This is a genomic window from Paraburkholderia sp. 22098 (genome assembly GCF_052045935.1).
Taxonomy (GTDB): domain Bacteria; phylum Pseudomonadota; class Gammaproteobacteria; order Burkholderiales; family Burkholderiaceae; genus Paraburkholderia; species Paraburkholderia caledonica.
This window is the reverse complement of record NZ_JBQEPV010000007.1, coordinates 114,453-172,123: the sequence shown is the minus strand read 5'-3', so window position 1 is coordinate 172,123 and position 57,671 is coordinate 114,453. Positions and strand designations below refer to the sequence as shown.

Here is a 57,671-nt window from a genome sequence, read left to right as displayed (position 1 = left end):
GCAGCCAACTTAACGTCACTGATTTCGGCGACGAGCAGCGGCACGAGATCGACCTCGCTCGAATTGATGAACAGCTTGCCGGCGGCGATCCGGCTCAGATCCAGCAGGTCGTCGACAAGCCGCGTTTGCAGTTCGACGTTGCGATCTATCGCCTCGATGCCGCGCGCGATGAGTTCGGGATCGGTGTTTTCGTGTTGCAGAAGATAGAGCCACGACTGCATCGCATTCAGTGGCGTTCGCAGCTCGTGAGACACGGTAGCAAGAAAGGCATCTTTGAGCTGATTGGCGTGTTGCGCCTCTAACCGCAACAGCCGCTCGTTTGTCAGCAGCCGGTCGCGCTCCATTTCAAGCGCCTTGTGAGAAGAGACGTCGATGGTGATACCGTCGAACCGCAGCGGCCGACCCGCTTCGTCTACATGTGTTCGTCCCTTGGCACGAATCCACCGGATATCGCCCGATGGCGAAGCAGTTCGGTATTCGATGTCGTAGGGGACACCTTCGTTGACCGCCTTCTCGACAGCGTCCCGGGTTTTTTGCCTGTCGTCCGGGTGAATCCTTGCGTAGAACAGGTCAAAGCCGACCTCGGCGTTTGCAGGCAACCAGAAGTGTTCCTTGCACTTGACGTTCCAGATGATCCGGTCCAGCGGAATCGGACAATGGAACGTGCCGATTTCGGCTGCCTGGATCGACAGGTCGAGACGCTCGCGTTCTTCCGTGAGACTTTGCGCGTTGATTAGCGTTTCTTCGACATCGGTAATCATCCCCACCCATTCGTAGATCGCGCCGCTCTCGTCATGCGAGCCCGCCGCGCGAATCTGACAGCGTCTGTAGGTCGAAGATGCGGCGTGCCACAGCCGGACGTCCGCGCGATACGGCCCGTCTGTTTCGAGAGACGTGTTCAGCGCTGTCTGCGCTACGAGCCGATCGTCCGGATGGATCATTTCGGCCCACCCATAACCTTGGTGCTTCTCCCAAGGCTGCCCCGTATAGCTTTCCCACGAAGGTTGCGGCACCACGAACCTGCCCATGGCATCGCACACGTAGGCCGCCGAGCTGGCCACCTTCACCAGCGCGTGATATCGGGCCTCCAACAGCAATCGACGCAATTCCGAATCGTCACGAGCGTCATCGTTCCCGGACGCGGCAGTGTCCTCTAACTTTCTGCCTGCCGATGAAACCTCGCCCGCAGCGTCTTTGGACTTCACCAGCACCACCATCGCTGGAGCCATGTCGATGGCATCGTCCACGGCAAGAGGATTGAATTCGATCCGCCACGTGATGCCCGACTCAGAACCAGCAGCATCCTGCGCGACGTCCGCATCGATCGCAGCGTCGGCAATGACGACGCTCTGCGTTCGACCTTCTTCAAATGCTCGGCCCGCGGCCGCCAGAAGTTTTGCTCGCGACGCCTCCCTCGACAGAACCGGCAGCTTCTCGATGACGAGAGAAACAAGGCTCGTGGACACCGACGGTGACGGGCGATAGTCGAACAGGTCGCTGAAACGGACGTTAGCTTCAATTACGGTCAAGTCACGAGCGAGCACTGCACACGCAGCGGGATTCGCCTCTAATAGCGCGACAGCCAATGCTCTAGTGTTAGCAAACATACACAGTTCCACCGCAATCGAAATCTTCTAAAGTTGCCTGCTCAACGGTCTCCACGGCCTGCGCAGCGCGTTCGCGGGTGCCGTTGGCGCTGGCATGATTAAACGTATCCGCCACCGGTCGAGCTGACCAGGCGCGGCGCTTCGTCATGTGTCATTGCGCACACACAATTGCGGTTAGCACCATCGGAATCACCGAATGAGTGACGGCATGGCTGCCCGCCGCAGCCAGTTCACGCTGCACCGACTCGGACGAGCCGAACACGACCACGCCATAGAGCGGCGCGGACGCTGGCTTGCCGGTGCCGGCCTCGAAAAGCGGATCGCCGGGCTGATATCCAAAAATCGCCTTCACCCGGAAACCGAACGCGGTCAGATGTGCACCGCGGGTTGGGCGGAACGCGTTGACTGAATCCGGCTGAACGCGGTTGGCTGGCGTCTCAATCGATTGCTGATCGACCAGTTCCTCGACGAAGTCATGGGGCGTGCCCTCGCATGCCATTTCCTGATCCAGTGCATGACTGAATGCCGGTGTCGACAAAAAGAGGGCGGGCGTCAGCAGCCATAGAAAGAGTCGCATTGGGTACTTTTTCAAAGTCATCGTTACCCCGGTGGTAGTCCTTGTCTTGCATCAACGATAACTGCATGCAACCGGCCTGGCTGCAAATGCGCCAGCATTATTTGTACCGACTCGCTATCGTCCGTCGCGATCGAGCAAACATTCGCGTGCAGCAGCGGTCCGCCCGGCGCGCAGCGGTGCTCCTTGACGATGCAACGAATCGTCTGATGACACTGGTTTCGGCGCTAAACCGACTTACAGCGATCTCCAGGTGACGCACTGTTGGGCAGCAAGCAACACCGCGCCGTCTACAGCCCCTTCGCTCACTCATTATTGATCGACCTCGAATGCAGTTGTCCATCTGCCACTCTTTATCTCAAGGCGGGCAACGACAAAAATGCGGTCAGTCATGCCGGACCGCCCGGTGCCACGACATGCGCCTCGTCAACGAGGCATCTACAGGAGAAGCACTGTGCCGTTTGCAAATTACAAGTTCCCGGAAGGCATTCTGGATCACGCGCGCAAGGAAGAGATCATCCATCGCACTACGGCGATGTTCGTCGAATACTTCGGTGAAGGTGTCCGCCCGTATTCCATGGTCCTTGTCGAGGAAGTTGCCGATGGAGGATGGGGCCGCGCCGACGAAACCCTGACGCTCGAAAAAATGGGACTCGCTCCGAAGTCGAAATAACTGTCGTTCGGGGAACGCGCAGGGTTCACCGGACTACTCGTTCCGGTCCGTGCGCGGTCCGGCACGCTGCTCTCACCGGTCTTTTCAATTCATGCGGAGCCTGGCTATGGATCTCGACACGCAGGAACTCGACACCCGCAACGCAGATGCGACGGCTCCGAAGCTGATCATCCCGCAACTCGGCCGGCTCTATCGGCTCTTTGATCCTGTGTCATACGCCGTATTGCGACTTGGTTTCGGCATTGTCCTTCTCACGCACGGACTCCCGAAGGTGCTCGGCCACTCACATGGATCAATGGACAATCCATTGGCGAGTTCCATGCGGCTGATCGATTCCAGACTTCACCTTCCGGCAGCGGAAATGCTTGCCTATTTCGTGACCTTCCTGGAGTCGGGCGGCGCGTTGTGTATCGCCCTGGGATTCATGACGCGCATTTTTGCCGCAATGATCACGTTCGAGATGATCGGGATCTGCTTCGTCCTCGCGCCAGCATGGGTCTGGCTGGACAAGGGCATGGAATATCCCGTCCTGATGGGCCTGCTTGCGCTGCATATTGCGTTCAAGGGCGCCGGCCGCTATTCGATCGACAAGGCCATCGGCAGAGAAATTTAACGCACGCAGCTTGGTGCGGCGTTGACCATCGATCGCCGCGAGCCGCTTGTTCACGCCTATATCGCGGTCGCTTTATGCGATGTGTCGGTCCGCACTGCCTCCTCGCCAATCAACCTGAGCCCGGGTAAACGCCCATTTGTTCCAGCGATGCCGCGATTTACTGTATCGATACACTAAATCGATACAGTCGCGCGTTCTGTCTTGCCGCGCCCGACAAACTCGTCCGCGGTCAACGCGGCATCCAGGAGACAACACCATGCATTCCATTTCCCGGCGACGGTTCCTTCAGACTGCTTCGGCAGCTTCGCTTGCAGCCGCGGGCGCGGGGTTTCCCGCGATCGTGCGTGCGCAGCCCGCCGCCACGTTGCGGCTGTCGTCGTCCATGCCTCCCAACGAAAACGCCGCGCATTACGTGTGGTATCAAAACCTCGCTGCGAACCTGAAAGCGAGCGTCGGCGATCAGATCCGGATCGACTACTTCCCGAACAACCAGCTCGGCAAGGAAAGCGACGTGGTGCAGCAGGTGAAGGTCGGCGCCGTCGACATGATGGTCACCGGCTCGTCGATCTGGGCGACCGTGTTGCCGGAACTGGGCATGCTCGATCTGGGCTATGTGTTCGACAGCTTCGACCACGTCGGGCGCGCGATGGACGGCACCGTCGGCAAAACGTTCGACACGATGCTGCAACAGCGTGCGGGCTGCTCGGTCGTCACGTGGGGCTATTCGTTCGGCGCGCGCAACGTGTTCACGAAGAAGCCCACGCAATCGCTTGCCGACATCAAGGGCGTGAAGCTGCGCGTGCTGCCCACGCCCGCCTTCATGGAAACCTTCAAGCTGATGGGCGCAGTACCGACGCCCATTCCAATTGGCGAGTTGTACATGGCCGCGCAAACAGGCGTCGTCGATGGCTTCGAGCATGACTGCGCGACCGTGCTCGCGAGCAAGTATGACGAAGTGGTGAAGTCGTGCTGGCAGACGCAGCATGTGTTCAGCCCGCTCGTCGTCGCGATGGGCCGCCGCGCGCTGGCGAAGATTCCGGAAAATTTGCGCCCCGCGTTTCAGAAAGCGGCGCAAGACGCGACGGTGAAGCAGCGCGTCGTAGCCATCGAAACGGCTGCCCGCGCCGAGCAGGAGTTGAAAAAGCGCGGCATGACGTTCTATCCGATGTCGAAGGCCGACCGCGACACCGCGCGCGGCGAGATGCAGTCGCAGCTGTACGCGAGCTTCTCGAAGCAGTATCCCTCGACCGCGCCGCTCTTCAGCGCAATCGCCGCAGCGCGCGGCTAACGAGGCAGGCACACCATGACCACTTTCTCCGCGACGCCCGGGCCGGAAACGCAACTCGCCGCGCCGGGCTTCGGCCATGAGACCATGCTCGCGCGCGGCCTCGCCCGTCTCATGCGCTGGATCGAATACCTGTGCGCGGCGGTGCTCGCGGCCGATGTGCTCGTGGTGTTCCTCTCCGTGATCTACCGCTATTTCCTGCACGATCCTTTCGACTGGGCCGAGGAAGTCGCCGGCGCGCTGATGATCGTGCTGGTGTTCTTCGGCGCCGCCACGGTGCTTGCGCGCAGTCAGCACGTCGGCGTCGACCTGTTTCGCGGCATGCTGCCAAGGCGCTGGCAGCCCGCGCTCGTTCATGTGGGGCACTGGGTAATCGTTGGCGTCGCGGGCAATCTTTGCGTGTCGTCGTGCCTGCTGCTGGTCGATTCGTACGGTCAGATGACGCCGAGCGGCCTCCCCGCATGGATCAACGTGTATCCACTCGTCATTGGCAGCGTATTCATGACGATCTTCGCGCTCGCCAACGCGGTGAACGGCGCGCGCAAGACCGTGCTGGGGACATTGGTCGGCTGCCTGTTGCTCGCAGCGGCGGTGTTCGCGTGGAACGCCTCCGTGCCCACTCACGCGATCAAGCCCGGCTCGCTGCTGATAGCCGGCTTCGTCGGCGCACTGGTGCTCGGTGTGCCGATCGGATTCGTGCTCGCGTTCTCGGCGCTGCTGTATTTCCTCGCGGACCCGTCGCTGCCGATGCTCGTCTACTCGCAACAAGTAATGGCCGGCACCGACCATTTCGTGCTGCTCGCCATTCCGTTCTTCGTATTAGCCGGCCTGCTGATGGAAACCAATGGCATGTCGTCGCGACTGATCGAACTGCTGCTGCGAATATTCGGGCGCGTGCGCGGCGGCCTCGGGCTCATCACGATCATGGCAACGGCCTTCTTCTCCGGCGTGTCCGGTTCAAAGCTTGCGGATATCGCGGCCGTCGGCGGCGTCGTGATGCCAGCTGTGCGCCAGAGCAAGGAAGATCCGAACGAAGCCGCAGCGTTGCTCGCCTGCAGCGCCGTGATGGCCGAAACCATTCCGCCGTGCGTGAACATGATCATCATGGGCTTCGTCGCGAACATATCGATTGCAGGGCTGTTCCTCGCTGGCGTGGTACCCGCAGCCGTCCTTGCGGTGGCGTTGGCGATCGTCGCGGTGATTTTCGGGCGCCGCATCAATCTCGCCGATGCGCTCACCAATCCTCGCGCGTGGATGCCGCTGCTCGGCGGCGCGCTGGTCGCGCTCGTCATGATCACCATGATCGGCAAGGGTGTGACTTCGGGTATCGCGACGTCGACCGAAGTGTCCGCATTCGCCGTGGTCTATGCGCTTATCGTCGGCTGGCTGGCGTTTCGCGAGCTGACGCCGAAATCGGTTGCGCGGGTATTCGTGCGCTCGGCATCGATGGCGAGCAGCATTCTCTTCATCGTCGCGGCAGCATCCAGCGTGTCGTTCGCGCTGACCATCGAGCAGATCCCCGCGCTCGTCTCCGATTCGATGATCGCCTTCGCGCATCAATACGGTCCGACGATGTTCCTGCTGCTTTCCGTGCTGATCATGATCGTGTTCGGCGCGGTGCTGGAAGGCGCACCCGCGCTCATCATCTTCGGCCCACTGCTTACTCCGATCGCCACGCAACTCGGCATCAACCCGCTGCATTTCGGCACGGTGATCGTCGTCGCAATGGGCCTGGGTTTGTTCGCGCCGCCGGTCGGCCTGGGCCTCTTTGCGACCTGCGCCATCACCGGCACGGAAATGAAGGCTGTGGCGCGTCCTATGCTCAAATATCTGCTGGTGTTGTGCATTGCACTGGTGGTGCTGGTTCTGGTGCCATCCTTTTCGTTGTGGTTGCCGACCCGGCTCGGCCTGTAGCCGGCAGATGCAAAACCTTATGAGCACCATTCAGGATGTCGCCCGCGAGGCCGGTGTATCCGTGAGCACGGTATCCAACGTACTCAACGGCCGGACAGACCAGATGCGTCAGGAAACGCTCGCGCGCGTGCAGGCCGCGATGAGTTCGCTGCAATACCGGCCGAGCACGCTCGCGCGTCAGCTCAAGACGGGACAGACGCCGCTCATCGGACTGCTCGTGCCGTCCATCGCCAATCCGATGTACGGCTATATCGCACGCGAGGTCGAAACGTATGCACAGGAGCGCTACGGCTACCGTGTGATGATCGGCAACACATATCGCGATCCGGCGAAGGAAGCGTCGTTCTTCGAAGACCTGCTGTCGCAAGGCGTGCGGCGCGTGATCGTCATCTCGTCGCTTGCGAACGAGCGCCATCTGGAAACCGCCGTCGAACGCGGCATGGTTGTTGTCAGCTACGACCGCCGCGCGACCGAAGGTGAGACCACGCGCGTCGAACACGTCACGCCGGACAACTTCGAAGCAGCGCGCATCGCGACGCGCCATCTGATCGCGCACGGCCACGCGCGGCTCGCCTTTGCAACGTTGACCGGCGTGACGATGAGCCGCCGCGACAAGATCAACGGGTTCCTCTCGGCAGCACAGGAAGCGGGGCTATCAGGGGAGGCGCGCGTGCTCGACAGCGGCCCAGTGAACGAATACGGCGACTCGATGATCGCTGAGAACGGTCGCGCGCTCGCACGCCTGCTCTCGCAAGACGACGCGCGCCCGACCGGCATTGTCGCGGTCAATGACCTGATGGCGCTCGGCCTCATGGCAGGCCTGCGCGAGTGCGGACTGCGCGTGCCGGAAGACGTGTCGATCGTCGGCATGGACGGGCATTTCCTCGCGGCGATTTCAAACCCGGCGCTCACGACCGTGCAACTTCCCGTGCCGGCGATGGCCGCCGCGATGGTGGAGCGCGCGATGCGTCCGCACGACGAACCCATGCCTGCATCGGAGCAGGCGCTGTTCACGGATATCACGCTCGTGGAACGCGAATCGGTCGCGCGCCCGGGCAAAACCGCGGCGAAAGCGAAGCAAGCCAGAAAGACAGGATAAGGACATGAACAAGGTATTCGTGAGTCATCCCCGGCACATGCTGGATCATTACTTCGGCACGCGCGCCGCGGCGGCGCTGGCGAAGTTCGCCGACGTCACGTACAACCCCGAAGATCGCGAACTGACGCTCACTGAACTTGCCGACGCCGCGCGCGAGGCCGATGTCATCATCGCCTACCGGCAGACGCCGGCGCCGCGCGCGTTGTTCGAAGCGCTGCCGAAGCTGGCCGCCTTCGTGCGCTGCGCGGTGGATATCCGTACCGTCGATGTAGATGCGGCGAGCGAACTCGGCGTGCTTGTCACGCAGGCGAGCGCAGGCTTCATACCGGCCGTGTCCGAGTGGGTGATAGGCGCAATGCTCGATCTCGCGCGAGGGACCACCGCGTATGCAGAGGCGTACCACCGGCACGAATCGCCTGCTCCGAAGATGGGCCGCGAGTTGCGCGGCAGCACGTTCGGCGTGATCGGGTATGGGCAGATATCGCGCTACCTGTGCCCTCTCGCGTCGGCCTTCGGCATGCGCGTGATCGTGTCCGATCCGTATGCGACGATCGACGACACGCGCGTGCAGCAAGTCGGCCTGGACGATCTGCTCGCCGAGTCGGACTTCGTCGTCTGCCTTGCGCCCGCCACGCCGCAGACTGCGAACCTGATGAACGCGCAGGCCTTCGCGGCGATGAAAGCGGGCGCATACTTCATCAATGCGGCCCGCGGCGAACTGGTCGACGACGCCGCTCTGCTCGCCGCGCTGGAGCGTGGCCACCTGGCAGGATGCGCGCTCGACGTGGGCCGCGCGGCAGATCAGATGCCATCGCCTGAGTTGGCGGCCCATCCGCGCGTGATCGCGACGCCGCACATTGGCGGACTGACGCCGGGCGCCATCGAGCATCAATCGATGGAAACCGTCGCGCAAACCGAAGCACTGTTTCAGGGCCGCGTGCCTGCGGGCGCGGTGAATGCGGAGCACGCGCATCGCGTCTCGGGCTTTGCCATGCCGACGGACGCGCGATGACACGTCCAATCGACTTCGAAGGCGCATGCGATTGCCATATCCACGTGTACGAGGAAGGCTATCCGCTCGCGGCGAGCGCAACCTTCACGCCGCCGCCGGCACCTGCATCGGCATATCGCGAAGTGCAGCGCGGGCTCGGTTTGTCGCGCGCGATCGTCGTGCAACCGACGGGGTACGGCTTCGACAACCGCTGCACGCTCGCGGCCATCGCTCAGTTGGGCGACGGTGCGCGCGGCGTCGCAGTCGTGCCGTCCGATGTCAGCGATGACGAATTGCAGCGCCTGCACGATGCCGGCATACGTGGCGTGCGTTTCATGATGCTGTCGGGCGGCGTACTGCCGTGGAGTGTGCTCAGGGATATGTCGGCGCGCATCGCATCGCTGGGATGGAATATCAACCTGCAGCTCGATGGGCACACGTTGCCTGCTCATGAAGCGATGCTGGCGAGCTTGCCGTCGAATCTTGTTATCGATCATCTCGGCAAATTTCTCGCGCCCGTCACACCGGAAAGCGAAGGGTTCGCGTCGTTGTGCCGCCTGCTCGACGGTTCGCATTGCTGGATCAAGCTGTCCGCGCCCTATGAAAGCTCGCGCAACGGCTCGCCTGATTTCGACGACGTGTCGTGGCTCGTGCGCACGCTTTCAAGCCGATTTCCGGAGCGCGGCGTGTGGGCGTCGAATTGGCCGCATCCCAACGTCAAGCCCGTGCCCGACGACGCACGCATGCTCGACTGGACGATGCGGCTAACGGAAAGCGACGAAGTTCGCCGCAAGATGCTCGTCGATAATCCGGCTGACTTGTACGGGTTTTAGGCGAGTTCCAGACGCGCCGGGCGCATACATTTCGATTTGCAGTTCAGGATCCGATGAAACGAATATGCGAAAATACAGCACACCGTTTCCGGAGCAAGCATGGCAGAACTGCCCTATTCCGCTTCATCGGCAGCTGAGGTCGACTGCGCGCGAGAACCCATTCATATCCCAGGCGGCATTCAGCCGCACGGCTTTCTGTTCAGCATTGCCCCAGACGGAACGTTGTTGCAGGTCAGTGCCAATATCGCGAGCCTGACAGGCTCGCCCGCGGAGAACACACTGGGCGGCTCGATCGCGAGCATTCTCGGCGAAGAATGGGCGGCCCGCATCGTCAACGGGCTTGCCTCGCAGGTCGATGACGGCATCCCGCTTTACATCGGTTCGATGAGCGACCCGCGCGGTGAAGAGGCATCCGGGCGGCCCTCACCCTTCGCCGTTATCGTGCATCGCTACCAGGGTGTCGCGATCGTCGAACTCGAGCCGGCGCTGGGAACCGGCGACGTGTTTTCGTCGATGTATCCGCTCGTGCGCACATTCATCAACCGCCTTGAAGAGGCGAACAGTATCGAGTGTCTCGCGCAACTCGCCGCCGACGAAGTGCATCGCATCACCGGTTACGGCCGCACTCTGGTCTACAACTTCGACGAAGCCGGTATCGGTCACGTGATCGCAGAACACGTCGAACCGGGGTACGCGTCTTACATCGACCAGCACTTCCCTGGCTCGGACATTCCAGCACAGGCGCGTGCGCTGTATGTACGCAACCGCATCCGTTTGATCGCGGACGCCGGATATCAGCCCGCGCCGCTCGTGCCGTCCTTGCACCCGTCGACAGGCAAGCCCACCGATCTGACCTACGCTTCGCTGCGAAGCGTATCGCCTGTGCACGTGCAGTACATGAAGAACATGGACACGATGTCGTCCATGTCCATGTCTATCGTAGTTCGCGGAAAGCTGTGGGGCTTGATTTCCTGTCATCACGATAGCGGGCGCGTTCCGCCTTTCGAAGTACGCACCGCGTGCGAACACATTGCACAAGTGCTGTCGCTGCAGATCGAAGCGAAAGACGAACATGCCGAAGCCGCATACCGACTCGAATTGCGCCGCACCCTCACGCGGCTTCTCAGTGCAATGGCAGATGCTGACAGTTTTACCGACGCGCTCGTCAACGATCCCGGCGATTTCCTCGGACTGACCGCATCAGACGGCGCAGCCATCGTCGTTGACGGTCGAGTGCTGCTCATTGGCAGCACGCCATCCGAGGCGGACGTCGGGAGCCTCGTCGAATGGCTGGATACCAAGTCTCAGGAGACGTTCGAAACCGACGCACTAGCGTTCACCTGTCCGGTCGTGCCAGCCAATCCAGGTTATGCCGGCCTGCTGTCCGTATCGATTTCGACGTTGTTCCGGAATTATGTGCTGTGGTTCCGCAAGGAAGCCATTCAGACAATCAAATGGGCGGGCGATCCGCGAGAAAAGCTCGCAAGTCTTTCGCCTTCGCTGTCTCCGCGCAAGAGCTTCGACGTCTGGACGGACACGGTACGCGACCGATCGCTCGCATGGCGCCCTGCTGAACTGGAAATTGCTTCGGAATTCCGCACTGCCTTACTCGGCATCGTGCTGCGCCGGGCCGAAGAACTCGGGCAACTCGCGCACGAACTCGGACGTGCGAACGAGGAATTGCAAGGTTTCTCCTATACGGTATCGCACGATCTGCGGGCGCCTCTTCGGCACATCGCCAGCTTCGCGGATCTGCTGCGTCAGATGGAAAGCGGCGCGCTGTCCGAGCGCGGCCAACACTTTCTCGAGCGGATCATTTCATCGGCGAAATTTGGCGGCGAGCTGGTAGACGACCTGCTGGCGTTTTCGCAGATGAGCCGCACGGCGCTGCGTCCGCAACTGATCGACGTGAAGGAACTGGTCGACTCCCTGATTGCCGACGAACTCAAGCACGCGTCCGAGCGCAACATCACGTGGCACGTGGGCGACCTCGGACAGATTACGGCCGACCCTGTGCTGATTCATGTCGTGCTGCGCAATCTGATCGAGAACGCCGTCAAGTTCACCGCGACGCGCGATGCCGCTGTAATCGAAATCGGCCGTTACGCAGGGGAAGATGCACTAGCCGGCCACGACGTGTTCTTCGTGAAAGACAACGGTGTCGGTTTCGACATGCTCTACGTCGGCAAACTTTTCGAAGTCTTCCAGCGCCTGCATCGCATGGAAGAATTTAGCGGAACCGGTATCGGCCTCGCGACCGTGAAGCGGATCGTCGAACGTCATGGCGGTGAGGCGTGGGCGGTCGGCGAAGTGGACAAAGGGGCAACCGTGACATTCTCACTGCCCCGTTCGCTTGCGGCTGTTGCAACGGGGAACGAAGAATCGCCGGCAGTCTCCGCGGCACGCCCAGACAACTTGCTGGCGCACAACCGGACGCGGTCTGATCGGAGAGCTGAAACGAAGATGAAAGGAGAATGAACGCGTGCTAAAACCAATTTTGCTGGTTGAAGACAATCCCAACGACATCGAACTGACGCTGATCGCGCTGGAGAAAACGCGGCTTGCGAATCCGGTCGTGTCGTTGCGCGACGGAGAAGAGGCGTTGCAATACCTTCGCCGTGAGGGACAGTGGGCGGACCGAGGTGCGGAGATTCCGGCGGTCATTCTGCTGGACAAGAAGTTGCCGAAGGTGGACGGTCACGAGGTGCTAAAAACCGTACGCGCCGACGAAGATCTCAGGCGCATTCCGGTGGTGATGCTTACCTCATCGCGCGAAGAAAGCGATCTGCTGCGCAGCTACGATCTGGGCGTGAACGCCTACGTGGTGAAGCCCGTTCAGTTCGAAGACTTCATGGACGCCATCAAAGACCTTGGCGTGTTCTGGGCCGTACTCAACGAACCGCCGCCTCTTCCGCGCTGACGCATACCTCGCCCGCAAGCGTGTCATTCACTCACCCTCAATGCCGTGGCTGACCGTGCGGTTCACACACGCTGCCCATGGCGAGTCAAAGAGGCGCTGCACGGCTTAGCGATACACAGGCAGGCGGACACGGAAAGTGGCGCCATGCCCGAGGCCGGCGCTTTCGGCGAAGATCGTGCCGTTATGCAGGTCGACCAGGTTATTCACCAGCCACAAGCCTAAGCCGAGCCCGGCAACGCGTCCGGAACCATTGCCGGCGAACTGCTGGAAGCGTTCGAAAATCTGCTTGAGCGAATTTTCATCCAGGCCCACGCCGGTATCGCGCACCGCGAGTTCGACATGTTCTGCACCGGTTGTGACGGATAGCTGGATGAATCCGGTCGGACAAAACTTCAGCGCGTTCGACAACAGGTTCCACACAACCTGCTTCATGCGGCTTTCATCGGCGAGCACGGTGACCGATGCGAGATCGTCAGCGACGAGACGCAAGCCTTTTGCCTCGACGTCCATACGCATGTCTTCCGCGACGTTGCCCGCGAGCGCACCCAGATCGACCGGGCTCAGATTGACCGACAGCTTGCCCGTAACAATGGCACCGCTATCGAGCAGATCGTCGACCATATGCGCAAGTTGCCGCGCATTGCGGCTGATAACGCCAGCCGCGCGCGGCGCCACCTGCGAAGCGTCTTTCGTGCGCTCGAGCAAATGAGTCCAGGATACGATCGCGGCGAGCGGCGAGCGCAATTCATGACTGACTGTCGTGACGAAATGGTCCATCGCCGTGGCGAGGCGCTCGCTCTCCTCACGCGCCCGCTTCTCCGACAACGCGATTTGCTGCTGCTCCAGCTCTGCTTCTTTTCGGGTCGTGATGTCGAGGGTAAATCCAATGACTGAATTGAGCGCGCCATCGGGCAGGAATCGCCCCACGCCGCGCACCAGAATCCAGCGGATCGAACCAGTCGCCCAGCCGACTCGGAAATCCACTTCGAAATGCTCACGGCTGGCGAAGGCGCGATTCATTTCATCGCGCAAACGCACACTGTCTTCCGGATGCGCGATCTCGCCGAAGAGTCGCTGCTCAGTCAGCACCGAACTGTGCGACAGACCCAGGTTCGCCTTGCACTGATCCGTGCAGTCGATGAGCCGCGTGCGCGGGTCCAACTCCCACGCACCGAGTTGTGAGAACGCAAGCGCGAGTTGAAAGCGTTCTTCGTTCTCGCGCAACTGCTCTTTTGCTTCCTTGGCCAACAGTAGACGCAACTGCGCCTGCGAACGAAGCTTCGCGCGCTCGCGCTGATTTCGCTCGTATTCGTCGACACGGTCGGTGACTTCGCTCACGCGCAAAGCGATATCGCCGCCTCTTTGCGTCGAGTCCAGCAAGGACGCCTTGATCTTCCAGTAACGTGGCGCAAGCTGCGCGGAAGAGCCATCCGGATCTGAAGCAGCGGCGCGCGCCGCATCCTGAGCGCGCCGTGGACTTTCGTAGCGGAACAACGCCGACCATTTCGGCTCGCCAGGCGCGAGGTCGAGCAGCACGCTATCCAGCCACGAGCGCCGGGCCTCGCGCTGCTCCTGGGGACCGAACTGGTTGACCTCGTATATCGATTTGCCCAACAGGTCACTCGACGATTGGCTCACCAGTTCGCAGTAGCGTGCATTGGCAAGCTGTATTTCGTAATGCCGGTTGAGAATCAGATAAGCCTCGGGTAGCAGGTCGAAAACCGACGCCGCGTCGAGCGGGTGCGACGGCGCTGGACCGTCCTCTTGGAAGCGATTCATTACGTGTGCCGCCCGCGGTTATTCGCCGCCCGCGAAGGTGGCCATGGCGGGACGCGGCACGAGTTCGATGAGGTGGTCAAACGCGTCGCAGGCGCCGCGGCACGCTTCTTCGATACTGGCTTGAGTTTGCATATCGACGTCGGCGCACATTGCGCGAACGAACGCCGCCCAACGCACACCGAGTGCCTCGCGGCCCGCCTTGAGGTATCCGAGAGGATGAGGCGCGAGCCGTTCTTTCAGGCGTTCGTATAAAACCGCGCCGCCCAACTGCGAACCTTCGATCACATAGCACACGCCCCAACGATAAGCGGCGCTCTCGCTGCCGCTCCAGTGACATGTACTACTTACTTCCTGGGCACCAGTGCGATCTTCCAGTTTTACCGATGCGTGGGCCAGATCCATGTCGATCAACGCGACCCGATTACGGGCTGGGAGCAGCGCCGGTGCCTGAGGCCCATCGCTGAAATGCGCTAACCAGGCTTCGAGTTGTACGAGCCATTCGCGAAGAATGACCAGATGCGCGACGTAATCGCCGAGCGCGACACTGTCGACCGACAGCGGCATCAGGAGGTGAGTCGACTCGTGGCGTTGCGAGGTTGCTGCACGCAATGCGGTGAGCACCTTGTGCGGGCCACTAGCTGTACCTGTGGGCTGGCGGGCGATGTCGGATTTTTGGGTCAACGTGCTGGCGAAAACTGGAAATGGCTGAAGCGAATGACGGGAGGAGGCTTGACGAGACGCTGCGTGCGATGGGCGCCGCGCAGGAAACGCGTGCCATTGCAACTGGGCGTATCGCATCAAATGATCAGTTGGAAGAGGGGCTAATGTCAAGCACGCAAAGCGCGCATCGGAGCCAAACGCTCGAATGAAACGCGTGATCGAAACCGAACCGCATGCTGCGCATCTTGAGACGATTGCGCAATTTGTTGAGCGCGCCCAGCGTTCTGCGTTTGCGGGCGCGGTTCTACAGTACGTCATCGATCGCGCGAAGCCGGAACAGTCTAGCGCGACGCAACTCCTGGAGGATCGGTGATGGACACCAATCGTGGCTCAGTACCCGTTGCATTCTTCGGTATCGCGGTGGGCGCCCTCGCGCTCGCCAATCTGTGGCGCGTGGCGATCAGGCTGTGGCACTTGCCCGCCGCCATTGGAACCTTGACGACGGTAGCCGCGTTAGTCGTGTGGCTCGCCATTCTCGTCGCCTACGGGCTGAAGTGGCTGACACGCACTGCCGAGGCTCGCGAGGAAATGCAGCATCCGGTGCAGTCGTCTTTCGCGGCGCTTGCGCCCGTATCGAGCATGCTGGCCGCGCAGCTTCTGCAGCCGCACGCATATCGCCTCGCACTCGCGCTGTTCGGTGTGGCCGTGGTCGCGCAACTGGCACTCGGCGTGTATCTGCATGGACGACTCTGGCAAGGCGGACGCAAGCCGGAACTCGTTACGCCGGCCATTTACCTGCCGACCGTGGCGCCGAGTTTCGTTGCGGGCACGGCGGCGGCGGCCTTCGGTTTTCATCAGCTGGGCGGGTTGTTCTTCGGTGCGGGCTTGCTGTCCTGGCTTGCCATCGAATCGCTGATTCTGCATCGTGCAGCCGTGCATGAACCGCTGCCTGAAGCACTGCGTCCCACGCTCGGCATTCAGCTCGCGCCGCCGGTGGTGGGTGGTGTGACTTACCTTGGCTTGACGAGCGGCACGCCCGATCTGTTCGCGCTGATCCTGCTCGGATATGGGGTTTATCAAGGACTGTTGCTGTTGCGGTTGCTGCCGTGGATTCGTCAACAGGCGTTCGTGCCTGGTTACTGGGCCTTCAGCTTCGGTGTGGCCGCTTTACCGACGATGGCGCTGCGTATGGTCGAACGAGGCACGGCAGGAGCCGTTGAATGGGCTGCACCGGCTCTGTTCATCCTGGCCAACGTGATCATCGCGATTCTGGCCTTCAAGACGCTTGCGTTGCTGGTGCGGGGCAAGCTGATTCCGCCGGCCGCGGCGCCAGTTGCAGGCGCTCAATCGGCACGGCAAACACCGGCGGAACTGCGAGTGACGCGGGCGAGCTAGCCCGCGGCGATGCCCCGCTGCCGACGTGCCGGCGCCCCACACCGTTGCAATCGGACGACATGACTGCAAAAAGTCAGCGTCCGTTTAATTTGGTCGAAATATGATTGCGCCCGCGCCCACGAACGCGCTATGCCCGCGGGCCACCGACCATACACGGGGGCTCGCTCGATAAACAAGCACACGGAGATTCCGGTGAATAAAAGTATTACGAGCGCCATCGGCGGCGCACTTCTGGCCATCGCTGCGCAATCCGCTTTTGCGCAAAGCTCGGTCACGCTGTACGGCATCGTCGATACCAGCATCCGCTACCTGACCAATGCGAATGCAAAGAACGACAGCGAAGTCGCAATGGGCGTCGGCCCGATCACCGGCAGCCGCTGGGGCCTGAAAGGGAACGAGGATCTGGGCGGCGGTCTATCCGCGGTCTTCCGGCTCGAGAACGGCTTCAATCTCTGGAACGGTCAGCTCGCGAGCTCCGGCACGCTCTTCAACCGGATGGCTTATGTCGGCTTGTCCAGCAACAAGTACGGCACGGTCACGTTCGGCCGCCAGAACACGCCGCTGTTCGATCAGCTCGGCAACGTGTACGACCCGCTGACGGTTGGCAACTACGACCAGGATGGATGGCTGCCGGGCGCGCTCGGCTATGGTCTGCGTCAGAACAACTCGGTTAAGTACAGCGGCCAGTTCGGCGGTTTGAATGTCGAAGCCATGTACGGCTTCGGCGGCGTGGCAGGCAGCACCGGCGCGAACAACATGTATGGCCTGACGGCGTCGTACACGTACGGCGGCCTTTCGCTCGACGCGGGCTACCAGCAGAACAGCGACGCGAGCAACCGCAAGTTCAACGTAGTCAACGTGAGCGCGGTCTACGCATTCAGCACGGTCAAGGCGTACGCCGGCTGGCTGCACGCGCAGGACAACACCGGCATGGTCGATCTCTTCATGGCGGCGGCGAACTCGCCGGCAGCAGGCTGGACGACGCCGGTGACCAACACCAATCGCATCGACGACGGCTTCTATCTCGGCACCACGTGGCAGGTCACACCGCCGCTGCTGCTGACCGCCGCGGCGTATTACGACCACTCGCGCAATGCGCTGAACGCGGATCAAACCACGCTGAGCCGCGGCACCCGCTACTCGGGCGTGCTGCTCGCCGAGTACTCGCTGTCCAAGCGCACTGAAGTGTATGGAACGGTCGACTTCATTCGCGGCACCGGTGCGGCAACCGCCGACTTCCCGGGCCGTAATAACCAGACCGGCGTTGCCGTGGGCCTGCGCAACATCTTCTGACGCCCCGGTTCGCTTCCGGCGGACCAGTGAAGCCCGGCACGGCTGCTCATGTACCGGGTTTCACTGCCTGCATGATGGCGGCGACGCGAACACTCAACCCTTCGCCAGAAACTGCAAAAGCTCCTCGATGGCCACGGGCTTCGAGAAAAAATGGCTAAACCCGGCCTCGGCTGCTTCGGTTCGAAACGGCGCAGTCGAATAGCCGCTCAAAGCGATCAGCTTCAGCGATCCCAACGCGGGCCTGGCGAGCAATGCCTTCGCCACGTCGAATCCCGACATATCGGGCAGGCCGAGGTCCACCAGGCCCACCGTCGCCGGGAAGGTCTCAGCGAGTTGCAGCGCCGACGCACCGTCGTATGCGACTTTGCACTGGTGCCCATGCATGTCGAGCAGCGCAGCGAGGGCATCGGCCGAATCGCGGTTGTCGTCTACCACCAGCACGTTGTGCTCGACGTTCGCCCACGGCGTTTCGGCGTGAGTTGAAGGTGCGTCGCTGGTCACCTCTTCGTGGACGATCGGCAGCGACACGACAACGCGCGTTCCCTTGCCGGGACCGTCGCTGTACGCCTTCACCGATCCACCGTGATCGTTCACGAGCCGCTCCACGACCGTCAGCCCGATGCCGAGTCCGGCATCCTGCCTGCCGATACCAATCGTCGCCTGCGCGAAGAGATCGAACACGTGCGGCAGCATGTCGGGATCGATACCGATGCCGCGATCCGTAATCGCAATCGTCACCTCGCTGTCCGTGTTCGTGACCGTAATCGCGATGGTGTCGGGCTGTGGCGTGTATCGCGCCGCGTTGTGGATGATGTTGTTGAACACCTGCTTGAGCCGCGCGATATCGACGCGAACCGAAGCAAGCTCCGCCGGATAGTCGATCCTTACTGTATGGCCGCGCCGTTTGATTTCGGCCTGAGCCATCTCGATCCCGCCTTCGATAAGCGAATCGACACGCACCACCTCGGTCTGCAGTTCGACCTTACCGCGCGTAAGCCGTGAGACGTCGAGCAGATCTTCGACCATCCGCGACAGTTGCGCAGTTTGCCGTGCAATCACAGCGAACGTGTGGCCGGACTCGCCCGTCCCAGCACGCGCCTCCAGTTCTAACGACAACGATATGGCTGCCAATGGATTTCGCAGTTCGTGCGCCAGCATGGCGAGAAACTCGTTCTTGCGGAGATCGGCATCCTCAAGTTCAGCGCGCTTGCGACGAAGCTCTTCAAGCGCGAGAAGCATTTCGCGATTTTGCTGCTCGAGTTCTTCAACCGGCGTCTGAGGTTTGCGCTGAGTAAGTTGGCCGACGAGCGTGCCGAGCGCGCGCATGGAAAGACGTGCGGTGCCCCGAGGCAGGAACATCTCGAGCGTTACGGTCGTGCCTTTGCCCGCTTGCGACTGCACAAAGAAGCCATCCGCCATGCGTTGACTGCCCGGAATACCCACTCCGGTGGCGCCAGGCCGACCGCTGGGATCGACCAGCAACGCATCGAGATTGGGAATGCCCGGCCCGTTGTCGCTGATTTGCGCGACCACGCACTGGGTCTCCGCTGCGTCGGTGGCGTCGCCGACGAAAAAGGTCAGCATGCCGCCGCCGGCAAACTGCACCGCGTTGCGCGCAATTTCGGAGACGGCCGTAATAAAGCGCGTGCGTTGCAGATTGTCGAGGCCGAACAGTTCGCCGATCTGACGCGAACGGTCGCGCACCGTGACGAGGCTCAGGTTGGAACTGACGGGCGTCGCGAGGATTCTGTGTCGCATGTCAAACCGCCTTGACGACAACTACAGTCGCGTCGTCCGCGTCGCGGGCGAAATCGCGATGCAGCACGCTGGCGATCAGGCTCGGGTGCCGGTGCGTCAAACCGGGATGGCGGTTCAGATTCCAACGTGTGGAGAGGCCGTCCGTGGTGGCAATGAACACACTGCCCGGAACCCAACGGGCTTCCCCCGGGCGGACAGCGCGCACGTTGTAGCCGACCGTGCCGTCCATGGAAAGCAGGTGCTGCGCGCTCTCGCCGGTATGAACGACACTCACGATATTACCGATGCCCGCAAACGACAGAACAGCGCTCACAGGCTCGAATTTCGCAATCGCCATGACTGCGCCGCGCGTCGCCTTGATGCCGGAATGAACGTCGCGCATCACGTCTGCGGGTAGACCAACCGGATCGGCTGCCATGAAAACGTCGACGGCACGACGCGACGCCTCTGCCGCGAGCGGCCCATGCCCGAGGCCGTCGAGCAAGGCCACCCACATGCTGTCCGCCAAATGGCGCACGGCCCATGCGTCGCCGTTGACGTCCTGGCCGAGTTTCGGCGTGGACCTCGCGCCGACCTGAAAGCGCGAAAGCTTTGCGGCTGGTTTATCGGCCACCCGCGCGAACAAAGCCGTGCCGTTACCGGTGACCGAATAAATGTCGAACAGCACCGAATGACGGGCGATCGTTCCGAGACCGGCGCCGAGGCTGCCGCCCGTCGAGAAGCCGTCGGAACATGCGGCGCCGAGGTTGGCGATACCCGGACCGCGGTCGAGTGCGACCACGTCGAGACCGCCCGCGCCGCCGTCAGCACTCTTCAACACGATCTCGCCATGGCCCGCGTACTTGAGGATGTTGGTGGCCGCTTCGGTGACGATCAGCGCGGCGTCTGCCTGCGATTTTTCGGGCAGGCCGAGCGATTGCGCCATCTGAACCGCACGCCTGCGCGCGTCTGCCACGCCGCTCTTGTCGGCGAGGGTTAGCGTCGTTTCCATTGAATGATGCTCACTTTGGTCCCCACGCCTACTGTCGACGTAATGTCGAACTCATTGACGAGCCGTCGTGCACCGCCTAATCCAAGCCCCATGCTTTTGGCGGTGCTGAACCCGTCCTGAAGCGCCCGCTCGATGTCCGGAATACCCGGCCCCGTGTCTTCGAAAACGAGCTTGATGCCAATACGGCCGTCGCGCTGGACTTCGGAGATGGTGAGTTTGCCTCCCCGGCCATGCACAAGCGTATTACGCGCAAGTTCGCTCGCCGCCGTAACGAACTTGGTTCGATCGAGCGTGCCGAAGGCGAGCCGCGTTGCCCACTCCTGAACCGTCTTGCGTGCAAGGTTCACCTGATCGGCCGTTCGAACCTCGAGGACGGATTCGCTTAAGGTAACGATGAGGGGTCTCCCGCGTCTTCGAGCGACCTGCGCAGCAAGGCCATTCCCTTGTCTACGTCGAGCGCCGTGCGGATACCGTGCAGCGACATGCCCAGTTCGACCAGCGTAATAGCTACAGCAGGCCGCATGCCCACCAGCACGGTGGTGGCGTCCATTACCCGCGCCATCGCTGCGATGTGCCCGAGCGTACGGCCAATGAAAGAATCGACGATCTCCAGTGCGGAGATGTCGATCAACACGCCCTTTGCATGCGTACGCTCGATCCGTGACGTCAAATCGTCCTGCAAGCTCATCACCAGTTCGTCATGCAGCTCTACCTGAATCGAGACGAGCAGGAATTCGCCGAGCTTGAGGACAGGGATCTGCTCCATCTCAGTGGTCCTGCTTGGCGGTAGCGAGTTTCGTCACCGTCATGCCCACTCGTCGCAAAGCGATTTTTAGCGCTTCGGCGAGCGTTGCCTTCGTGACGACGTCACCGAGATCGACGCCAAGGTGGACGATAGTTTGCGCGATCTGCGGACGAATTCCGCTGATGATGCACTCCGCGCCCATCAGCCGGGCGGCCGCAACGGTCTTGAGCAGATGCTGCGCGACCAGCGTGTCGACGGTCGGCACGCCGGTGATGTCGATGATCGAGATCGCCGCCTCGTTTTCGACGATGGAGTCGAGCAGGCTCTCCATGACGACCTGGGTACGCTCGCTGTCGAGCGTGCCGATTAGCGGCAGCGCGACGATGGAGTCCCACAGGCGCACCACTGGCGTGGTGAGATCCAGCAATTCTTGCTGCTGGCGCTCGATGATCTGCTGGCGGCTCGCCTGATACGCTTCAATGGTGATAAGGCCCAAGCTGTCGAGAGTTTGAGTCAGCTTCCACAACTCGTCGCCGAGCGCTTCCAGGTTTTTGCCGAGCGACTTGCGCAGCGCTTCGAACAGCGGCTTCTTCAGCGAAAAAATGAAAGTGGCAGTTTCTACCGGGGAGAAGCCCTGAATCACGCGTTCCCGGGACAATGCGGTCAGATGTGCGCGGACAGGTTCCCATGCCTCTCCGGACAACTGTTCGTCGTAGCTGCTTTTGACAGCGCTTGCAAATAGCGCGAGAAATGCACGCGATGAGTCGCGCACATTAGCTTCCGAGATGACACCCTGGCGGACGCCGCCAGATATCTGCCCTGCTACCCACGCTTTCAAAACGGCTTCTTCATTTTTCTCAAGTATGGTTGCCAAGTCATTTTGTTCGCTCAAAGTCCGCTCCTGTATTGGTGTCGTTTGGACAGAGCGACATCATACCTGTGGGTTGACGGTTCCGTTACATTCAGCTCTTCCAATATGTTGGGCGAGCCCACACAACGTTGCTGACGGTCAACGAATTTATTGTCCTGCCAGGCGGGCAAGTTCCCCCGTCCCGCCGACACGGCATGCCCCTTGCGGCCTCAAACGTTGCGGCGCTGCATGACGTGGCGCCGGTTCACCTCGCCGGTCGATGCCAGAGATTCTTCCGACACAAGCAGCCACGTGCCGCGCATGGTCGCCGTGCTACATCTTCCAGGCGTCCCTTCCTAACTGAACGTCCGCTTCTCCCGGAGGCAACTGATGGACATGCCCGAATCGGCCAAATCCAAGTCGCAATCCGCTGATCGCGCGGACACGTCTGATGCAAACAATGCGTCCGACGAATTGCGCGTCACTGCCGTGCAAGAACAACTGCAGGTCGACGTCGACAGAATCGAGACTGGTTCAGTCCGGGTCCGCAAGGTCATTCAGGAGGAGACGAAGCCGGTTTCCGTGACCCTGCGCGAGGAGCACGTTGAAGTTCGGCGCGTGCCGGTCAATCGGCCGGTCGATGAGCGCTACGCGCCGCGGCAGGAAGGCGACACGCTCATCATTCCGGTCTTCGAGTACGTGCCGGTAGTAAAAATGCAACTCGTGTTGAAGGAAGAGGTGCACGTAACGACCGTCGAATCACAGCATGAAGCAGTTCGTGAATTCATTTTGAAGTCCGAAGAATTAGTCATTGAGCGCCGCGAAGGCACGGATGGCGAGTGGAAACCCGAAACGGACACCGAGTAGCGCGTTCTGGGAACGGTCGTTGCGCGACAGGCGGGACGCGTTCCACTTGGACTTGCGTAGGCCTGGTTCAATCTTTTGGGAGATCTGCAATGACTCACACTATCATCGGTGTATTCGATTCATTCGCGCAGGCGGAAGCCGCGAAAAGCCGCCTGGAAACTGAAGGCGTTCCGGCTGCGAATATGGCCGTGCATGCTCAGGACGCAGGGCTCGACGCGTCCACCACAACCGATACGGGCCTCGGGACAACACCGGTTTCCTCGACAGACGCCACTGTCCACGAGCACGAAGGCGCGATGGGACGCATCGAACATTTTTTCAAGCGGCTCTTCGGTGACGACGACCGTCCGGAAGAAGCCGACCACTATCAGGAAGCCGTGCGTCGCGGCGGTGCATTGCTGTCTGTGGATGTGGATGACGAATCGTCTGTGGAGAGAATGCAAGAAGCGTTGTACGCCGCGGGCGCCGTCGACATCGATTCGCGCGTTGCACAATGGCGCGGCGCGGGCTACACCGGATACGACCGCAACGCGCCCGCCTACACGAGCGACGAAATAGCGGCCGAACGCAAGGCATTTCCAGTCGTACAGGAGTCGCTCGAAGTCGGCAAACGCGAAGTCTCGACGGGAGGCGTACGTGTTTATTCGCGCGTCACCGAAACGCCCGTGAGCGAAGCGGTGACCTTGCGCGAGGAGCACGCCACAATAGAACGGCGAGCGGTGGACCGCCCGGCGACTACCGCCGACCTGACCGAGAGTTCTGTCGAGGTTCGCGAAACTGCGGAGCAGGCCGTGGTCGCAAAGACAGCTAGAGTCGTTGAGGAAGTGGTGGTGGGCAAAGAGTCGAGCAGTCGCACTGAAACTGTCAACGACACAGTCCGCGGTACCGAAGTCGAAGTTGAGCGGGTGGAAGGAACCGACAAGACCACGCGGCTCGATGAAGTTGGGAAGAAGCCAATCTAAGTTCAATGAACGGTGAGGCCGGTTGCGAAACAGAGGGTTCGAACCGGCCTTGACTGCTTCACTTCTTGATCTTGCTTCGCACAGTCGAGACGTCGCGCGTTGCAACCGGCCGTGCCTCGTTACCCCACGCAGTGCGCACGAAGCTCAAGACCCTGGCGATCTCTCTGTCGGTGAACTGATTCCTGAACGCCGGCATCTCGCGATGTATTGGTCCATTCTCCGTCTGCGGACTGGTGCCGCCCTCAAGAACGAGCCGGATCAGCGAAGACGTGTCCGGCGCGAGCACTGCCGGATTGCCTGCCAGCGCCGGAAATTTGTGTGGTTCCCCACGCCCGTCGGCTTGATGACACTTTGCGCAAAACGACATGTAGAGTCCGGCCCCGGGGCGCTCCACCTCACCCGCCTTCAACGACACAGCCGTCTCCTGTAACTTCTGCGTGTTCTGCATGTAAGTACCGGAACTCTGCCGCGCGGGGAGGCTCTTCAGATATCGAGCGACGGCGTTCAGGTCGTCGTCGCTGAAATATTGCCCGCTGTCCTCGACCACTTCCACCATGCTGCCGAACGTGACGACGTGCACATCCACGCCGTGGCCGGACTTGAGAAACGAGGCGATGTCGCGCGGCGATAGACGCCCTAGTCCGGAACCGGGGTCCCCGGTGAGGTTAGGCGCGAACCAGTGATCGTTCGTGCCGCCTGTCAGGTATAGCTTCGACGATTCGTCGTAGCCGCGCTCCTCGAACCCGGGGCCACGAGGCGTGTGACACGCGCCGCAGTGGCCGAGCGATTGCACGATGTAGGCGCCTCGATTCCATAGCGCGTCGCGTTTGCCGTCCGGAATGAAGCGCTCGTGCTGCACGAATGCGAAATCCCAGAAGGCGAGGCCCCAGCGCTGACTGAACGGGAACGGCAATTTCGTTTCGGGCGGGCGGTGCGCAACCGGCTGCACGCCATGCATGAAATACGCGTAGAGGGCGTGCATATCCGAGTCGTTGATCTTCGTGAACGACGCATATGGCATGGCCGGGTAAAGCCGCTTGCCGCCGGGCGCCACGCCGTCGCGCAGCGCGCGCTCGAAGTCGGCATAGCTGTAGCGGCCGATTCCGGTTTGCGGGTCGGGCGTGATGTTAGTCGAATAGATGGTGCCGAACGGCGAGCCCATCGGGAGGCCGCCGGCGAACGGCGCGCCCTGCTTCGGCACCGTATGGCAGCCGGCGCAGTCGCCAAGCTTCGCGAGATAGGCGCCACGTGAAATCAGCGCGGGGTCGGACAGTGCAACGGCATCGTCAACGCTTGGCGAATCCGATTGCGCCAGGCTGTGCGCGCACAGCGCTGCCACCATCGTCATGGCGAGCGTCAGCGCGAAAGCAGTGAACGCGGCGCGCGGCCGAACCCGTTTCATGTCAGTCATCGCCACGCGCTGCACGGTGAGACGAGCAGTACGGCCAATCCTGCCGTGACCAGGCCGACGAGAAAGAGCACACTGAGTATGAGCCCTGCCATCGCGAGAAAACGGGTTCTTCCCGCTGTTGTGTCGGACACGGAAACAGCAGGGTCAGGGCGCGCTATGCGCCAGCTTCGCCAGGCCACCCACACACCCGCGATACCCACCAGCAGCGCGACGATACTCATCGCGTTCAACGCCGGCATGAGCCACGACCATTGAGGCGCGGGTAGCGCACGCCGATGCGGGTAACACGCCTGGGCGGCAAGCGTCTCGCCAACTTCCGTCTGCAACCCCCATGCTGCGGCCGCGCCCAACAGACCGAACAGCATCATCAGCGCCCCGCCGCGCCGTGGGTAGGGATTGAGACGGTCGGACCTGCGGCCGGCGTCTTGCCGCGCGGTCGCCGGGTCCGGCTCGCCTGGCGGCTTCTGATAAAGCTCTGCGGCTAACATCATCGCGCTCCTAGAAAAGAAAAGGCGTGACGTACAGCGTGGTAAAAATAAAGAGCCAGACGACATCGACGAAATGCCAGTACAGGCCGCCGATTCTCAGCGCAGCACAACGCTTTTCGTCGAAGTAACCGAGCGCCGTCCAGCCGAGCAGACAGGACAGCACGATAAGTCCGACGAGCACGTGGATCACGTGAAAGCCCGTGATCGTGAAGTACAGCGATCCGTAAAGATGCGTTGCGATGCCGTACGGGTGGTCGTGCCACTCCTTCATCTGAATGCCGACGAAGACGACGCCGAGAACGATCGCCAATGCCATCGATCCCACCGCCCAGCGGATTCTGCGCCGGCGCACCAGGCGCTCGCACAACCACACGAACAGACTGCTCAAGAGCAGGACGCAAGTATTGAGCGCGCCGATGCCGATCTTGGGTAGCCCTTCCGGCGGCCAGTGCATCTCGGTCTGCGAGCCGAGGTACAGATACGAAAAGATCAGATAACCGAAGAGCGACGCTTCAGTGGCGACCGTCGCCATCATGCCCCACCAGCCGCTCGATAATTTGCCGGCGCTACCGACAGGAAGAACCGGCACGTTGTCCGTCAGCTCACTCATGACCGGCCCCCGCATCCCGCACCGGCTCCGGCTCGCGCTGTATCAGCAAGCGTTCGGGCCACAGCCATAACAGAATCGCCGCGCCGCACGCAGCTACCATGGCCCCCGCAAAGATCCAGGTGCGCAGCAGCATGGCAACGAACAGCAGCGCACTGAATAAGCCGAGCAAAAACGGGGCGTGCGAATCGGTCGGCATCTTAAGGATGATGTCGGGCCTGGCATCGAGCGGCGTCGTGCCGAGCGCCTCACGGCCATGATCGAGCAGGAACCCTTCATCGAGCTTCGAGTTGCTGCCCTCTCCAATCCGGTCTTCCCACAGCGGATTGCGGCTCGCCACGACGGGCACGACAGCGAAGTTGTAGGGCGGTGGCGGCGACGGTACTGACCATTCGAGCGATGCGCCGTCCCACGGATTGTCGCCTGCCGGTGCACCGCGCCGCAGGCTCACGGCCACGTCGATCAGAAAGATGAGAATGCCAAGGGCGAATATGAATGAGCCGATGGTCGTGATCATGTTCGTCGTGTCCCATCCCATGTTGGCCGGGTAGGTATAGACCCGACGCGGCATGCCGAGGAGGCCCGAGATGTGCATCGGGAAAAAACCAACGTTGAAGCCGACAAAGGTGACCCAGAACGACAGCTTGCCGAGCCGCTCACTGGTCATCCGGCCGGTGAACTTGGGAAACCAGTAATAAATGCCCCCGAGCACGGGAAACACGTTGATGCCGAGCAGCACGTAGTGCAGGTGAGCCACGACGAAGTAGGTGTCGGTCAGTTGCCAGTCGAATGGCACCGCCGCCGTCATCACACCTGAGACGCCGCCAATCACGAACATCAGCACGAAGCCCGCGAAAAACAGGAACGGCACGCGATAGACCGGCGTTCCAAGCCAGATCGTTGCAATCCATGCGAAGGTGGCGACGGCGCTTGGGATAGAGATCAACGTACTTGCGGCGCCGAAGAAAGCCAGCGCAAGCGGCCCGATTCCCGTCGCGAACATGTGATGAATCCAGACCACGAATCCGATCATCATCGTGGCGACGGTCGAAATCGCAACGGGTGTGTAGCCAACGAGTGGCCGGCGGCAAAACGTCGGCAACGCATCGGAAACGATGCCCATTGCCGGCAACACCACGACATATACCCACGGATGAGCGAACATCCAGAACATGTGCTGCCATAACATCGGCCGGCCACCGTGGGTGACATCGAAGAAGTGCGTGCCGATCTGCCGGTCCAGCCACAGCATGAGAAACGCAAGACTGACCGATGGCACCGCCACCAGGTTAGCCGCCGACGCAGTCAACGTGCCCCACACCAGAATGGGCAAGCGGTCGATCGACATTCCCGGTGCACGCATGCGCAGTAGCGTGACGACGAAGTTGACCGATCCAACCGTTGTCGACACACCGAGCAGCACCATGCCGAGCGCGTAGACGTCGATGTTCGGTCCGGTGTTGTATTCGAGATTCGCAAGCGGCACATAGTTAAACCAGCCGGCATTGGGAGCCTGACCGAGCGGAAAGCTCGCATAAAGAAAAATGCCCGCGAAAAGGAAGACCCAGAACGACAGCGCATTTAGCCGTGGAAATGCCATGTCCCGCGCGCCGAGCACGAGCGGCCACAGGTAGTTCGAAAAGCCGGACAACACGGGAAGCGCGTACAAAAAGATCATCGTGATGCCGTGCATCGTGAAAAGCTGGTCGTACTGCTCCGGCGACAGCAGATGCGCGTTCGGCCGCGCAAGCTGTACGCGCATGATCAGCGCCTCGATGCCCCCGGCGATCAGAAAGACAAAAGCGGTGACAATGTAGCGCAAGCCGATTTGCTTATGGTCCACCGTCGAGAGCCAGCCGCGCCAGCCAGGTTCGCTTTCCCACAGTTCGCGCAGGCGCTGCTCGCGCGGCGAACCTTGCGGCATGCGGCCGATTTCCGGTCGGCGTGCGAGCCGCAGGTCGGGCGTGTCGGGTGCAAGGTCGGCCATGTTCTTCCTTGTCGGATGGAGGCGCTTCAGCGGAGCGTCGCTAAATAGGCGGAGAGCGCAGCGGCATCCTGCACGTTCAGCGTGAAGCTGGGCATCAGCGAATCGGGTTTTATCTGTTGGGCGTGCTCGATCCAGTCGAGCAGGTGCGTCGGCGTATTGGTCAACGTGCCCGCTGCAAGCTGCTGGCGTGAGCCCACATGAGTAAGGTCCGGAGCCTGCGCACCGGCTGCGTCGCTTCCCCGTACCGCATGACAGCCTGCGCAGCGATCCATGAAAATCTTCTGTCCGTCTCTCACCTGGCCGTTGGCCGGCAGAGCCGCCTGACGGATCTGCGCACTCCGCCAGGCATCGAAATCCGCCTGCGGCTGCGCGATGACGTCGAACGCCATATGCGCATGCTGTGAGCCGCAAAATTGCGTGCACTGACCGCGGTAGACGCCTGGTGCATCCGCCTCTATCCATTGCGCGTTGACCTGCCCCGGAATTGCCTGGGTCTTGCCGGCAAGGCGTGGAACCCAGAATGCGTGGATCACGTCCGCGCTTTTTAGACTGATCTTGACTGGCACGCCCACGGGAATGTGGATCTCGTTGGCTGTTGCGAAATGGTTCGCCGGCTCGGCGTCGTCACCGTAGTCGATCTTCCACCACCAGTCGTAGGCGGTGACAGTGATAGTCAGGCCCGGTGTGAGCGAAGGTTGCGCGACCGCCTCCAACGTAACGAGCGTGTAGAAAAGCGACACCAGCAACGCGACCGTAGACACGCCCACGCCGATGTAAATCCACGCCATTCCACCGCCTTCCTTGCCCAACACTCGCTCTGCGGTCGGCGGGCGCCGCCGCATGAGTGCGCCCGCCAGCAGAACGGCAATGATGACGACAACCGCGACGCACATCGCAGTCAGACCCCAGCCGAGGTGCATGGTCGGGGTCGCTGCGGGGCCGGCGGAATGCAGGAAGTATTCGAGCGGCGCGTCGGCGTGCGCAGGCGGCGCGGCAGTAAGCGCCGTTAGAAGTGCAAGCTTGAACCCGCTGAGGTCCCATCGATGCAGGCGTCCGACAGAAAAATCGCTGACCGTCTGACTCATCTTTGTTCTCCGGCCCGGCACGTAGGCCGACTCGCAAGCGGTTATATCCTTACATGTGCATTGCGGTTGTCGGAGCGAACCCCGCGCGTTACGTGTCACAACGTGATGTATTGCAAAATTCTTGCCTGGCATCGGAAGTTGGATCTTGCGCCGTGGCGCCTCTGAAGCGCTTGTAAAAACCGTCGGGCGATGTAACTTCGATGAAGCATGTGCTGACCGCGCTACCCACTCACGTGCGTTGTTGCAAACATCCGCTTTCCGATAGCACGAAATAAAATGTAAGGATTTGATCGATGCTGCCAGTGTTCGCCGCATCTCAACGCGTCTCGACGGTGGATCATTGGCTAACGTTGAGCCTGGCGATGCCGGGCAAGACACGGATTCACCATCCCACTATGTACGTCGCAGACCGGCATCTTCCAAAAAGGATATGCCGCTAGTGCGTGCACGTAACTTTCAAATGAAGCGCAAGAGGAACCCGTGATCAGGTCGATTCACCGAGTCATCATATTGGCTGCCGTGCTCAGTTCAAGTATTGGCTGCGGCGCGATGGCAGTTGCTTCGCAGCATGTCGGCCTGACACGATCGGACTCGTCGTATGCGTCGCAGGCGAGCCTGGCGCCTGCGAGGTTTCAACAAGCTGACGCGAGCAAGCGTTCATATTCTCCGCTATTGACTTCGATCTCTGCGGCGCCGCCCGCTGTGGTGCTTGTGGAACGGCCAACGCTGGTTGATCTCCGGCGAGACCAAGGTGAAGCTGGCGGCACACAAGCCTGGTTCCCCGTTCCAGGCTATCAATATTGGAACCGCCAAACCATTTCGACGGATGACTCGTTCCCATTCGAAAACGCGCCCACCTATCTGCGTTGGGACTGCATCGTGTTCCCGGTATGGTCGGTTGTCTTTCTATCTATTGGTCTCGGCTTAGCAGCAAGCTGGGCAATTGGGCGGCCGCTACGCAGTCTCTCGACAGCGTTTAGCAAGGTTGGCAGCGAATACCGTCCCCATGAAATCATTCCGGAAAAAGGTCCCAAGGAGTTGCGGCGACTGGCGCGGGTCTCCAATGAATTGCTCGCTCGGCGCATCGACTCACGTGCAGAGCAATCGTCCACGCTCGTGGCACTGCAACTACATCTCGAATCGCACGCAGCCCGACTGCGTGAACGTGCCCTTCAGGTGAAGGAATGGCATAAACGCGTGGCGCTCGTAGAGGACATCGACCTCTTCTCGCATCTTGCCAGGCAGTTCGTCGAAGGGACTCAGCCGTCCATCGGGCCGCGGACCGATCTGTCCGTGGAAGCATTCATCCACGATCGATTCGTAATGACCAGTTCGCTGGAGGCCAACCTGTTCGTCTGCACGTTCGAAGCGGGCGCAGAATTCAAGCTGCCGCGCCCGGTTCTCGAGCGCGTCATGTTCAATCTGGTCGACAACGCGCTGGAGCATGGAATTCCGCCGATCGAAATTAAAACCTCGCGAACCCGAGCCGAGTGGATCCTGAGCATCAGGGATCACGGTGCAGGAATCACGCAGTCAAGATTGGCAGATGCAACCGCAGCATTCGTGCGCCTCGGCAGCGCCGACAATACCGGACGCCATTGGGGACTCGGGCTGGCTCTGGTCAAAAAACTCGTGGCAAGCGCAGGAGGCCATCTCATTCTTGGCAATCATCCTGGCGGCGGGCTGTTAGCGCGCCTGGTGTTCCCAAAAAGCGAACGGCCATAGCGGACACGCTCTCGTCGGCTGACCGAACCGGGATTCACGACACGCCGGTGCCCTCCGGCCAAACCACGGCAGCCACCGATCACCCGAGAGCTTCGTCGTAACTCCCCGGCTGAGCCCGATGCGGACCACGCACTCGACCGCCTAGCGTCCCGGCGCGCTGGCGCAACTCTTGCGACGGAGCGGATGGCACGGGCCTCAAGAGCCCCGCGTGACAAACCGCTGACAGGGCGCTGCCCGGTAAAAACACAAAATGACTAACTTCGCACCCTCCCCGGGGGACGTTTCGGGAGAAGAATCTTTCCAGCTTCTCGTCGCAGGCGTTAGGGATTACGCGATTTTCATGCTGGACGCAGAAGGTTTTATCAAAACGTGGAATGCAGGCGCCCAACGCTTCAAAGGCTATGCTCCCAGGGAAATTCTGGGTCAGCACTTTTCCGTTTTTTACACAGACAGTGACCGCGCCGGCGGCCGCCCGGCCCTCGCGCTGCGAACTGCGCGCGACGAGGGTAAGTTCGAGGATGAAGGCTGGCGGGTCCGAAAGGACGGCAGCCAGTTCTGGGCGAGCGTGGTAATCGATCCGCTGCGTGACGATTCCGGCAAGCTCATCGGCTTCGCCAAGATCACACGCGACATCACGGACCGGAAGATGGCCCAGGAAGCGTTGCGTGAAAGCGAGGAGCAGTTCCGGCTGCTGGTTCAGGGCGTCACGGACTACGCGATCTACATGCTTTCGCCAGCCGGCGAGGTGACTAACTGGAACGTCGGCGCGGAACGGATCAAGGGTTACACACGCGAGGAAATTCTCGGCAAGCACTTCTCGTGCTTCTATACCGACGAGGATCGCGCGAGCGGCCTGCCCGCGCTGACACTGTCGACCGCGGCCGCGGAGGGCCGAGCCGAGCGCGAAGGATGGCGGGTCCGCAAGGACGGCTCGCGGTTCTGGGCTCACGTGGTGGTGGATGCAATCCGCAACGGCGCGGGCGAACTCGTGGGTTTTGCGAAAGTGACGCGCGACGTCACGGAACGCAAACAGGCGGCGGAGGCCCTGGAACGCGCCAACGCCGCACTGTTCCAGTCACAGAAGATGGAATCGCTGGGCCAGTTGACCGGCGGCGTCGCGCACGACTTCAACAACCTGCTCGCAGTCATGTCGAACGGACTCGATGTGCTGTCGCTGCGCGTACAGGACCACGCCGATCTCAAGATGCTGGAAACCATGCAACGCGCAGTGGCCCGGGGCGCGACGCTGACACAGCAGTTGCTCTCGTTTGCGCGCCAGCAGCCGCTCAAGGTCGAAAGATGCAATTTGAACGCGGTAATCCGCGGTTTTGAAGCGGTTCTTCGCCGCGCGGGAAACAGCACGATCGAACTGGAGATCAGGCCAGAGCCGCGGCCGCGGCCCGTGCTGCTCGACGTAGCCCGCTTCGAGGCCGCGCTGCTGAATCTGATCGTCAATGCGCGCGACGCAATGCCCGCAGGCGGAAAGATCGCGATTACCGTTGAAAACGTCGAAGTCCGCGAAGGCACGGTTGGCTCGCTCGTCGAGGGCCCGTATGTCAAGGTCTCCGTGGCAGACACCGGCTCGGGGATGCCGCCCGAGGTTGCGGCGCGCGCGTTCGAACCGTTCTTTACCACCAAGGAGGTCGGCAAGGGCACCGGTCTCGGTCTAAGCCAGGTGTACGGTTTTATCTCGCAGTCTGGCGGCGACGTGCTCATTCGCAGCGAACCGGACATGGGCACGGTCGTCAGCATGTATCTGCCGATAGCGAATAGCGCATCGGGCGACGCGGACTCTTTAGCCGGTCCGACGCTCGATACGGTGCTGGTCGTGGAGGACGAGCCGGATTTACTGGATGCGACGGCGGCGCTCTTCCGCAGCCTTGGATACGAAGTACTGACCGCGAGCAACGGGGCTGAAGCGATGAACGCGTTGGGTCGTCGCGACGATATCCGCGTTCTGTTCACCGACGTCGTGATGCCCAAGGGAATCGATGGCATCCAGCTCGCGCGTTCAACGCGCGATCGCCATCCCGAGATCAGGATCGTGCTTGCATCGGGGTATCCTCTGCCCGCCCTCAAGGCACAGCATGGCAATCTCGACGACTTCGCGTTTATCCATAAACCGTATCGGCTGGCCGATCTCGTGCGAACGCTGGGCATGGCGACGTAGCCGCAGATCGTGTTGCGGGTTGCATGATATGGCCGTACTGTTGACGCACGCGTTACGCGGCGCAACCACGGCAACAAAACCGACCGCTAATCTGACATGACCTTCCGGAGGAAAACATGGCAAACGTCGAACAATTCAAGGACGACCTGGAAAATAACGCTGACGGCCTGGTGGGCGGAAGCCGGGGCGACTTCATGGAAGCGGTGGGCGAGGCCGTCTATGCCCGCGTCGACAGTCACCAGCTGGACGGCATCATTGCAGCGTATCTGACGCTGCAGGAGGTGCTGGACGAGAACGCGGACAACCTGGACGACGAGGCCGACGAGGCGATCCAGAACGCTACCGACGAATTCAATGAGACGGTCGGCAAGATCCTCGGTGTGTAGTCGTCGGCCGGCCACGACCGCGCGTTGCGGTCATTTAAATATCAGTGGGCGCCAGGTCAGCGCAACGACGAAAAGCTTGCGCGAATTTCCTGCGTGAAGATCTGCGGCTGTTCCCAAGCCGCGAAGTGGCCGCCCCTGGGAAGGCGGTTGTAATGCATCAGCTTCGGGTACGCCTGTTCCGTCCAACTGCGCGGCGCGGCGTAGATCTCGTCGGGAAAGACGCTCACGGCGACCGGAATCGGTACATGTTTCGGCGCGAAAAAATTCAACTTGTTCTCCCAGTACAGCCGCGCCGACGAGATCGCCGTGCCCGTCAGCCAGTAAAGCGTGACATTGTCCAGAACGTCGTCGCGTGTCAGTCCTTCCGGCTGTCCGTCGAAAACGCGCGCGATCATCGCCTGGCTGCTCGCGTCGTGATCCAGCATCCATGCAGCAGAGCCGATTGGCGAATCTTCGATGCCGTAGAGCGTCTGCGGACGGTTCGCCATTTCGAGCGCATACCCAAGCCCGTGCTTGTAGAAGAAATCGAGTTGGTCGAAGGCATGCTTTTCGTCGTCTGACAGGTTGGCCGGCGCAGGCTTGCCGTATTTCAACGCATCGGCGATGTCGTCCGGAACAGTGGCCGGCATATTCGTATGGATCGCAAGCAAACCGGGCGGCGTCAGCAGCGCCATCTGCTCGGTCACGGCATTGCCCCAATCGCCGCCCTGCGCGACATAACGTGTGTAGCCGAGCCGCTGCATGAGCACGACCCATGCACGCGCGATACGCCCAGGATCCCAGCCGGTCGTCGTCGGTTTGCCCGAAAAACCATACCCCGGCAACGACGGGATCACGACATGGAACGCGTCTGCGGCCGTGCCACCATGAGCGGTCGGGTTCGTTAGCGGATCGATGATCTTCATTTGCTCGATGATCGAACCCGGCCAACCATGCGTGACGATCATCGGCATCGCGTTAGCGTGCCTGGACCGCACGTGGACGAAATGAATGTCGAGTCCGTCGATTTCGGTGACGAACTGCGGCTGAGCGTTGAGTTTTGCTTCGACCTTCCGCCAGTCGTAGTCAGTAGTCCAGTAGCGCGCGAGGCGCTGCATCGTCACGAGCTGCACGCCTTGACTGGCGTCGGAGACAGTTTCGCGCGTGGGCCACTTCGTCGCCTTGATGCGCCGTCGCAAGTCGGCCAGTTGCGCGTCCGACGCGTGAACGCGTAACGGACGCAGCGCAGTCTTGTCGCCGCCGCCCGGCTGCGAGGTGTTCGTGATCGATGTATCGGCAAACGACACCCGCGGCGCTGAACCTGCGGCGACGACGGCTGCCGCCGCACTGATGAACTTGCGGCGCGAAAAGACTTCCGGAAGAAGATCGTCTGACATGCCAACTCCTTCGAACGCAGTACTACTCGATCGCATGCGGCCTTCAATTCCCGGGCTCGGACACAGTGAGCTCATTGTTCACGTGGCTGACACCTGCAACCTTCGAAGCAGCCGCTTGTGCAGAGTCGATCTGCGACTGATCCGGTGCGGTGCCCGCAAGCGTGACCGTGCTGCCGTGCGCCAGCACGTTGATGTGCGAAGAGTTCAGCCCCTTCACCTTCGTCAGCGACTGACGCACTGCGTGGCTCAGCGCGCGATTCTCGGCTCGCATCTGCTTCTTGCTGGTGCCGCCGGTACTGGCAGCCGATGAGTCGGCAGCCCACGCGGTGCCAACGCCGATAAGGGAAGTCGCCGTGAATGCCGTTGCCGCCGCCACGGTGAGGATGATTGCTCTGGTTTGCATGCCTGACTCCTTTCGGTGATAAGTTCACGCACGATGCATGGGTACGTCGGATAGCAGTCTTTATTACATGACACTGCGTGCGTCGTTTCAATCGTCATCGGGTATGTCAAACCATGCTGCCGGTATGCCTTTCATAAACCAAAGAGAACGCGACTAGGGCACAACGATTGACTCGGTGAATTCGACATCGACTCAAGCCGCGTCGGAAGCTAGCGGCACCGTGAAGAAAAAGCGCGCACCGCCATGCACCGACGCGTTGTCGGCGCTAATTTCGCCACCGTGCATTTCAATGATCGAGCGGCAAATTGGCAGACCCATGCCCATGCCATTTACCTTGGTCGTGAAGAAGCTCTCGAATACGCGCTGCATATTGGACTCGTCGAGCCCCGGGCCGCTGTCTTCCACGACACAGGTGACACTCGTGGCATCGGGCAGATAGGTGCGAATCGTTATGTTGCCGTGCGGGCGTGCCGTCGTTTTCATGGCCTGCATCGCGTTGACGACGAGATTCACGATCACCTGTTGCAACTGCACGCGATCCGCAAGCACGGCGGCCGCCGGCTGCGCGCGCTTCCGCATGATCGTGACGCCGAGCGCGTTCACATCGTGACGCAGGAACACCAACGCTTCATCGATCAACTCATCGAGCAGCGCGATCGAGCGCTTCAATCCCTGGCGCACCGCCATGGTGCGAATGCGATCGACGATATCGACCGCTCGCTGCGCATCGATTTTGATGCGCTGATTGATCAGCCGCGCCTCTGCCACATCGGGCGTCTCGCGATCGAGCCAGCGCGTGCCAATCGAGCTGTTCATCGCGATCGCCGCAAGCGGCTGCTTCAACTCGTGAGCGATGGACGCGCTCAACTCTCCGAGCGTCGAAATGCGCGCGGCGTGCGCGAAGTCGGCCTGAAGCCGCTGCAGCATTTCTTGCGCGCGGACGCGCTCCGTCAGATCGACAAGACTGATCAGCGCAATGCCGAGATCTTCGGCCGCGCCAGGACGCGCGACCGTCAACAGCACGTCGATGATGCGCCCGTCGAGCGTGGGAAGCCTGGTGGTTTCCTGAAAGAGCGGTGCGCCGCCGTAACGGCTTTCCAGCGCGCGCCTGAACGTGTCGGGGCTTTCCCGCCACACCCACGGCGATGGTCCGAGCAGCATGCTCCGGTCGTGCGCGCCGAACATTTTCGCCGCGTGATGATTGACCTCTTCGACGATGAGCAACTCCATCGCGCGATCCAGCCACCCGGGATGATGGTCTATGTACTCCGACAGATCTTCCACGCCCTGCCCGCGCAGCGACGACAGCAACGCGATCAGCGGTTGCGCGTCGATCTGCCATAAGCCGACGGGCATGTCGAAAAACAGACTGCGATAACGGTGCTCGCTGCGCAGCAACGCGGCATGGGCCTGCTTGCGCGTCGTGATGTCCTTGAGCGCCCCGAGCACCCGAATGCCCGCGTCGGCGTCGGCGATCACGTGCGCGAGCAATTGCAAGTGCCGCACCGAGCCGTCCGGCATCAGCAGCCGGTGCTCGACATCGAACGGCTGCCGGTCATGCGTTGCCCGATCGAACATGAGACGCACGAACGTCGCGTCGTCGGGATGAACCCGCGCCAGCATGAGTTCGAGCGTAGGAAGCGTGGCGAGATCGTAGTCGAAGATGCGAAAGCTTTGCTTCGACCAGAACAGCTCGCCACTCGACACATGCCAGTCGAAGCTGCCGGTGTTGCTGAGCCGCTGTGCGTCGGCGAGCAGCGCTTCGGCGTGTTGCAGGTCGGCATAAAGCCGCGCGGTTTCAAGCGACATTGCAGCCTGAGACGCGAGCATTCGCAACACGACCGTGCGCGGCGGCGTGAATACATTCGACGCCAGGTTGTTTTCCAGGTAGAGCACGCCAATCATCCGGCTGCGCTTGATGAGCGGCAGACACAGGATCGAGCGGCAATCGTGACGCATCACGTACTCGTCGGACGAGTAAGGACTGGTGGACGATGCATCGTCGAGTAACAGACTGTCGCCTGTACGCATCACGTATCGCAACACGGATTCCGGTAGTTCCGCCTGTTCGATGGGCAGTCTGGGCAGACGCACCTCGACGGCATCGGCCCTTGTCGTCGCTTCTGCTTCCACGCGCAACTCGTTGCGGCGCTTGAGCACCAGCACGCACCGATCGGCGCCGGCGTGTTCAAGCGACAACGCCATTAACGTATGGATCAACTCGTTCAGGTCGATATCGCTGAATATCGCGCTCGACACGTTGACGACGGTTGCCAGGTCGAGCTGTTCGTTGGACATGGCAATGGTGCCGTCGGATTTCGATGTACCGGGACGCGCTCGTGTATGACTGCGCGTCAACTGGGTGACCTTGCTCCAGGCGCCCCAGCGCTCGTAACAAGAGCGGGCGTTCATCAGATACGTATCCGCGACTGTTTCAAGACCGCGGTCCGCGTAAAAGCGCGCCGCCAGTTCATGCGCGAGCGCCTGGTTCTGAATGAAACCATGCTCGCGGGCCGAGCGCACGGCCTCCTCATAGTGATGCATCGCATCGGAATCGCGGCCTTCGAGACGCGCGAGCTCCGCCGAAATCAGCGCATGACGATGCCTGAAATTGCTCGGACAGTGGCTCGTCCAGACAGCGAACTTTTCACACGTCGCGTGAATCGTGCGACGACGGGTGACTCGTTGTTCGTCGCCGGCCGATGCGTCGAGCGCCGCAAGTGTCAGCGCGTGGAACAAGTAAAACGTCGCCTCTATCGGCAGCGCCATCGCGGCGTCGATCACAGATTGCGCGCAGTGTGCGGCGTGAAGCGCATCGTCGTATCGTCCTTCGAGATAGGCGAGCATCAGATTCATGATGTGGTGAAACGCGATGCCGCAGCCGAAATTCGACTTCGCGATAACGGCGAAAGACGCGTCGCGGTCGAATGCCGCCGCATCGGTGAGTGTGCCGCCTGCCTCACCTTGCAGCGCCGCGACAAAATGCTGCTGCAGCCGAATGGTTTCGTAGACAGCGTCATTGCGGCTCTGGCGTGCGAACGAAGCGTGCCGCTCGGAACTGCGCTGCACGTCGGAAAGCGGTGTGCCCTTCTCGATCATTTGCCAGACCGTGGTGAACGCGAGGTACCCGGCAAAAGCCAGATCCCCCACGTCGAGACACGCGGCGCTTGCTCTTTCGAGTATCGGCAGATCGGTTACGAGGTGACGCCGCCAGAAGTTGATGTGATTGCCGTGCAGATGGAGCAACTTGCCTTTGAAGCGCCGGTTGCCGAACTTCTCGTTCAACCTGAGCGACATTTCCGAGAACTGCACCGCGGACTCGATGTCTCCGAAACTCGACACCAGCATCAACGCGTAATTGCCATAGGCGAAGCTGGACTTGTCGGTGTTGCCCCCGCGCAAGGACAGGTTCACCGCCTGAAGCGTTATGAGCGGATAAAACGCCGGCCGGGCGATGAACGCGCAAGGCATTGATTCAACCAGCAGGTCTACGATCGTCAAGGTGACCGGGTCCGATGCGACCGGCGCATCTACGAGCGTGTCGATGGCGCGGCTGGCGAGATTGAGCGGTATCTTCCGCAACTCGGCTTCGACCTCGCTACTGGCAGCGTCGTCGTGCAGCGGCAGCAGCACGCCGAAATCGCGCAGCGCGAGGCGAGCCACCTCGAAGCTCTCGTCATACCGCCCGGCGACCTGGTATAGCTCCATGCGCAAGCCATAGACCTTTGCGCGATCCAGGTTCGAGCGCGACCGATCGAGCATCATGTCGAACAGCGTATCGGCGTCGGCGAAGTCACCGGCCAGATACTCGCATTCGGAAAACGCCAGATAAAGCTCGAACGTGCGCTCGTACTGACGGCTCCACGCGTCCGCGCCAAGCAGGGCGACGCCTTGTGCCAGATAAGTTCGTGCTGACGCGAACGCGGTCGAGTGCATGGCTCGCTGTCCCGCTGCATAGTTCAGCGCGACCGTACGCTCAAGCTCGTCCGCGTCGGTCATGAGCGAAGCGCCGCGGTTGAGATGATTGACGATGTCGAAGAGGAACTCATCGAGTTCGCCCGCCGCGCGTCCGGAGGCCAGCGTGCGGCCGATGTGCAGGTGCGTCGCCGCACGTTCGCTCTCGGGAATCAGCGCGTAGGCGCCCTCCTGAACGCGATCGTGGGCAAACACATAGGCATCGTCGACACGGTGCACGAGCCCCGCTTTCATGGCCTCCCAGAGCTTCGCATCGATCGATGCCGCAGGCTCCCCATGAACCAGCTTCAGCGCGTCGATCTTCGCGACGTTGCCGAGGATGGCGAGCCGGCTCAGCGCGTCGCGTGTATCGTCCGGCAAGCGGGACAGTTTCGCTGCCATTAGTTCGACCACGTTTTCAGTCAATCTCTTGGCGCGGATGCGAGGCAGATCCCACGTCCAGATCGCGGCACGATGATCGAACGCAACCAGCCCCTCGTCGGCAAGCGTCGTCAGGAACTGGATCACGAAAAACGGATTGCCGCCGGTCTTCTGATGAACAAGCTGGGCAAGCGGCTCGGCAGTCGCGGCGGAGCAGCGCAGCGAATCGGCGACGATCTCCGCGACGCTGCCGGCGCCAAGCGGCACGAGATCGATGCGCTGCAGCGTCGTGCCGCGGCCCGTTTCCGTGCCGCTCATATCTTCGATCATTCGCGTGAGGCGATGCGCCGGATCGATCTCGTTGTCGCGATAAGCACCGACGAGCAGCACGTGCATCACGTCCGGATGCGTCGCGAGGTGTCCGATCAGATCGAGCGTGGCAGCGTCGATCCACTGCATATCGTCGATGAACAGCGCGAGCGGATGCTCGGGCCGCGCGAACACGCCGAGCAGGCGGCGAAATACGATATGAAAGCGGTTGCGTGCGTCGTGAGGCGGCAACGCCGGAACCGCGGGCTGCTCCCCGATGATGAGAGCGAGTTCGGGAATCAGACCAACCATCAGTTGGCCATTCGGCGCAAGCGCCTCAGTCAACTCACGCCGCCAGCGCTCCAGTTCGGTATCGGTCTTGTTGAGCAGATCGCGGACGAGCGACTGGAACGCCTGGGCCAGCGGCACGTAGGGCGTGTCGCGTTTGAACTGGTCGAACTTGCCTGAGGCGAAGCGTCCGCGCGATGGCACCAGCGCCTTGTGCAACTCGTTCACCACCGACGTCTTGCCGATGCCCGCATAGCCCGAGACAAGCACCACCTGCGCGTCGCCGAACGTCACGACGCGATTGAAGGCCCCCAGCAGCGCATCGATCTCCGATTCGCGTCCGTAGAGCTTTTCAGGAATCATCAAGCGGTCAGACACATCGTGCTTGCCGAGCGCAAAGGGCGAGATTTCCCCATCCGCTTCCCATGCGGACAAACACCGTTGCAGATCGGCCCGAACGCCACCGGCAGTCTGGTAACGCTGCTCCGCCGTTTTGGCGAGCAGGCGCTCGACTACGTCGCCGACCGGCGCAGGCAGCCCTTCGACACGTTGCGCCGCGGGCACCGGCCTCCGAGCGATATGACAATGAATCCATTCGATCGCTTCGGACGCGACGAAAGGGGACGAACCCGTCAGCATCTCGTAGAGCGTCACGCCGAAGGAATACAGATCGCTGCGCGCATCGATTGAACGGTTCATGCGGCCGGTCTGCTCGGGCGCCATATACCTCAGCGTTCCTGCGATTATCTCGGGCGGCGCGGGCGGCTGATGTTCGTGTGGGAGTAGCGACGCAATGCCGAAGCCGGTCAGGCGGACATTGTCGTTCGCATCGACAAGGACATTGGCGGGCTTGATGTCCTTGTGGATGATTCCGCGCTCGTGCGCATGTCCGATCGCCTGAGCGAGATTCACGGCGATGCGCAGGCACCGCGCCAGTTCGAGTGGCTTGCCGAGAATCCGGATCAACGGATCGCCGCCGCTGTCGTCGAGAACCAGCACGGGCGGCACGCGCCCAAGGTCGAGCGCGAGTGGCTGCGCGGCCCACTCCGGTTCGAGCAACGGCGCAAGACCGTATTCGTGCTCGAGCCGCATGATGCTCTGCGACCCAGGCTGCGTGGCCACTCGCGCGAGCATCGAGATATGCGAGCCGGGCCGCTGTGCACGGCACAACAACAGTTCGCCGTCTTCGTGCAGCGGTTCGAGCGAAAAGCCGGTGAGATCCATGGAGATGCTCCTTCTCGCTGCTCTCTTCCGAGGAAGGCGATACCTGCCCGAGGGACACGTATCGCTCTGCGAAGCGAAAAGTAGCCTAGCATGCGAGGAGCGCAATCCCCTCGAATGAGTCGCCTGATCCGGCGGCTAGCGCCAGAGCGAGCCCGTGTAATCCGCGAGCCTCGCTTCCACGTCCGTCACCTTCTGCAAGCCGAGATCCATCAGTTGCGCAATCTTCTCCTGCGCGACCGGGCGTCCGACCGACGCGATGAAGGCGTCCCACTCTGTCGCGACGCTCGCGTCAGGCGGCAGGGTCTGCGCGTTGACGTGCTGCTTGATGACCGAAAGGGATTGCCTGTCGAACAGGCTGATACGGGTGGCGAGGTCGTCGACGAACGTATCCAGTTCGCTGTCCGGCATCGAGCGATTGACGTACCCATAGCGCTCGGCCAGCGCGCCGGGAAAGTCGTTGCCGCTCGTCAGCACCTCCAGCGCACGCCCGCGGCCGATCAGCCGGGAAAGACGCGTCATCGGCCCGCCGCCGGGGACAAGCGCTACGCCGATTTCCCACTGCGACATCAAGGCGTGCTCGTTGCTGGCAAAGCGCATGTCGCTCGCCAATGCGAGTTCGCTGCCGACGCCTGACGCACGCCCTCGAATCTTCGCGATCGAGATGACAGACCACCGCCCGATCCGCACCAGCATGTCGGGCAGCGGCGGCATGCCCGTTGGTCCCGGCGGCATGCTCGTGGTCGCGTCGAGCGGCGGCACAAAGTCGTAGTGCGTGAGAAAGAAGCCGGGCACCGCGCTCTCGAACACGACCACTTTCACGTGCGGGTCCGCTTCAATCGCGCTGACGACCATGTTGAGCTGGGGCGTGGTATCGGGCCCGAAGATGTTGAAGGGCGGATTGTCGAAGATGACACGCCAGTAGGACGGGCTGGGACGTTCGATTCGGATCTGCGCGTTGGGACTATCCTGGGTCATGACGCTCTCCATGCAGGCTATATCGGTTCGATGATGCGGGCTATCCGCGCAGCACTTTCAACAGGTCCTGCGCAACCGATTTCGACGAGGCGGGATTCTGTCCGGTGATCAGCCGTCCATCGATGATCGACAGCGGCTGCCAGTCGTCGACTTTCTCGAAGCGGCCGCCCAGGCGCTTCAGCTCGTCTTCCACGAGGAAAGGCACGACATGAGTGAGCTGCACCGCCTCTTCCTCCGAATTGGTGAATCCGGAGACGCGCTTACCCTTGACGAGCGGCTCGCCGTTCGCCTTGACATGACGCAATACACCTGGCGAATGGCAGACAAAGGCGACGGGCTTACCGCTGTCGTAGAAGCGCTCGATTAGCGCCACCGACTGCGGATCTTCAGCGAGATCCCACAAAGGTCCGTGGCCACCGGGATAGAACACCGTGTCGTAGTCGTCGGCTTTCATGTCGCCGAGCTTCGCGGTGTTGGCGAGCACACGCTGTGCGGCGGGGTCGCTCTTGAAACGCTCAGTGAGTTCGGTCTTGCCTTCCGGCGTGTCGCTTTTCGGATCGATGGGCGGCTGTCCGCCTTTCGGCGAACACACGGTGACATCGACGCCCGCGTCGAGAAACGTGAAATAAGGCGCTGCAAATTCCTCCAGCCAGAAACCCGTTTTTCTGCCGGTGTTGCCGAGTTGGTCATGTGAAGTCATCACCATCAATATCTTCATGGTCGCACCCTCGTTGGAATATGACGTCGTGCCACGCGGTCGCGTGGTGCAGGAACTATAGGCATGGAACTCGCGCCGGGGGCGGCTGGCGCATACCAACGTATAGTGATCTATACAAGGTCGCGGACCGCGGGCTACGTTGACCAGGTGACTTGCGGCCGTGCCATCGTTCGGTGGAACGGCTGTTGTGAATGCACCAGAATGTTGCCCTTTGGCGTCTAGCAACAATTGACCTGTAACGATTCTGTTTGGTCGGCAATCGCCAACGTACCCGGCTGCAACTCGACAGATTTTTCCCATGGAAGTCTGCTAGAGTTAGCCGCATCGCTGAAGCAAACCCTCATGACGTCAGCGCTTCAATCGCAAAACCGGCCCGCAAACATCAGGCCGGCTCGGCCACGCGGCCGCTTCGATGGTCTTTCCGCTTCCCCACTTCCCATCGAATCGGTCTCGACGTTCGCCGGACGCAACTGCCCGAGGCCCGAGCGGCGCCGCCCTGACATCCGGCGCGTCGGAACGGAGCTTCGCCAAGTCCGTTTTTCAACGGCCCATTGATCGTGCGTCGCCTACTCCCGCAGGAGCAGACATGGTGCCCAGATCGCAGTCCACATTGAACAGTACGAAGGCGGAAAACGAGACGCCGGTGGTGTATGTCGTCGACGATGACGAGTCCATTCGCTTCACGCTGCAGAGCCTCGCTCGCTCTGTCAGGCTGCGGGTCGAAACGTTCGATTCGCCCGCAGACTTTCTTGCCTTCCCGAAGCACGACGCGCCGAGCTGCCTTATCCTCGACGTCCGGCTTCGCGGCGCGAGCGGTCTCACGTTTCAGGCGGAACTCGCGCGATACGGCCTTCGCATGCCGATCGTATTCATGACCGCGTTTGGCGACATCGAAATGAGCGTGAAAGCAATGAAGGCGGGTGCGCTCGACTTCTTTCAGAAGCCTTTTCGCGAGCAGGATATGGTCGACGCAATCGCGGATGCGTTGAAACGCGATACCTTGCGTCGAGCTTCCGATAGAGCACTGGCCGGCGTGATCTCCTCGTTCGAGTCACTGACAGTCCGTGAGCGGGAAGTAATGAAACGGGTCGTCACAGGCATGTTGAACAAGCAGATCGCGTATGAGTTGAATCTCAGCGAGATCACCGTGAAGATCCATCGCGGACAGGTCATGAAGAAGATGGCGTCGCGCAACTTGCCCGATCTTGTCAGAAAGGCCGAGGCGCTCGGCATGGAAGCCACGCGCGGCAATTCATCGGCTCTTCTGCCCACTGCACGGGGAGCGCCGGGCGAGAACCCAAGCGTCGGTCGTCGCATCTAACGTGTCGGGACGGCAATCAGACCTGCGGCTGAGCCGGTTCAACGATATCGCCGGCGCAGACGACCACATTCCTTCCCCGTCTTTTGGCCGCGTACAGCGCCAGATCGGCGGAACTCGTCAATTCTTCCAGTGACGACGGATGCGACCGCCGACCGGTCGCGCACCCAATGCTGACCGTGAACGGTGGAATCGCCTCGGACGACGCGGACGGCTCCCGGTGTTCGACTTCTCGACGTATAGCTTCACCGATCTGGAACGCTCCGGCTTCGTCGGTATTGGGCAGCACGACAACGAACTCCTCTCCGCCGTATCGCGCGGCGAGATCGCCACGACGACGCACGTGCCGATCGATACACTCCGCCAGATGTTTCAGCGCAATATCGCCTTGGGCGTGACCGTGACTGTCGTTGTATTGTTTGAAGTGATCCGCATCGACAAACAATAGCGACAACGAACCATCGCTGCGCTGCAGTCGTTCCCATTCGTTTTCGAGCGCATTGTCGAGCGCACGCCGGTTTTTGAGCCCTGTCAATGGATCGGTTTGCGTTAGCTCCGTAAGCAGCACTTGCGTATTCGCGTGGTCGCGCAGAGCAAAAGCGAGGAGCCAGACCACGGTGCAAAACGCAACGCTCACAGACGAAGCGGAAACTCCAACTATCCACGACAATCGTTTCCACGAGGCCAGAACGTCGCTTTCCGCTGGCGCGACAACGGCAATGAGCGGCGTGCCGGGCACACGCTGAAACGTGTAGAGACGTAGTACTCCGTCAGAAATCGACGGGGCACTATAGAACCCGGAGTCATGGTTCACCATGCGCGGAAAGGTCGGTGACTTGCCTACGTTGACCAGCCCGGCCTGCGTGAGAGGGGGATTCCTCGCCACAAGCGTGCCGTCCGTACGAACGATCGCGGCGACACCGTGCGACCCCACGTCCAGTTTCGCAAGAAGCTGCCTGAAATATTCGACGTCGATCGCGACAATCGCCACTCCCCCGAACGACCCGTCGGGACGATTAATCCGTCTGCTCATCGCAATGGATTGGGCACCCCGCCGCGACCGCGCCGCATACACCGACGAGACATAAAGCCCGGCATCCGCGGACTTGCGATGCGCAATGAAATAGTCGCGGTCGCTAAAGTCCCAGGTGTGGGACCTGGAACAGCAGCCGTCGATTACACGACCACGATCATCGGTAATTCCCGTGCCGGTGACATACTCGGCAGCGGTCCGGTCGAACAGCAATTCGTGGCGCAAGCTCCGATCCATGGTCTGGATAGCAGGCTTGTCGAGCGCGGCGATCAGCGTGCGCAGCGAATTGTCAGACGTTTCAATTGTTCGAGCGATGTTGGTGGCTAGAACCGCGGTGACATTCCGGGACGTCTCATGGGCATGCTGAATCGCGGCGTCACGGGAGGCGAGGAGCGTGGCGAGGCTGATAGCCATCACGCCTAATGCCATCAGACTCCCTAGCGCACCGACGATCAATGGATGCCGGCCTGCGAGAACAGCTAGTTTTCCGGTGGTAATAGAAACGGACACTGTAACGTTCTGGTTAGTACACTCGGTTCAAAGATGTTCCTCCCGCGCGGTAACATTGCCTCCCGGTGAAGCGGGTTCTGTCGTGGAACAGAGGACTGCCGGAGTGTCGTGGCTAGCCGATGACCGGGTTTACGGCAAAGGCGGTAAAAAATGAAGTCCCGGATCCAGCCGCAAGCATATCTTGCCGGCGGAGGTTTGGCACAGCAGTGGTTCAGCGGCGTGTTGAACGCTGGAAAAAACGCGCGGTCTAGAATCGCGGGCTGGATTCAACCTCCTGCAGCGGAGCACCGCACGATGAAACGAATCTCTTTCGCCAACCAGCTTGTGCTTCTCTGGGCGTTGATCGCCGTGGTCTGCACACTGCTCGCCGGCGTAATCTGGCTGCTCTTCCAGACGGACCAGAGCCGGCAGATTTCCGCTGCGAGTCAACAATCCATCGCGGCTTGCGAGCATGTGGCGTCTCGTTACTCGTTGTCTCGCCTCGCCGCCAACAATCCTTACGATGCCGACCTGATGCATGCGGTACTCGATACCGTCCTCATTCAGGCGCCGAAAATCGAAGGAGGCTTCTGGAAGAACGACGCCGCGGGGCCATCTCATGCCTCTGAAGACACGTCCCGAACGGCGAACGGCTTTCTTGCCTATTCATTCCCAACGTATGAAGGCACTGGCGTTAAGCGCGATATTCCGCAAGCAGAAACACCGCTGATACTTCGCGCGCTGCACCGGGCCGCGTCGGCAGGTGCGACCGTTTCTGATTCCGTTCCCGCAGGAGAAGGCGCAACCGTCGCCTCTGCGTGTCCCGTGTCCGGTAGCCCCGCGCTCTATGCATGGACCCTGACCAGGGCACAAGCTCCTCTCGGGCAATATGGGCACATGCTGATGCTATCGCTGGTCGTCGTTCTAACGGCCATTCTGCTTCTCGCTCTTATTCTGGGTTTGGGCTTGCGCCGGTGGCGGAAAAACCTGTCGCAGCTCGAGCAGTCTTTATCGTCCGGGACGGCAGCGTCGTGTTCCGAGCTTCCGTCTCCAGGCGAGCCCGACCTCGACAAAATCGTCAATGCTGTCAACGTCTTCGCTGCGCGCCTGAGGGAATCGCAAGCCCAGGCCTCCGCCTTGCACGAGAAGTTATCGCAAGCCGAGCGGTTTGCCTCTCTCGGCAAACTGGCCGCACAGGTCGCGCATGAAATTCGTAATCCGCTTGGGGCCGTCAGGCTGAAGCTGGAAAACGCTCTGGCCCATGGAGGAGACACACCGCGTCAATCGCTGACGTCGGCTCTCGGCCAGGTGGAGCGCATAGAAACTCAGGTAACGAGTCTGCTGGCTTTGACGCAGCCAGTCACGCTCGCGGTGAAGACAGTCGACGCCGCACAGTGGGTGACATCGACGGCCGCGACACATCAGGAGCAGGCAAGAATCAAGGGCGTGACGCTCAGCGTCAATGCCGACCTCCCTGCGCCGTCGGGGCCGGGTACTGACGCCGCGCCGGCGAAGTTCGATCCCGTGCAGATGGCAAGAGCAGTCGATAATCTGATCCTGAATGCAATCCGGCACGCGCCGACGCAAGGTAACGTCACCGTCAACGCAAATCGCGTCGAAACCGGTCACACGAGCCTGATGCGAATTGCTGTCGTCGATAATGGCCCGGGAGTGGCGTTAGCCGACCGCGAACGCATTTTCGAACCATTCGTCACGGGTCGGCCCGACGGCTCGGGACTCGGGCTCGCAGTGGCGAGAGAGGTGGCTACGGCGCATGGCGGCCGCGCGTACGTAGCCGATACGGAGAGCGGCGCGTGTTTCGTCATTGAGGTTCCATGGCACACATACTCGTAGTCGACGACGACAACGGCTTTCGCGAAGGCCTCGTCGAAACGCTGGTTGACCTCGGTCATAGCGTGGACGAGGCACGCTCCGGCGAACAGGCGCTGGAAATGCTCGAGAGCACGGGCGCGCCATTCACCTGCATGTTCCTGGACTTCCGCCTGCCTGGCATGGACGGCCTGGCAGTGCTGGACGCTCTTCGAAAAACGGCAAAGGGACAGGCGTTGCCGGTGGTGATGCTCACGGGTTTCGCATCGAGCGATAACACGATTGGGGCAATGACGCTGGGAGCGTTCGACCACTTGACCAAGCCGGTCGGTAGACAGGCAATCCAGGCACTACTCGCGCGCATCATCGCCTCCACGGGCACGAGTGAGGCCGCCGCGAACACATCGCATCCGTTCAGCGCAGAGTCGGCGGGCGCGAAGCCTCGGCTACTCGGAGTGAGCGAGACGTTGCGCGAGGTGCAGAAACAGATCGGACGCGCGGCATCGTCCGAAGCAACCGTCCTGTTTACCGGCGAAACAGGAACCGGAAAGGAAGTCGCCGCGCGCGTGCTTCATGACGCGTCGAGGCGCAGCGGCAAGCCGTTCGTCGCAGTGAATTGCGCGGCGATTCCCGCGGAGCTCCTCGAAAGCGAATTGTTCGGTCACGTCAAAGGTGCGTTCACGGGCGCAACCGCGGACCGGCCCGGCTGCTTCGCAGCGGCTGACGGCGGAACCTTGTTGCTCGATGAAATCGGCGACATGCCATTGCCCATGCAAGCCAAACTGTTACGGGTAATCCAGGAGCGGCAGATCACCCCGCTCGGTTCTAACCGCGTGATTCCCGTCGACATCAGGCTGGTTGCCGCTACGCACAGAAACTTGCATACCATGGTCGAGGCGGGGGAATTCAGGGAAGACCTGCTTTACCGGCTGAACATCATTCCGATCGCATTACCTCCGTTACGCGAGCGGCTGGCGGACATCCTTCCGCTAGCCGAACACTTCCTTGCTGATGTCGCGAAAGCGAGGTCACGCGAACTGCGTTTGTCGCTGCCGGCGCAGCATCTGCTCGTGGGTTACGCATGGCCAGGCAATGTGCGCGAATTGAGAAATGCAGTGGAACGCGCCGGCGCACTCGCGCCGGGAGCGATGATCACGGCGGAGGATCTCGGCTTTCTCAATGGCAAGCCGGACCTTGGCGAGCCACTAGTGGGTACAGGCTTGCTCGAGATGACGCTTCCCGACGCAGTGGAAACACTCGAGCGCGCGTTGATCTCCCACGCGTTGACGCTTGCGAGCAATAACCGCGCGGACGCAGCCCGGCGCCTCGGAATCAGCCGCCAGACGCTCTATGCAAAGCTGGCCGCGCTCAAGATCGAGTGAGGTGTCAAGCAAGCCGACACCAAGTGTCTGGATCATGGACAGATATCCTGCTGCATCGGGCGCGAAACCCCTTTCTAAAGGGATGCGCTGCATGGCATAGCCTTTGCAAAAGTCTCCGTGTCGTTCATCGGAGAACATCATGGCTGTCAACCAATCCATCCAACCTTGCCTGCATGCTACGCCCGCAAGTCACACGCACTCCATCGCGAAGCTTGCGCGGGCCGTAGCACTCTCGCTCGGTGCCGTCACCATTGCTTGCGCTGCTCAAACGCGGGCCGCCGAAGGCCCGGGCGCGCCTCCATCACCACCGGTCGCGGGCATGCCTGCGCCGGCAATCGCAGCACCTGACGCCCCTCCTCCACCGGCACGTGCACCCGTGCTTCCGACAGATCAGCAACAGGTACGAGCCGCGAGCGGTACGGTAAGCCGCTTTGTGATTAATCCCGAGGGCGATGTCGATGGCTTCGTTCTGCATGACGGCTCGCTGGTCCGCTTCCCGCCGCATATGGGCTCGCAACTGGTGAGCGTCGTTCATCAAGGGGATCCGGTTCGGATTGCCGGCGTGTCCAACGGCGCGGGCGACGTCTCAGCGCAGCAGATCACAAATGAACGGACGTCGCAGCAGATCGTCGATCAGCCGCCGCCGATCGGCGCAACGCCAATGCCGCCCGCACTACGCGGCGCGGGTCTCGTGAAGCTCAGCGTCAAGGGTCCTGTTGCGCGGGTCATGACGGCGCCCCACGGAGAGCCCGACGGCGTGATGCTCGCCAACGGCACCATCATCAGGATGCCGCCGCCCGTGGCGCAACAGTTTGCGAATCTGATGCGACCGGATGTGGTGGTTGCCGCGAGCGGCTACGGAACGCGCAATCAATACGGCGAAGCATTGCAGGCTACCGCCTTCGGCGCGCCCGGCAACGTCACGCAGTTGTATAGCGACACGCGCAACTAATTAATCTTTACTGGAGCTACACCATGCATTGGATCGACCCAACTTGCCTGCAGGAAACCCGCGGTACCGTCAGCCAGTTTCTGCTGAATTCACATGGAGAACTGGACGGCCTCATTCTCGGTAACGGCAGACAGGTGCATTTCCCGCCGCATCTGTCCGGTCAGATCGTCAAACACATCAGCGTGGGCGACAAGGTTCGCGTGCGCGGAGTCAAGCCGCGCGCCGCCGATATCGTCGCTGCTGTTCAATTGACGTCGGCAACAGGCGTTGAGATTGTCGACGAAGGCCCGCACGGTCATGGCAAAAAGCACGAGAAGCCACATGCGAACACGCGCCCCATCGAGTTAAGTGGCGAAGTAAAGCTCTCGCTTTATGGACCGAAAGGAGAACTGCGCGGCGCGTTGCTGAGCGACGGCACTTCCCTGCGGATGGCTCCGCACGCCGCAGACGAACTGTCCAGTTACCTCGCCCCCGGCGCGCACATACAGGTGTGGGGTCACGCAGTGAAGAACCGGTACGGAAAGACCGTCGAAGTCGAGCACATCGCGGAACTCGTCGATGACGATGACGATGACGATGACGCTTCGATGAACGCGGACTGATCGCGAACTCATGGCGGCAAGCGAATTCGAACCGCACCGTAACGGGAGGAAATGGTGAACGCGGATCGTGCACAGCAATCAGTGGAGTGCGAAGCAACTGCGCGTCCATCGTCCCGAAGCCTGCGGGGTCTCGATGCGCTCAATTTCCTGATGGCCGATGTTCGCGACGGTCTGGGACCCTTCCTGTCGGTGTATCTGAAGGGCACCCAGCATTGGAGCTCGGGGAACATCGGCCTCGTCATGGCCGCGAGCGGCATTGCAGCGGCAATCTGCCAGATCCCCGCCGGCCTGATTGTCGACGCAGTTCGCGTGAAGCGGCTGCTGATCGCAATATCGGGTTTGCTGGTGGCAGCCGGATGTATTCTGATCGCGTTCTTTCCGAAGCTGCCCACCGTGCTCGCCGCGCAGATCACGCTTGGCGCAGCGTCCGCAATCATTCCTCCCTGTCTTGCCGCGCTGAGCCTTGGCGTGGTCGGTCACCGTCTGATGCCCGCACGGATCAGCCGAAACGAAGGGTTCAACCACGCAGGGAACTTCACGGCTGCAATTCTGGCGGGCGGGCTTGGACAGTATGTCGGCGTTAAATGGCTGTTCTACCTAGTATGCGCGTTTGCAATAGCGAGTGCCCTCGTGGTCCTGCTGATCAACCCGAAAGAAATTGACCATGAGCTTGCACGCGGTGCCGACAGCACTTCAAATGAAACCACGCGCCACAACCCGCTCAGCTTCTCTGCGCTATGGAAGAAGCGTGACCTGAAGGTGTTCATTGTCTCCGTGATGCTCTTTCACTTCGGCAACGCGGCCATGCTGCCGCTTGCGGGCCAGGTCATCGCTAAAGTGCATCCGGGAATGGACGTCATCGCACTGAGCGCGTGCGTAATCGCGGCGCAACTCGTCATGGTCGCGGTCGCGGCGGGTGTGGGTCGCGCGCTACGCAGGGGAATTGGACGCAAGAGCATCTTCCTCGTTGCATTGGCTGTGCTGCCGGTGCGGGGTGTGCTCTTTTCTATGACCAGCAGCCCGTATGCGGTGGTTCTGATCCAGTTACTCGACGGGATTGCTGCGGGTATCTTCGGTGTGATCGGCGTGGTTATCGCGTCCGACGTGATGCGCGGAACGGGTCGGTTCAATCTTGCTCAGGGTCTGATGGCGCTTGCGGTCGGAATAGGGGCGGCACTCAGCAATGTGACCGGGGGCTATGTCGTCGAGAAGTTCGGCTTCGCCTCGGGGTTTCTCACTCTGGCTGCAATCAGCGTGTTTGCGCTCGTCTTTTTTGCGGTGTTCATGCCAGAGACACGACCCGCCGACGATGCCGAAGCTGCTCCAGACGCGCGGCCGTCAGAATTGATCTCCGCTCGCAACTGATCGCACAGAGAGTAAGTGCTTTTTCTGGCAATTGTGGTTTTGCACAAACCCGTCATAACTTGTTATACGCAATTTCAAAGGTTACAATTTGGATCAGGTTACCGGAGAACGCCTGATGCCCGCACAAGAATTCGTGATACTCGCCGACAACCCTGCGCTGGATTTTCTCAACACTCTCGCGCAAGGTGATGACGGGCCGGTGGAGTACCTGTCGACCAATAAAGACGTGATAGCCTGGCTGCAGAGAATGGGTTATCTCGGTGAGCGTGGCCCGCGCGCCTTTCCGCGTGACGTCCTGGCGGAGAGAGCGCGGGCGTTGAGAGAAATGATCCGGAAACTGCTTACCCAGCGCAAACTTGGCAAGAACATTGATATCGGTGCGATCAACTCGTTTCTAATGCACGGCAGATACACCGTGCAACTGGCGCGGGCAAGCAACGGCGAGTTGGAAGTCAAAGATCACTTTGATATGGACACACCCGAACAGCTTTTGGCACCCGTAGCCCGAGCTGCTGCGGAGCTGATCGCGACGGGCGACTTCGATCTGGTTCGCAAGTGCGAGGCAGACGATTGCGTACTATGGTTCTACGACAGGACCAAAGCACATCGTAGAAGGTGGTGCAGCATGGCCCTTTGCGGGAACCGTCACAAAGTGGCGCAATTTCGCCAGCGTCAGAAAGACAATGCGGAGCTTGAGTAAAGCGCTCCGCGAGCAAGTACATTCCGCCTGCCTTGGCCTTCACAGCAAAAGGCTGCCGCTCGTTCGCTTCGACTGCGCTCAGTCGAAGCGATGACGACGCACCGCGAATCAAGCAAGTTAGCCAAGCAACTCCCTGATCGCCGACGCAATCTCTTGCGCGTGCGTTTCAAGTGCGAAGTGCCCGGTATCGAGCATCGTCACCGTTGCTTGCGGGATATCGCGGCGAAACGCCTGAGCGCCAGGCGGAATAAAGAACGGATCGTGCTTGCCCCAGATAACCAGCGTAGGCGGTTTTGCGTCGCGGAAGAACTTCTGGAAAGTCGGGTACATCTTCACATTCGACGCATAGTCCAGGAAAAGATCCAGCTGGATATCTTTCTGGCCTGGACGCTCCAGCAGCGCTGCATCGAGTGTGTAGGACTCAGGAGCGATCGAGTCCGGATTCGATACGCCGTGCACATACTGAAACCTGGTTCCTTCGTAGTTCAACACTGCGTCGTGCACCACTTGCCGGTTGGCCGCCGAAGGTTCGGCCCAATACTTTCTGATCGGCGCCCATGCGTCGCCCAAACCCTCTTCGTACGCGTTGCCGTTTTGCGAAATGAGTGCACGCACGCGGTCCGGGTACTTCACTGCGAGACGAAAACCTGTCGGCGCGCCATAGTCGAACACGTAAATCGCGTAGCTCGTAAGTTCGAGTTTGTCGACAAAGGCCGCCACTGTCTCCGCCAGAGCATCGAACGTGTATTTGTAATGACGCGAGGCAGGAACGTTCGTAAAGCCGAAGCCAGGTAAGTCTGGCGCGATGACCCTATAGCGGTCGGCGAGTCGTGGAATCAGATCGCGATACATGTGGGACGACGAAGGAAAACCGTGGAGAAGTAGGACCACCGGTGCGTCTTTCTCGCCTGCTTCCCGATAGAACATATCGATGCCATCCGCCTCGACACGCTTGATCGATACCGATGGAATGTTGTTGCCGTTAGACATGAAGACCTCCAGTAGAGACGCAGGATCGAGCCGACTACGCTGCGAGTTGTGGCCTCTATCGTAGACGTCTTTGGTAACTTTTCAAAGTTGTTTTTAACGGTTACTCGATCTGTGTGTGGATCGTTGCCCTGGACAATCCGGCGGGGCGGCCCTACACGCTCAACTCCAGCGAAGCGACACGCGCGCGAGGAGATAACCGGCGAGGGCCGGAATCGCCATCCCGATCGAATACCAGGCCGCCCAGAACGGCACACTCATCTCGGGACAGCGAAGCACATAAGCGAGCGTGGCAAGCGCTCCGGACAGGAGACCAGTGGCTGCACCGGTCAACCGCAGGCGCGTAGGCGCGAGCCCCCGCATCGCCCACGACAATGCAAGGTAGCAAGGCACCGACAACAACGCGATCAGAAGAGGACACTGTCTCCATGTATGGCCGAATAGGAGCGCCTCGCGGTCCGCAGCAGGAGCCGCCGCCAGCACGGCAATCGCTGCCGCCCACACCGCCGCATATGGCAAGGCGAGTAAAAACCACGCGCGTCCCGGCGACAAACCGGGAATCGACAGCCGCGCGGCGACAAGAATGGCGGCGGCTGCGGTCAACAGCGGAAACGCGAGCTTGCCCCAGAACAAGGGCCTGGTGAAAAGCGCGGCAAGGTCAGGCCGCACCCCGCGGCTGACGACGACCGCTGCGAACGCCGCCAGCACGCCGATAGTCAATGCAATGCAGAAGCGGTTGAGCACGGCGCGCCGGCTTTGCGGCACGAGGCCCGCCGCGAGAAGTGAAATGACCTGATCTGTGTTCATGTTGCCTATCCTCGAATCAGGCGCGACAGCGCCTTGATGCCACGATGAATGCCGACCTTGACTGCGGCTTCCGAAAGCCCCGTCAACTTCGCTGTTTCTGCTACTGACATGCCATGTAGCCGGACGTGCTCGATAGGCGCACGCTGACGCTCGGGCAGCCGTTCGAGCAGGCTGCCGATGTCGCGCCGCGCATCGAGCGATTCGGTTTCGGACACTGCGAACAGTTCTGCATCGTCGACAATCGGATCGTGCAGCGCCTCGCGATGGGCGCGGGCCCGCAAAAAATCCGCTACCTTATGGCGAACAATGGCGGACGCCCATGCGGTCAACGGCACCTGGTTCCGATAGGTGTGCAGCCCGTTGTGCAGCGCGAATAACACTTCCTGAAGCACGTCTTCGACGTCGTCTTCGTAGGCGCGTAAGCGTCGTCTCAGCATGCCGCGCAGATAACCGGAGAGTATTCGCAGAAACGACGCATACGCCGTCGCATCGCCGTCGATCGCCCGGTGTAGCAAAGCTTTCAATCGTTCTTCCACTCCATTCGCAGCCGCGCGATGGGTCGTTTCATCGGGCGCGATCACAGACACTTATCCATCGTCCCTTGCTCAATTAGAAATTCGTGCGGGCGATGCTGCGTCCGCCACACCTCATAAGTGTTAGGTCGGCGGAAGGCGCCCGATAGTTACAGCATCCTCAAAAAATATCTGTACGCCCTGACGCGCTGGCAGCGACTCGCGAGCCGGCGTCATTGATAACCCACGAATTGCCGGAACGCTGTAACCACACCTCCGTTTCTCGCGACTTACCGGATAGCAGTCGCAACTTGCCTCGCTTCACGGGAAGCCGGCACGACTACTTCTTACCGTTCCGAGAAAAGGGCTTTGAGCATGTCCATCATCCGTTTGATATCCGGGGTTATCAGCCCTACGTGGCTTGCCGCGCGTCTCGCGCGCTGGTCCCAGCTACCGCTGCGTTTAATCGCGGGCTACGGCTTCATTGCGCATGGCTACGCAAAGATTGCCAAACATCCAGAAAACTTCGCGGCGATCCTTCACGCGCTCAATGTGCCGGCTCCGCATTTCATGGCATGGGCCACGATTGCAATCGAACTGTTAGGCGGCTTTGCGATTCTGGTCGGTGCATTCGTGCCTCTCGTCACCATACCGATGGTGGCAGTGCTGCTCGTCGCAATCTTCACCGTACACCTGCCATTCGGTTTTACATCGATCAAGCTGATGACGGTCACGTCCGCTGGTCCACAATTCGGCCCGCCCGGGTATGAGACCGACCTGCTCTATCTTGCGTGCCTCGCTGCGCTGGTGTTTCGGGGCGCGGGTCCGCTCTCCATCGACAACCTGCTTCCGTGGCCGAAGGCTCGCGTCGATACCACAACGTGATCGACGCTCGAGCAAAGCCGGGAAGCTGAGCGGGCGTCCGTGCTCGCCGAAAGCTATTCGCACGCTTCCCGTTTCAACTTATTCCGCATAGGAGTACCAAGTGAATATCAAACATCTTTGTCTTGCCTTCGCATTCACCGCCGCTTCATTCTTTTCAATCGGCCATGCATCGGCGCAGGAGAAAACCCGCGCCGAGGTGCGCCGAGAACTCATTGACGCGCAAAACAATGGCTTGAACTTCGTCACCGATGCGTCGTACCCCGACGTGAGTCCAATCTATCAGCATCAAGTCGAACAGATGAAGATACTGCATAGCGGAAAAGGTCCCGCGCCTTCGAGTGCGAGCGACGCGGGTCATAAGAGCGAAGCGCCAATGGACAAGGGCAGATCCAGCGATGAATGCGTCGGGCCGCCCGGATTCTGCAACCCGTATTTCGGCAGTTAGCAGCAGCGTTAGTGACTGCAAACACATCAACCGCACTCGGGCATTCAAATGTCGATCACCACGTCGTCCTGCGGTTTGCAGCAGCAAATCAACACGTTCCCGCGTGCCGGTGGGTCGAGCGGATCGGGATCGTAGCTGATGGAACCGGAGACCAGTCCGCTCTCGCAGTTGTGACAGACGCCAGTGCGGCACGACCATCTAACGGGCACATCGCATGCCTCGGCTAACTCCAGAATGCTTTGATAAGTCGAGCCGTTCCAGCGCGCAGCAATGCCACTGCGCGCGAACGAGACCAGCGGACCGGTGCTGGCCTCGTTTATGGGGCGATGCGGCGTTCGTTTCTGCGAATCGACGATACCAGGATTCAACGACTCTCCGCCGTTGAAAGTCTCGGCATGAATCCGCTCCGGTGCAATCTCCAACGCGGCCAGCGCTTTCTTCATGTCGGCCATGAAAGGCGCCGGTCCGCACAAATAGACATCTGCGTCGCGAAAAACGCCAACCTCGCTGAGGATTTGTTGCGACAGTCGCCCGGTCGCGTCGAAATCTTCGCCGAGCCGGTCATTCGGTCCTGCCGCGCTATACGAAACGTAGCTGCGTCCATGCGCGAGCGAGAGCATAAGGCGCCGCGCTTCCACGGCAAATGGATGATGCTGTCGATCACGCGCGGTATGCAGCCACAAGACCTGCCGCGTCGACTGTTGCGACGACAGCGCGTGCAGCATAGCCAGAACAGGCGTTGCGCCGATTCCTGCGCTGAGCAGTACTATCGGGCCGTCTCCAGGCTGCAGGACGAAGCTTCCACGAGGCGAACTGACATCGAGCGTGTCGCCTGCCCGCACATGCTGGCGCAACCAGGCACCAGCCAAGCCGTTGGGCTCGATTTTCACGCTTATCCGGTAGCTTTCTGCGGACAGCGGGCCCGAGAGAGAGTAGCTGCGAAATAGCGGCGGGCCGTCCGCGGTCGGTTGAAGACGCAACACGAGATACTGGCCAGGCAAGGCCGGTTGCAGTTGACCGTCCGCACTTTTCAGCGTGAACGACACAACGTCTGCGGATTCCTCTTCG

The 57,671-nt window shown here is 61.0% G+C and carries 50 protein-coding genes (2 of these 50 cut by a window edge); 26 read left to right on the top strand and 24 right to left on the bottom strand.

The genetic code is table 11. The features are described 5' to 3' along the window. Positions 1–1,607 carry the 5' portion of a hybrid sensor histidine kinase/response regulator gene (locus ACTJLB_RS16695; protein ID WP_440783896.1) on the bottom strand. Its footprint begins 829 nt before the window's first position, so only the first 1,607 of its 2,436 coding nucleotides appear in the window; it begins with the start codon at positions 1,605–1,607; the stop codon falls past the left edge of the window. A gap of 151 nt (positions 1,608–1,758) precedes the next feature. Then, positions 1,759–2,205 (bottom strand): hypothetical protein, encoded by a 447-nt coding sequence (locus tag ACTJLB_RS16690; protein WP_144028142.1) that lies wholly within the window; start codon positions 2,203–2,205, stop codon positions 1,759–1,761. A gap of 430 nt (positions 2,206–2,635) precedes the next feature. Here ACTJLB_RS16690 and ACTJLB_RS16685 point away from each other — a divergent pair, with 430 nt between their 5' ends. From ACTJLB_RS16685 to ACTJLB_RS16645, 9 genes are all read left to right on the top strand, one after another. Beyond that, positions 2,636–2,854, top strand: coding sequence for a tautomerase family protein (locus ACTJLB_RS16685; RefSeq protein WP_020066774.1), 219 nt, complete (start codon positions 2,636–2,638; stop codon positions 2,852–2,854). Between the two features lie 106 nt (positions 2,855–2,960). Next, positions 2,961–3,467, top strand: a complete 507-nt coding sequence (locus ACTJLB_RS16680; protein WP_087751991.1) for a DoxX family protein — start codon at positions 2,961–2,963, stop codon at positions 3,465–3,467. Between the two features lie 256 nt (positions 3,468–3,723). Continuing rightward, a complete protein-coding gene (locus ACTJLB_RS16675; RefSeq protein WP_087751992.1) occupies positions 3,724–4,755 on the top strand; it encodes a TRAP transporter substrate-binding protein in 1,032 nt (343 codons plus the stop codon). Positions 4,756–4,770: 15 nt separating this feature from the next. Beyond that, positions 4,771–6,666 carry a TRAP transporter large permease gene (locus tag ACTJLB_RS16670; RefSeq protein ID WP_392393984.1) on the top strand — a complete coding sequence of 632 codons (1,896 nt, stop codon included), beginning with the start codon at positions 4,771–4,773 and terminating at the stop codon, positions 6,664–6,666. Positions 6,667–6,685: 19 nt separating this feature from the next. Next, positions 6,686–7,765 (top strand): LacI family DNA-binding transcriptional regulator, encoded by a 1,080-nt coding sequence (locus tag ACTJLB_RS16665; protein ID WP_440783895.1) that lies wholly within the window; start codon positions 6,686–6,688, stop codon positions 7,763–7,765. A gap of 4 nt (positions 7,766–7,769) precedes the next feature. Beyond that, complete coding sequence (locus ACTJLB_RS16660; RefSeq protein ID WP_440783894.1) at positions 7,770–8,777, top strand: hydroxyacid dehydrogenase; 1,008 nt, start codon at positions 7,770–7,772, stop codon at positions 8,775–8,777. Next, positions 8,774–9,589, top strand: a complete 816-nt coding sequence (locus ACTJLB_RS16655) for an amidohydrolase family protein (protein ID WP_440783893.1) — start codon at positions 8,774–8,776, stop codon at positions 9,587–9,589. Before ACTJLB_RS16660 ends, ACTJLB_RS16655 begins: the two co-directional genes overlap by 4 nt. Before the next feature lie 99 nt (positions 9,590–9,688). Then, a complete protein-coding gene (locus ACTJLB_RS16650; RefSeq protein WP_440783892.1) occupies positions 9,689–12,067 on the top strand; it encodes an ATP-binding protein in 2,379 nt (792 codons plus the stop codon). Positions 12,068–12,071: 4 nt separating this feature from the next. Continuing rightward, positions 12,072–12,509: a response regulator gene (locus tag ACTJLB_RS16645; RefSeq protein ID WP_027804429.1), complete on the top strand. Its 438-nt coding sequence runs from the start codon at positions 12,072–12,074 to the stop codon at positions 12,507–12,509. A gap of 105 nt (positions 12,510–12,614) precedes the next feature. Here the strand turns inward: ACTJLB_RS16645 and ACTJLB_RS16640 are convergent, their stop codons facing one another. After that, entirely contained in the window at positions 12,615–14,288 is a 1,674-nt protein-coding gene (locus ACTJLB_RS16640) for an ATP-binding protein (protein ID WP_204521969.1), read from the bottom strand. 18 nt (positions 14,289–14,306) lie between these two features. Further along, a complete protein-coding gene (locus ACTJLB_RS16635; RefSeq protein ID WP_227471184.1) occupies positions 14,307–14,969 on the bottom strand; it encodes a biliverdin-producing heme oxygenase in 663 nt (220 codons plus the stop codon). 184 nt (positions 14,970–15,153) lie between these two features. Between ACTJLB_RS16635 and ACTJLB_RS16630 the strand changes: the two genes are divergently transcribed. The 3 genes from ACTJLB_RS16630 to ACTJLB_RS16620 all read left to right on the top strand — a co-directional run bounded on the left by ACTJLB_RS16630 (position 15,154) and on the right by ACTJLB_RS16620 (position 17,636). Further along, positions 15,154–15,321, top strand: coding sequence for a hypothetical protein (locus ACTJLB_RS16630; RefSeq protein ID WP_440783891.1), 168 nt, complete (start codon positions 15,154–15,156; stop codon positions 15,319–15,321). Next, entirely contained in the window at positions 15,321–16,343 is a 1,023-nt protein-coding gene (tehA, locus tag ACTJLB_RS16625; protein WP_440783890.1) for a dicarboxylate transporter/tellurite-resistance protein TehA, read from the top strand. Before ACTJLB_RS16630 ends, tehA begins: the two co-directional genes overlap by 1 nt. Before the next feature lie 192 nt (positions 16,344–16,535). Further along, positions 16,536–17,636 carry a porin gene (locus ACTJLB_RS16620; RefSeq protein WP_440783889.1) on the top strand — a complete coding sequence of 367 codons (1,101 nt, stop codon included), beginning with the start codon at positions 16,536–16,538 and terminating at the stop codon, positions 17,634–17,636. A 93-nt stretch (positions 17,637–17,729) separates the two neighbouring features. Here the strand turns inward: ACTJLB_RS16620 and ACTJLB_RS16615 are convergent, their stop codons facing one another. Genes ACTJLB_RS16615 through ACTJLB_RS16595 form a run of 5 tightly spaced genes read right to left on the bottom strand, consistent with a single transcriptional unit; the run spans position 17,730 to position 22,022 of the window. Then, positions 17,730–19,394, bottom strand: a complete 1,665-nt coding sequence (locus tag ACTJLB_RS16615) for an ATP-binding response regulator (RefSeq protein ID WP_392393992.1) — start codon at positions 19,392–19,394, stop codon at positions 17,730–17,732. Between the two features lies 1 nt (position 19,395). Continuing rightward, on the bottom strand, positions 19,396–20,385 hold the full coding sequence (locus tag ACTJLB_RS16610) for an ATP-binding protein (protein WP_440783888.1): 990 nt from the start codon (positions 20,383–20,385) through the stop codon (positions 19,396–19,398). Further along, positions 20,370–20,732: an anti-sigma regulatory factor gene (locus tag ACTJLB_RS16605; protein WP_020066791.1), complete on the bottom strand. Its 363-nt coding sequence runs from the start codon at positions 20,730–20,732 to the stop codon at positions 20,370–20,372. The genes ACTJLB_RS16610 and ACTJLB_RS16605 overlap by 16 nt, the downstream gene beginning before the upstream one ends. A 35-nt stretch (positions 20,733–20,767) precedes the next feature. Beyond that, complete coding sequence (locus ACTJLB_RS16600; protein ID WP_020066792.1) at positions 20,768–21,151, bottom strand: STAS domain-containing protein; 384 nt, start codon at positions 21,149–21,151, stop codon at positions 20,768–20,770. Position 21,152: 1 nt separating this feature from the next. After that, complete coding sequence (locus ACTJLB_RS16595) at positions 21,153–22,022, bottom strand: STAS domain-containing protein (protein WP_440783887.1); 870 nt, start codon at positions 22,020–22,022, stop codon at positions 21,153–21,155. A 348-nt stretch (positions 22,023–22,370) separates the two neighbouring features. Between ACTJLB_RS16595 and ACTJLB_RS16590 the strand changes: the two genes are divergently transcribed. Both ACTJLB_RS16590 and ACTJLB_RS16585 read left to right on the top strand, forming a co-directional pair. After that, complete coding sequence (locus ACTJLB_RS16590) at positions 22,371–22,847, top strand: YsnF/AvaK domain-containing protein (protein WP_088174109.1); 477 nt, start codon at positions 22,371–22,373, stop codon at positions 22,845–22,847. An 89-nt stretch (positions 22,848–22,936) separates the two neighbouring features. Continuing rightward, complete coding sequence (locus ACTJLB_RS16585; RefSeq protein ID WP_440783886.1) at positions 22,937–23,809, top strand: YsnF/AvaK domain-containing protein; 873 nt, start codon at positions 22,937–22,939, stop codon at positions 23,807–23,809. Between the two features lie 58 nt (positions 23,810–23,867). On the opposite strand, the gene ACTJLB_RS16580 is transcribed toward ACTJLB_RS16585, so the two are convergent. Genes ACTJLB_RS16580 through coxB form a run of 5 tightly spaced genes read right to left on the bottom strand, consistent with a single transcriptional unit; the run spans position 23,868 to position 29,387 of the window. Beyond that, complete coding sequence (locus tag ACTJLB_RS16580) at positions 23,868–25,211, bottom strand: c-type cytochrome (protein WP_440783885.1); 1,344 nt, start codon at positions 25,209–25,211, stop codon at positions 23,868–23,870. Positions 25,212–25,216: 5 nt separating this feature from the next. Next, the gene (locus ACTJLB_RS16575) at positions 25,217–25,711 is read right to left on the bottom strand and encodes a hypothetical protein (protein ID WP_440783884.1); all 495 of its coding nucleotides are present in this window, start codon (positions 25,709–25,711) and stop codon (positions 25,217–25,219) included. Between the two features lie 7 nt (positions 25,712–25,718). Then, positions 25,719–26,318: a cytochrome c oxidase subunit 3 gene (locus ACTJLB_RS16570; RefSeq protein WP_408128988.1), complete on the bottom strand. Its 600-nt coding sequence runs from the start codon at positions 26,316–26,318 to the stop codon at positions 25,719–25,721. Next, on the bottom strand, positions 26,311–28,302 hold the full coding sequence (gene ctaD / locus ACTJLB_RS16565) for a cytochrome c oxidase subunit I (RefSeq protein WP_440783883.1): 1,992 nt from the start codon (positions 28,300–28,302) through the stop codon (positions 26,311–26,313). Before ctaD ends, ACTJLB_RS16570 begins: the two co-directional genes overlap by 8 nt. Positions 28,303–28,328: 26 nt before the next feature. Beyond that, complete coding sequence (gene coxB, locus ACTJLB_RS16560) at positions 28,329–29,387, bottom strand: cytochrome c oxidase subunit II (protein ID WP_440783882.1); 1,059 nt, start codon at positions 29,385–29,387, stop codon at positions 28,329–28,331. Positions 29,388–29,867: 480 nt separating this feature from the next. Between coxB and ACTJLB_RS16555 the strand changes: the two genes are divergently transcribed. The 3 genes from ACTJLB_RS16555 (at position 29,868) to ACTJLB_RS16545 (ending at position 33,668) form a co-directional block, all read left to right on the top strand. Further along, on the top strand, positions 29,868–31,112 hold the full coding sequence (locus tag ACTJLB_RS16555) for a sensor histidine kinase (protein WP_440783881.1): 1,245 nt from the start codon (positions 29,868–29,870) through the stop codon (positions 31,110–31,112). Between the two features lie 340 nt (positions 31,113–31,452). Continuing rightward, a complete protein-coding gene (locus ACTJLB_RS16550) occupies positions 31,453–33,282 on the top strand; it encodes a hybrid sensor histidine kinase/response regulator (RefSeq protein WP_088174103.1) in 1,830 nt (609 codons plus the stop codon). Positions 33,283–33,398: 116 nt separating this feature from the next. Then, positions 33,399–33,668, top strand: a complete 270-nt coding sequence (locus tag ACTJLB_RS16545) for a hypothetical protein (RefSeq protein ID WP_020066804.1) — start codon at positions 33,399–33,401, stop codon at positions 33,666–33,668. Positions 33,669–33,724: 56 nt separating this feature from the next. Here ACTJLB_RS16545 and ACTJLB_RS16540 read toward each other — a convergent pair whose 3' ends face one another. The 5 genes from ACTJLB_RS16540 to ACTJLB_RS16520 form a co-directional block, all read right to left on the bottom strand. Beyond that, positions 33,725–35,044, bottom strand: a complete 1,320-nt coding sequence (locus ACTJLB_RS16540) for an epoxide hydrolase family protein (RefSeq protein WP_440783880.1) — start codon at positions 35,042–35,044, stop codon at positions 33,725–33,727. Between the two features lie 43 nt (positions 35,045–35,087). Further along, positions 35,088–35,447 carry a BON domain-containing protein gene (locus ACTJLB_RS16535; protein WP_020066806.1) on the bottom strand — a complete coding sequence of 120 codons (360 nt, stop codon included), beginning with the start codon at positions 35,445–35,447 and terminating at the stop codon, positions 35,088–35,090. A 192-nt stretch (positions 35,448–35,639) separates the two neighbouring features. Beyond that, complete coding sequence (locus ACTJLB_RS16530) at positions 35,640–41,603, bottom strand: AAA family ATPase (RefSeq protein WP_440783879.1); 5,964 nt, start codon at positions 41,601–41,603, stop codon at positions 35,640–35,642. A 135-nt stretch (positions 41,604–41,738) separates the two neighbouring features. After that, entirely contained in the window at positions 41,739–42,578 is an 840-nt protein-coding gene (locus ACTJLB_RS16525; protein WP_440783878.1) for an enoyl-CoA hydratase/isomerase family protein, read from the bottom strand. A gap of 40 nt (positions 42,579–42,618) precedes the next feature. After that, positions 42,619–43,296 carry a type 1 glutamine amidotransferase domain-containing protein gene (locus ACTJLB_RS16520; RefSeq protein WP_087752014.1) on the bottom strand — a complete coding sequence of 226 codons (678 nt, stop codon included), beginning with the start codon at positions 43,294–43,296 and terminating at the stop codon, positions 42,619–42,621. 586 nt (positions 43,297–43,882) lie between these two features. On the opposite strand from ACTJLB_RS16520, the gene ACTJLB_RS16515 reads away from it, so the two are divergent. Further along, positions 43,883–44,617 carry a response regulator transcription factor gene (locus tag ACTJLB_RS16515; protein ID WP_310066207.1) on the top strand — a complete coding sequence of 245 codons (735 nt, stop codon included), beginning with the start codon at positions 43,883–43,885 and terminating at the stop codon, positions 44,615–44,617. 16 nt (positions 44,618–44,633) lie between these two features. On the opposite strand, the gene ACTJLB_RS16510 is transcribed toward ACTJLB_RS16515, so the two are convergent. Then, positions 44,634–46,076, bottom strand: a complete 1,443-nt coding sequence (locus ACTJLB_RS16510) for a diguanylate cyclase (RefSeq protein ID WP_440783877.1) — start codon at positions 46,074–46,076, stop codon at positions 44,634–44,636. Positions 46,077–46,451: 375 nt separating this feature from the next. On the opposite strand from ACTJLB_RS16510, the gene ACTJLB_RS16505 reads away from it, so the two are divergent. From ACTJLB_RS16505 to ACTJLB_RS16480, 6 genes are all read left to right on the top strand, one after another. Next, on the top strand, positions 46,452–47,990 hold the full coding sequence (locus ACTJLB_RS16505) for a sensor histidine kinase (protein WP_440784013.1): 1,539 nt from the start codon (positions 46,452–46,454) through the stop codon (positions 47,988–47,990). Next, on the top strand, positions 47,972–49,348 hold the full coding sequence (locus ACTJLB_RS16500; protein ID WP_440783876.1) for a sigma-54-dependent transcriptional regulator: 1,377 nt from the start codon (positions 47,972–47,974) through the stop codon (positions 49,346–49,348). Before ACTJLB_RS16505 ends, ACTJLB_RS16500 begins: the two co-directional genes overlap by 19 nt. 376 nt (positions 49,349–49,724) lie before the next feature. Beyond that, positions 49,725–50,300: a hypothetical protein gene (locus tag ACTJLB_RS16495; RefSeq protein WP_440783875.1), complete on the top strand. Its 576-nt coding sequence runs from the start codon at positions 49,725–49,727 to the stop codon at positions 50,298–50,300. Between the two features lie 23 nt (positions 50,301–50,323). Further along, a complete protein-coding gene (locus ACTJLB_RS16490) occupies positions 50,324–50,902 on the top strand; it encodes a hypothetical protein (protein ID WP_440783874.1) in 579 nt (192 codons plus the stop codon). Between the two features lie 150 nt (positions 50,903–51,052). Then, positions 51,053–52,267, top strand: a complete 1,215-nt coding sequence (locus ACTJLB_RS16485; RefSeq protein ID WP_440783873.1) for an MFS transporter — start codon at positions 51,053–51,055, stop codon at positions 52,265–52,267. A gap of 115 nt (positions 52,268–52,382) precedes the next feature. Next, positions 52,383–52,967, top strand: a complete 585-nt coding sequence (locus tag ACTJLB_RS16480) for a CGNR zinc finger domain-containing protein (protein WP_440783872.1) — start codon at positions 52,383–52,385, stop codon at positions 52,965–52,967. 117 nt (positions 52,968–53,084) lie between these two features. Here the strand turns inward: ACTJLB_RS16480 and ACTJLB_RS16475 are convergent, their stop codons facing one another. From ACTJLB_RS16475 to ACTJLB_RS16465, 3 genes are all read right to left on the bottom strand, one after another. Next, on the bottom strand, positions 53,085–53,957 hold the full coding sequence (locus tag ACTJLB_RS16475) for an alpha/beta fold hydrolase (protein WP_088174091.1): 873 nt from the start codon (positions 53,955–53,957) through the stop codon (positions 53,085–53,087). Between the two features lie 159 nt (positions 53,958–54,116). Then, positions 54,117–54,761, bottom strand: a complete 645-nt coding sequence (locus tag ACTJLB_RS16470) for a DUF1109 domain-containing protein (protein WP_440783871.1) — start codon at positions 54,759–54,761, stop codon at positions 54,117–54,119. A 5-nt stretch (positions 54,762–54,766) separates the two neighbouring features. Continuing rightward, positions 54,767–55,342, bottom strand: a complete 576-nt coding sequence (locus ACTJLB_RS16465) for a sigma-70 family RNA polymerase sigma factor (RefSeq protein WP_088174089.1) — start codon at positions 55,340–55,342, stop codon at positions 54,767–54,769. 306 nt (positions 55,343–55,648) lie between these two features. Here ACTJLB_RS16465 and ACTJLB_RS16460 point away from each other — a divergent pair, with 306 nt between their 5' ends. Further along, positions 55,649–56,158, top strand: coding sequence for a DoxX family protein (locus ACTJLB_RS16460; RefSeq protein ID WP_440783870.1), 510 nt, complete (start codon positions 55,649–55,651; stop codon positions 56,156–56,158). Positions 56,159–56,264: 106 nt separating this feature from the next. Further along, positions 56,265–56,603 (top strand): DUF4148 domain-containing protein, encoded by a 339-nt coding sequence (locus tag ACTJLB_RS16455; RefSeq protein WP_440784012.1) that lies wholly within the window; start codon positions 56,265–56,267, stop codon positions 56,601–56,603. A 44-nt stretch (positions 56,604–56,647) separates the two neighbouring features. Here ACTJLB_RS16455 and ACTJLB_RS16450 read toward each other — a convergent pair whose 3' ends face one another. Then, positions 56,648–57,671: the 3' portion of an MOSC and FAD-binding oxidoreductase domain-containing protein gene (locus ACTJLB_RS16450; protein WP_310066196.1), read on the bottom strand. 737 nt of this gene lie beyond the right edge of the window; only the last 1,024 of its 1,761 coding nucleotides appear in the window; its start codon lies off the right edge, out of view; its stop codon occupies positions 56,648–56,650.

Excerpts from the sequence above, each read along its gene's own strand:
- ACTJLB_RS16610 (WP_440783888.1), bottom strand. The coding sequence starts at position 20,385 with ATGGAAACGACGCTAACCCTCGCCGACAAGAGCGGCGTGGCAGACGCG.
- coxB (WP_440783882.1), bottom strand. The coding sequence starts at position 29,387 with ATGAGTCAGACGGTCAGCGATTTTTCTGTCGGACGCCTGCATCGATGG.
- ACTJLB_RS16475 (WP_088174091.1), bottom strand. The coding sequence starts at position 53,957 with ATGTCTAACGGCAACAACATTCCATCGGTATCGATCAAGCGTGTCGAG.
- ACTJLB_RS16690 (WP_144028142.1), bottom strand. The coding sequence starts at position 2,205 with ATGACTTTGAAAAAGTACCCAATGCGACTCTTTCTATGGCTGCTGACG.
- ACTJLB_RS16585 (WP_440783886.1), top strand. The coding sequence starts at position 22,937 with ATGACTCACACTATCATCGGTGTATTCGATTCATTCGCGCAGGCGGAA.
- ACTJLB_RS16545 (WP_020066804.1), top strand. The coding sequence starts at position 33,399 with ATGGCAAACGTCGAACAATTCAAGGACGACCTGGAAAATAACGCTGAC.
- ACTJLB_RS16655 (WP_440783893.1), top strand. The coding sequence starts at position 8,774 with ATGACACGTCCAATCGACTTCGAAGGCGCATGCGATTGCCATATCCAC.
- ACTJLB_RS16675 (WP_087751992.1), top strand. The coding sequence starts at position 3,724 with ATGCATTCCATTTCCCGGCGACGGTTCCTTCAGACTGCTTCGGCAGCT.
- ctaD (WP_440783883.1), bottom strand. The coding sequence starts at position 28,302 with ATGGCCGACCTTGCACCCGACACGCCCGACCTGCGGCTCGCACGCCGA.
- ACTJLB_RS16510 (WP_440783877.1), bottom strand. The coding sequence starts at position 46,076 with ATGGCATTAGGCGTGATGGCTATCAGCCTCGCCACGCTCCTCGCCTCC.
- ACTJLB_RS16680 (WP_087751991.1), top strand. The coding sequence starts at position 2,961 with ATGGATCTCGACACGCAGGAACTCGACACCCGCAACGCAGATGCGACG.
- ACTJLB_RS16480 (WP_440783872.1), top strand. The coding sequence starts at position 52,383 with ATGCCCGCACAAGAATTCGTGATACTCGCCGACAACCCTGCGCTGGAT.
- ACTJLB_RS16520 (WP_087752014.1), bottom strand. The coding sequence starts at position 43,296 with ATGAAGATATTGATGGTGATGACTTCACATGACCAACTCGGCAACACC.
- ACTJLB_RS16590 (WP_088174109.1), top strand. The coding sequence starts at position 22,371 with ATGGACATGCCCGAATCGGCCAAATCCAAGTCGCAATCCGCTGATCGC.
- ACTJLB_RS16670 (WP_392393984.1), top strand. The coding sequence starts at position 4,771 with ATGACCACTTTCTCCGCGACGCCCGGGCCGGAAACGCAACTCGCCGCG.
- ACTJLB_RS16515 (WP_310066207.1), top strand. The coding sequence starts at position 43,883 with ATGGTGCCCAGATCGCAGTCCACATTGAACAGTACGAAGGCGGAAAAC.
- ACTJLB_RS16525 (WP_440783878.1), bottom strand. The coding sequence starts at position 42,578 with ATGACCCAGGATAGTCCCAACGCGCAGATCCGAATCGAACGTCCCAGC.
- ACTJLB_RS16665 (WP_440783895.1), top strand. The coding sequence starts at position 6,686 with ATGAGCACCATTCAGGATGTCGCCCGCGAGGCCGGTGTATCCGTGAGC.
- ACTJLB_RS16660 (WP_440783894.1), top strand. The coding sequence starts at position 7,770 with ATGAACAAGGTATTCGTGAGTCATCCCCGGCACATGCTGGATCATTAC.
- ACTJLB_RS16600 (WP_020066792.1), bottom strand. The coding sequence starts at position 21,151 with ATGGAGCAGATCCCTGTCCTCAAGCTCGGCGAATTCCTGCTCGTCTCG.
- ACTJLB_RS16550 (WP_088174103.1), top strand. The coding sequence starts at position 31,453 with ATGCTGGACGCAGAAGGTTTTATCAAAACGTGGAATGCAGGCGCCCAA.
- ACTJLB_RS16630 (WP_440783891.1), top strand. The coding sequence starts at position 15,154 with ATGAAACGCGTGATCGAAACCGAACCGCATGCTGCGCATCTTGAGACG.
- ACTJLB_RS16500 (WP_440783876.1), top strand. The coding sequence starts at position 47,972 with ATGGCACACATACTCGTAGTCGACGACGACAACGGCTTTCGCGAAGGC.
- ACTJLB_RS16580 (WP_440783885.1), bottom strand. The coding sequence starts at position 25,211 with ATGAAACGGGTTCGGCCGCGCGCCGCGTTCACTGCTTTCGCGCTGACG.
- ACTJLB_RS16485 (WP_440783873.1), top strand. The coding sequence starts at position 51,053 with ATGGCCGATGTTCGCGACGGTCTGGGACCCTTCCTGTCGGTGTATCTG.
- ACTJLB_RS16640 (WP_204521969.1), bottom strand. The coding sequence starts at position 14,288 with ATGAATCGCTTCCAAGAGGACGGTCCAGCGCCGTCGCACCCGCTCGAC.
- ACTJLB_RS16505 (WP_440784013.1), top strand. The coding sequence starts at position 46,452 with ATGAAACGAATCTCTTTCGCCAACCAGCTTGTGCTTCTCTGGGCGTTG.
- ACTJLB_RS16540 (WP_440783880.1), bottom strand. The coding sequence starts at position 35,044 with ATGTCAGACGATCTTCTTCCGGAAGTCTTTTCGCGCCGCAAGTTCATC.
- ACTJLB_RS16490 (WP_440783874.1), top strand. The coding sequence starts at position 50,324 with ATGCATTGGATCGACCCAACTTGCCTGCAGGAAACCCGCGGTACCGTC.
- ACTJLB_RS16470 (WP_440783871.1), bottom strand. The coding sequence starts at position 54,761 with ATGAACACAGATCAGGTCATTTCACTTCTCGCGGCGGGCCTCGTGCCG.
- tehA (WP_440783890.1), top strand. The coding sequence starts at position 15,321 with ATGGACACCAATCGTGGCTCAGTACCCGTTGCATTCTTCGGTATCGCG.
- ACTJLB_RS16460 (WP_440783870.1), top strand. The coding sequence starts at position 55,649 with ATGTCCATCATCCGTTTGATATCCGGGGTTATCAGCCCTACGTGGCTT.
- ACTJLB_RS16615 (WP_392393992.1), bottom strand. The coding sequence starts at position 19,394 with ATGCGACACAGAATCCTCGCGACGCCCGTCAGTTCCAACCTGAGCCTC.
- ACTJLB_RS16570 (WP_408128988.1), bottom strand. The coding sequence starts at position 26,318 with ATGAGTGAGCTGACGGACAACGTGCCGGTTCTTCCTGTCGGTAGCGCC.
- ACTJLB_RS16535 (WP_020066806.1), bottom strand. The coding sequence starts at position 35,447 with ATGCAAACCAGAGCAATCATCCTCACCGTGGCGGCGGCAACGGCATTC.
- ACTJLB_RS16530 (WP_440783879.1), bottom strand. The coding sequence starts at position 41,603 with ATGGATCTCACCGGCTTTTCGCTCGAACCGCTGCACGAAGACGGCGAA.
- ACTJLB_RS16650 (WP_440783892.1), top strand. The coding sequence starts at position 9,689 with ATGGCAGAACTGCCCTATTCCGCTTCATCGGCAGCTGAGGTCGACTGC.
- ACTJLB_RS16575 (WP_440783884.1), bottom strand. The coding sequence starts at position 25,711 with ATGATGTTAGCCGCAGAGCTTTATCAGAAGCCGCCAGGCGAGCCGGAC.